Origin of the sequence: Sinomonas atrocyanea, assembly GCF_030811715.1 — a bacterium.
In the GTDB taxonomy this organism is placed as follows: Bacteria; Actinomycetota; Actinomycetes; order Actinomycetales; family Micrococcaceae; genus Sinomonas; species Sinomonas atrocyanea_A.
Genome location: NZ_JAUSRH010000013.1, coordinates 1 through 56211 on the forward strand (window position 1 = coordinate 1; position 56211 = coordinate 56211).

At 72.1% G+C, this 56211-nt stretch carries 52 protein-coding genes and 1 pseudogene (1 of these 53 only partly in view); 30 read left to right on the plus strand and 23 right to left on the minus strand.

Annotation, left to right across the window (positions count from 1 at the left end; all coding sequences use genetic code 11):
- Together J2W21_RS16460 and J2W21_RS16465 are read left to right on the plus strand one after the other, a co-directional pair.
- Positions 1-280: hypothetical protein (locus J2W21_RS16460; RefSeq protein WP_307115597.1), on the plus strand; the 280-nt coding region annotated here is incomplete at its 5' end.
- 379 nt (positions 281-659) lie between these two features.
- Positions 660-1253, plus strand: a pseudogene (locus J2W21_RS16465) (recombinase family protein).
- 9 nt (positions 1254-1262) lie between these two features.
- Here the strand turns inward: J2W21_RS16465 and J2W21_RS16470 are convergent.
- Positions 1263-2159 (minus strand): diacylglycerol/lipid kinase family protein, encoded by an 897-nt coding sequence (locus J2W21_RS16470; RefSeq protein WP_307115598.1) that lies wholly within the window; start codon positions 2157-2159, stop codon positions 1263-1265.
- Positions 2160-2344: 185 nt separating this feature from the next.
- Between J2W21_RS16470 and J2W21_RS16475 the strand changes: the two genes are divergently transcribed.
- On the plus strand, positions 2345-2608 hold the full coding sequence (locus tag J2W21_RS16475; RefSeq protein WP_307115599.1) for a GlsB/YeaQ/YmgE family stress response membrane protein: 264 nt from the start codon (positions 2345-2347) through the stop codon (positions 2606-2608).
- Between the two features lie 151 nt (positions 2609-2759).
- On the opposite strand, the gene J2W21_RS16480 is transcribed toward J2W21_RS16475, so the two are convergent.
- On the minus strand, positions 2760-3077 hold the full coding sequence (locus J2W21_RS16480) for a MerR family transcriptional regulator (RefSeq protein WP_307115600.1): 318 nt from the start codon (positions 3075-3077) through the stop codon (positions 2760-2762).
- Positions 3078-3215: 138 nt separating this feature from the next.
- Between J2W21_RS16480 and J2W21_RS16485 the strand changes: the two genes are divergently transcribed.
- From J2W21_RS16485 to J2W21_RS16495, 3 genes are all read left to right on the plus strand, one after another.
- Positions 3216-3638, plus strand: a complete 423-nt coding sequence (locus tag J2W21_RS16485; RefSeq protein ID WP_307115601.1) for an Hsp20/alpha crystallin family protein — start codon at positions 3216-3218, stop codon at positions 3636-3638.
- Positions 3639-3702: 64 nt separating this feature from the next.
- Complete coding sequence (locus J2W21_RS16490) at positions 3703-4062, plus strand: J domain-containing protein (protein ID WP_307115602.1); 360 nt, start codon at positions 3703-3705, stop codon at positions 4060-4062.
- A gap of 55 nt (positions 4063-4117) precedes the next feature.
- Positions 4118-4519: a hypothetical protein gene (locus J2W21_RS16495; RefSeq protein ID WP_307115603.1), complete on the plus strand. Its 402-nt coding sequence runs from the start codon at positions 4118-4120 to the stop codon at positions 4517-4519.
- Positions 4520-4589: 70 nt separating this feature from the next.
- Here J2W21_RS16495 and J2W21_RS16500 read toward each other — a convergent pair whose 3' ends face one another.
- The 6 genes from J2W21_RS16500 to J2W21_RS16525 all read right to left on the minus strand — a co-directional run bounded on the left by J2W21_RS16500 (position 4590) and on the right by J2W21_RS16525 (position 12840).
- Positions 4590-5189 carry a PRC-barrel domain-containing protein gene (locus J2W21_RS16500; protein WP_307115604.1) on the minus strand — a complete coding sequence of 200 codons (600 nt, stop codon included), beginning with the start codon at positions 5187-5189 and terminating at the stop codon, positions 4590-4592.
- Positions 5190-5261: 72 nt separating this feature from the next.
- The gene (treZ, locus tag J2W21_RS16505) at positions 5262-7112 is read right to left on the minus strand and encodes a malto-oligosyltrehalose trehalohydrolase (protein WP_307115605.1); all 1851 of its coding nucleotides are present in this window, start codon (positions 7110-7112) and stop codon (positions 5262-5264) included.
- Positions 7105-9543 (minus strand): malto-oligosyltrehalose synthase, encoded by a 2439-nt coding sequence (treY, locus tag J2W21_RS16510; protein ID WP_307115606.1) that lies wholly within the window; start codon positions 9541-9543, stop codon positions 7105-7107. Before treY ends, treZ begins: the two co-directional genes overlap by 8 nt.
- A 24-nt stretch (positions 9544-9567) precedes the next feature.
- Positions 9568-11778, minus strand: coding sequence for a glycogen debranching protein GlgX (gene glgX / locus J2W21_RS16515; RefSeq protein WP_307115607.1), 2211 nt, complete (start codon positions 11776-11778; stop codon positions 9568-9570).
- A gap of 121 nt (positions 11779-11899) precedes the next feature.
- On the minus strand, positions 11900-12601 hold the full coding sequence (locus tag J2W21_RS16520) for a sigma-70 family RNA polymerase sigma factor (RefSeq protein WP_307115608.1): 702 nt from the start codon (positions 12599-12601) through the stop codon (positions 11900-11902).
- A complete protein-coding gene (locus J2W21_RS16525) occupies positions 12598-12840 on the minus strand; it encodes a hypothetical protein (RefSeq protein WP_307115609.1) in 243 nt (80 codons plus the stop codon). The genes J2W21_RS16520 and J2W21_RS16525 overlap by 4 nt, the downstream gene beginning before the upstream one ends.
- 149 nt (positions 12841-12989) lie before the next feature.
- On the opposite strand from J2W21_RS16525, the gene J2W21_RS16530 reads away from it, so the two are divergent.
- From J2W21_RS16530 to J2W21_RS16575, 10 genes are all read left to right on the plus strand, one after another.
- The gene (locus J2W21_RS16530; protein WP_307115610.1) at positions 12990-13496 is read left to right on the plus strand and encodes a MarR family winged helix-turn-helix transcriptional regulator; all 507 of its coding nucleotides are present in this window, start codon (positions 12990-12992) and stop codon (positions 13494-13496) included.
- A gap of 161 nt (positions 13497-13657) precedes the next feature.
- A complete protein-coding gene (locus tag J2W21_RS16535; protein WP_307115611.1) occupies positions 13658-15313 on the plus strand; it encodes a GAF domain-containing sensor histidine kinase in 1656 nt (551 codons plus the stop codon).
- Between the two features lie 239 nt (positions 15314-15552).
- Positions 15553-15651: a potassium-transporting ATPase subunit F gene (locus tag J2W21_RS16540; protein WP_307115612.1), complete on the plus strand. Its 99-nt coding sequence runs from the start codon at positions 15553-15555 to the stop codon at positions 15649-15651.
- Between the two features lie 3 nt (positions 15652-15654).
- Positions 15655-17295 (plus strand): potassium-transporting ATPase subunit KdpA, encoded by a 1641-nt coding sequence (gene kdpA, locus J2W21_RS16545; RefSeq protein ID WP_307115613.1) that lies wholly within the window; start codon positions 15655-15657, stop codon positions 17293-17295.
- Positions 17292-19415, plus strand: a complete 2124-nt coding sequence (gene kdpB, locus J2W21_RS16550) for a potassium-transporting ATPase subunit KdpB (protein WP_307115614.1) — start codon at positions 17292-17294, stop codon at positions 19413-19415. The genes kdpA and kdpB overlap by 4 nt, the downstream gene beginning before the upstream one ends.
- A 10-nt stretch (positions 19416-19425) precedes the next feature.
- Positions 19426-20007, plus strand: coding sequence for a K(+)-transporting ATPase subunit C (kdpC, locus tag J2W21_RS16555; protein ID WP_307115615.1), 582 nt, complete (start codon positions 19426-19428; stop codon positions 20005-20007).
- Positions 20008-20054: 47 nt separating this feature from the next.
- Positions 20055-22586: a DUF4118 domain-containing protein gene (locus J2W21_RS16560; RefSeq protein WP_307115616.1), complete on the plus strand. Its 2532-nt coding sequence runs from the start codon at positions 20055-20057 to the stop codon at positions 22584-22586.
- Between the two features lies 1 nt (position 22587).
- Entirely contained in the window at positions 22588-23295 is a 708-nt protein-coding gene (locus J2W21_RS16565; protein ID WP_307115617.1) for a response regulator, read from the plus strand.
- Between the two features lie 15 nt (positions 23296-23310).
- Complete coding sequence (locus J2W21_RS16570; RefSeq protein ID WP_307115618.1) at positions 23311-23703, plus strand: VOC family protein; 393 nt, start codon at positions 23311-23313, stop codon at positions 23701-23703.
- An 81-nt stretch (positions 23704-23784) separates the two neighbouring features.
- A complete protein-coding gene (locus J2W21_RS16575; protein WP_307115619.1) occupies positions 23785-24537 on the plus strand; it encodes an alpha/beta fold hydrolase in 753 nt (250 codons plus the stop codon).
- Between the two features lie 11 nt (positions 24538-24548).
- Here the strand turns inward: J2W21_RS16575 and J2W21_RS16580 are convergent, their stop codons facing one another.
- Positions 24549-25841, minus strand: coding sequence for an alpha/beta hydrolase (locus J2W21_RS16580; protein ID WP_307115620.1), 1293 nt, complete (start codon positions 25839-25841; stop codon positions 24549-24551).
- Between the two features lie 250 nt (positions 25842-26091).
- Between J2W21_RS16580 and J2W21_RS16585 the strand changes: the two genes are divergently transcribed.
- From J2W21_RS16585 to J2W21_RS16600, 4 genes are all read left to right on the plus strand, one after another.
- Positions 26092-28644 (plus strand): bifunctional lysylphosphatidylglycerol flippase/synthetase MprF, encoded by a 2553-nt coding sequence (locus J2W21_RS16585; RefSeq protein WP_307115621.1) that lies wholly within the window; start codon positions 26092-26094, stop codon positions 28642-28644.
- 93 nt (positions 28645-28737) lie between these two features.
- Positions 28738-29139 carry a VOC family protein gene (locus J2W21_RS16590; RefSeq protein WP_307115622.1) on the plus strand — a complete coding sequence of 134 codons (402 nt, stop codon included), beginning with the start codon at positions 28738-28740 and terminating at the stop codon, positions 29137-29139.
- Positions 29140-29147: 8 nt separating this feature from the next.
- Positions 29148-31646: a PEP/pyruvate-binding domain-containing protein gene (locus J2W21_RS16595; protein ID WP_307115623.1), complete on the plus strand. Its 2499-nt coding sequence runs from the start codon at positions 29148-29150 to the stop codon at positions 31644-31646.
- A gap of 50 nt (positions 31647-31696) precedes the next feature.
- Positions 31697-31930 (plus strand): hypothetical protein, encoded by a 234-nt coding sequence (locus tag J2W21_RS16600; protein ID WP_307115624.1) that lies wholly within the window; start codon positions 31697-31699, stop codon positions 31928-31930.
- On the opposite strand, the gene J2W21_RS16605 is transcribed toward J2W21_RS16600, so the two are convergent.
- A complete protein-coding gene (locus J2W21_RS16605; RefSeq protein WP_307115625.1) occupies positions 31927-32220 on the minus strand; it encodes a helicase associated domain-containing protein in 294 nt (97 codons plus the stop codon). The genes J2W21_RS16600 and J2W21_RS16605 overlap by 4 nt on opposite strands.
- A 360-nt stretch (positions 32221-32580) precedes the next feature.
- Between J2W21_RS16605 and J2W21_RS16610 the strand changes: the two genes are divergently transcribed.
- Both J2W21_RS16610 and J2W21_RS16615 read left to right on the plus strand, forming a co-directional pair.
- Complete coding sequence (locus tag J2W21_RS16610; protein WP_307115626.1) at positions 32581-35370, plus strand: ATP-binding protein; 2790 nt, start codon at positions 32581-32583, stop codon at positions 35368-35370.
- A 98-nt stretch (positions 35371-35468) separates the two neighbouring features.
- Positions 35469-35984 (plus strand): cupin domain-containing protein, encoded by a 516-nt coding sequence (locus tag J2W21_RS16615; protein WP_307115627.1) that lies wholly within the window; start codon positions 35469-35471, stop codon positions 35982-35984.
- A 36-nt stretch (positions 35985-36020) separates the two neighbouring features.
- Here J2W21_RS16615 and J2W21_RS16620 read toward each other — a convergent pair whose 3' ends face one another.
- Entirely contained in the window at positions 36021-36851 is an 831-nt protein-coding gene (locus J2W21_RS16620; RefSeq protein WP_307115628.1) for a nuclease-related domain-containing protein, read from the minus strand.
- 296 nt (positions 36852-37147) lie between these two features.
- On the opposite strand from J2W21_RS16620, the gene J2W21_RS16625 reads away from it, so the two are divergent.
- Positions 37148-39220, plus strand: coding sequence for an LGFP repeat-containing protein (locus J2W21_RS16625; protein ID WP_307115629.1), 2073 nt, complete (start codon positions 37148-37150; stop codon positions 39218-39220).
- Positions 39217-40002, plus strand: a complete 786-nt coding sequence (locus J2W21_RS16630) for a hypothetical protein (RefSeq protein ID WP_307115630.1) — start codon at positions 39217-39219, stop codon at positions 40000-40002. Before J2W21_RS16625 ends, J2W21_RS16630 begins: the two co-directional genes overlap by 4 nt.
- A 45-nt stretch (positions 40003-40047) precedes the next feature.
- Here the strand turns inward: J2W21_RS16630 and J2W21_RS16635 are convergent, their stop codons facing one another.
- From J2W21_RS16635 to J2W21_RS16650, 4 genes are all read right to left on the minus strand, one after another.
- On the minus strand, positions 40048-40284 hold the full coding sequence (locus tag J2W21_RS16635) for a VOC family protein (RefSeq protein WP_307115631.1): 237 nt from the start codon (positions 40282-40284) through the stop codon (positions 40048-40050).
- A 69-nt stretch (positions 40285-40353) separates the two neighbouring features.
- Complete coding sequence (locus tag J2W21_RS16640; RefSeq protein WP_307115632.1) at positions 40354-41043, minus strand: hypothetical protein; 690 nt, start codon at positions 41041-41043, stop codon at positions 40354-40356.
- A gap of 41 nt (positions 41044-41084) precedes the next feature.
- Entirely contained in the window at positions 41085-41747 is a 663-nt protein-coding gene (locus tag J2W21_RS16645) for an NADPH-dependent F420 reductase (protein WP_307115633.1), read from the minus strand.
- A gap of 49 nt (positions 41748-41796) precedes the next feature.
- A complete protein-coding gene (locus J2W21_RS16650) occupies positions 41797-42507 on the minus strand; it encodes an SDR family oxidoreductase (RefSeq protein WP_307115634.1) in 711 nt (236 codons plus the stop codon).
- Between the two features lie 133 nt (positions 42508-42640).
- On the opposite strand from J2W21_RS16650, the gene J2W21_RS16655 reads away from it, so the two are divergent.
- On the plus strand, positions 42641-43219 hold the full coding sequence (locus J2W21_RS16655) for a TetR/AcrR family transcriptional regulator (protein ID WP_307115635.1): 579 nt from the start codon (positions 42641-42643) through the stop codon (positions 43217-43219).
- 36 nt (positions 43220-43255) lie between these two features.
- Here the strand turns inward: J2W21_RS16655 and J2W21_RS16660 are convergent, their stop codons facing one another.
- The gene (locus J2W21_RS16660; protein WP_307115636.1) at positions 43256-44119 is read right to left on the minus strand and encodes a LysR family transcriptional regulator; all 864 of its coding nucleotides are present in this window, start codon (positions 44117-44119) and stop codon (positions 43256-43258) included.
- A 149-nt stretch (positions 44120-44268) separates the two neighbouring features.
- On the opposite strand from J2W21_RS16660, the gene J2W21_RS16665 reads away from it, so the two are divergent.
- Together J2W21_RS16665 and J2W21_RS16670 are read left to right on the plus strand one after the other, a co-directional pair.
- Complete coding sequence (locus J2W21_RS16665) at positions 44269-45006, plus strand: acetoacetate decarboxylase (RefSeq protein WP_307115637.1); 738 nt, start codon at positions 44269-44271, stop codon at positions 45004-45006.
- Positions 45007-45047: 41 nt separating this feature from the next.
- Positions 45048-45833, plus strand: coding sequence for a 3-hydroxybutyrate dehydrogenase (locus J2W21_RS16670; protein WP_307115638.1), 786 nt, complete (start codon positions 45048-45050; stop codon positions 45831-45833).
- Positions 45834-45884: 51 nt separating this feature from the next.
- Here J2W21_RS16670 and J2W21_RS16675 read toward each other — a convergent pair whose 3' ends face one another.
- From J2W21_RS16675 to J2W21_RS16695, 5 genes are all read right to left on the minus strand, one after another.
- On the minus strand, positions 45885-47060 hold the full coding sequence (locus J2W21_RS16675) for a glycoside hydrolase family 26 protein (protein WP_307115639.1): 1176 nt from the start codon (positions 47058-47060) through the stop codon (positions 45885-45887).
- A gap of 1 nt (position 47061) precedes the next feature.
- The gene (locus J2W21_RS16680; protein ID WP_307115640.1) at positions 47062-47397 is read right to left on the minus strand and encodes a hypothetical protein; all 336 of its coding nucleotides are present in this window, start codon (positions 47395-47397) and stop codon (positions 47062-47064) included.
- Between the two features lie 3 nt (positions 47398-47400).
- Positions 47401-48747 (minus strand): glycosyltransferase family 2 protein, encoded by a 1347-nt coding sequence (locus J2W21_RS16685; protein WP_307115641.1) that lies wholly within the window; start codon positions 48745-48747, stop codon positions 47401-47403.
- 502 nt (positions 48748-49249) lie between these two features.
- The gene (locus J2W21_RS16690; RefSeq protein WP_307115642.1) at positions 49250-49738 is read right to left on the minus strand and encodes a hypothetical protein; all 489 of its coding nucleotides are present in this window, start codon (positions 49736-49738) and stop codon (positions 49250-49252) included.
- Positions 49739-49770: 32 nt separating this feature from the next.
- A complete protein-coding gene (locus J2W21_RS16695; protein WP_307115643.1) occupies positions 49771-50307 on the minus strand; it encodes a hypothetical protein in 537 nt (178 codons plus the stop codon).
- A gap of 256 nt (positions 50308-50563) precedes the next feature.
- Here J2W21_RS16695 and J2W21_RS16700 point away from each other — a divergent pair, with 256 nt between their 5' ends.
- A complete protein-coding gene (locus J2W21_RS16700; protein ID WP_307115644.1) occupies positions 50564-52039 on the plus strand; it encodes a protein kinase domain-containing protein in 1476 nt (491 codons plus the stop codon).
- A 35-nt stretch (positions 52040-52074) separates the two neighbouring features.
- Here J2W21_RS16700 and J2W21_RS16705 read toward each other — a convergent pair whose 3' ends face one another.
- Positions 52075-52569, minus strand: a complete 495-nt coding sequence (locus J2W21_RS16705) for a VanZ family protein (RefSeq protein WP_307115645.1) — start codon at positions 52567-52569, stop codon at positions 52075-52077.
- Between the two features lie 295 nt (positions 52570-52864).
- Between J2W21_RS16705 and J2W21_RS16710 the strand changes: the two genes are divergently transcribed.
- Entirely contained in the window at positions 52865-53329 is a 465-nt protein-coding gene (locus J2W21_RS16710; protein WP_307115646.1) for a hypothetical protein, read from the plus strand.
- Between the two features lie 19 nt (positions 53330-53348).
- On the opposite strand, the gene glgX (J2W21_RS16715) is transcribed toward J2W21_RS16710, so the two are convergent.
- Complete coding sequence (glgX, locus tag J2W21_RS16715) at positions 53349-55496, minus strand: glycogen debranching protein GlgX (protein WP_307115647.1); 2148 nt, start codon at positions 55494-55496, stop codon at positions 53349-53351.
- Between the two features lie 120 nt (positions 55497-55616).
- On the opposite strand from glgX (J2W21_RS16715), the gene J2W21_RS16720 reads away from it, so the two are divergent.
- A protein-coding gene (locus tag J2W21_RS16720) for a hypothetical protein (RefSeq protein ID WP_307115648.1) crosses the window boundary here: on the plus strand, positions 55617-56211 show its 5' portion. 101 nt of this gene lie beyond the right edge of the window; 595 of the gene's 696 nt are visible here — the first part of the coding sequence; the start codon lies at positions 55617-55619; its stop codon lies beyond the right edge, outside the window.

The following is a 56211-nucleotide window of genomic DNA, read 5'->3' on the forward strand; positions in this document are numbered from 1 at the left end:
GATCAACGCCCAGTCCTCCAAAGTGATCACTCTCCAATCGTCGAGTGTTCACTTTTCGAGCGCCGCTACTGCCCAGTTTTCGAGCGCCGACGACATTCCGCGGCGTTCGCAAGCCGATCCACAAGCGGACGCCGGCCGGGTGCGGCGGGAAGAATGCCCGCGCAGGCAGGAGCAGCCCGAGCAGGGCGAGGGCAACGATACGACCTGGTGGATGTCGTCTTTGCCCGATGGCAGCTCGGAGATCAGATGGATGGTCCGAATAGACCCGGTAGAACCATAGAGCGATCCACGCCCAGCGCTCGCACCGAGGCGAGTCCGTCGGCGCGGTAGAGCAACTCATCAGCGCCCATCGGCAGGATTGCGATCGCTATTCCGAAACCTATGATGCCGAGGCTGACGACGACCAGACCGATGCAGCCGATCTGCGTCTGACCACGGGAGGTCGCGAGTTTGGTCGTTGCTCCCCAGCAACCCATGTGCGTGGCGCCACGAGCGATCCAGGTGACGGGCGCGCGTCTGGTGCCTGCGTCTAGGTCCCTTCCATCCCGCAGCCGCGCCCCTCCTTCTTGCCGCCTGGTCCGCTTGGCTCAATCGATCGTCAGCAGAAGATCGTCCTGCGGTCAAGAAGACCGCTGACAACGACTCTTTGGAGGCAGACGATGGATGGCATCAAGGTCGGCTATGCGCGAGTCTCGACCGCAGAACAGGACCTCACCGCCCAACGCGACGACCTCGTGCGGCTCGGCGTTGCAGAGGAACTCATCCTCGTGGACCACGGCCTCACCGGAACCAACCGGGCGCGACCGGGGCTACGGGAAGCCCTGGCCTCGGTCAGGGCAGGCGACACATTCGTCGTCACCAAGCTCGATCGGCTCGCCCGGTCGCTGCGGACGCGAGAGACATCGCCGACGAGCTCACGGCAAAGGGGTCGTGCTCAGCCTGGGCGGCAGCCTCTACAACCCGAATGACCCGGTCGGAAAGCTGCTGTTCAACGTCCTCGGCATGGTCGCCGAATTCGAAACAGACCTGATCCGAATGCGCACCAAGGAAGGCATGGCCGCGGCCCGCGCGAGGGCAAGCTCAAGGGCAAGCAGCCCAAGCTCAGCCGCACCCAGCGGGCACACCTGTACGAGCTCGTGGATAGCCACCGCTTCACCCAAGCCGAACTCGCCGAACTGTTCAGCGTCTCCCGCACCACTGTCTACCGCGAAGAACACCGCCGCACCAAGCCCACGGTGAAGGTTCGGCTATGACCTCGGCCCCTAGGCCCCCTGCGGGGCCCGCACCGTGAGCGCACCCTGGTCGACGCGTGCGGTGAACACAGTGCCCTTGCCGAGGTGGTCCCCGTCGAGCTGGATGTCGTGCGGGTGGGCGCTGGCGAGCCGGACGCGCTTGCCCTCGAAGTGCCCGAGGTCCGGCGGCGAGTGGCGCCGGAAGCGGCTCAGCAGGGCTCCCACCACCCGGAACCAGCCGCGGACGCCGCTGGGGGCCACGGCCAGGACGTTCAGGATGCCGTCGTCCACCTTGGCGCCGGGGAAGACCTCGACGTTGCCCTGGATGCGGCCGCAGTTTCCGATCATGACGCCGCGCTGCCGGCGGTCCATGGCCAGGTCGCCGTCCACCTCGACCCGGATCCGATGGGACTCCCCCACGATGTTCTGCGCCGCGGAGACCACGTAGGCGAACCACCCGGCCTTGGCCTTGAGGTCGTCGTCGGTGTTGGCCATGACGGTGGCGTCGAGGCCGAGTCCGGCCATGACCACGAAGGCGAGCTCGTCGCCGTCGTCCATCCTGGCCCAGGCCACGTCGATGCGCCGCTCCGCGCCGCCCAGGGCGGTGTCGAGGGCCTGCTCGGCGTCGTCGATGGGCAGCCCGAGGTTGCGGGCCAGGAGGTTGCCGGTGCCGAGCGGCACCACTCCGAGCGGGGTGCCCGTGCCGGCGAGCGCGCCGGCCGCGGCGCGGACGGTGCCGTCCCCGCCGGCCACCACCACGAGCTCGGCCCCCTTCTCGAGGGCCTCGCGCGCCATGCCGGCGCCCGGGTCCTCGACGGTGGTCTCGAGCACGAGCGGTTCCGCCCCGTGTGCGGAGCAGCGCGCACGGAAGGACTCCACGACCGCCTCCGCGCCCTGCTTGACGGGATTCACGATCAGCGCCTCCATGGAAGCCCCCTTCATCCTCTGCGTTGTCTGACGGACAACGTTACCGAACCGTTCCCCGGTAAAGATGCGGCAACGGCGCGCCCGCGCGCCGTGACCCGGCGCGGCGGCCGTGCTACTACAGACTCAGCTTGGCTTCCACCGCAAGCGAAGAAATCGAACATGGTCGCACCACACAAGGAGTTGACATGGGATTTTTCGGGTTCCTCATCCTCGGACTCATCGCTGGGGCCATCGCCAAGGCCATCCTGCCGGGCAAGCAGGGCGGCGGCTGGCTCGTGACCCTCCTCCTCGGCGTCGTCGGCGCCATCCTCGGCGGATGGATCGGAGGGCTGATCTTCGGCGGAAACACGCTCGGCAGCTTCTTCGAGATCCGCACCTGGGTGACCGCGATCGTCGGGTCGCTCATCGTCCTGCTCATCTGGGGGGCACTCGCCAAGCGCCGCGCCTGACTGCCCCACCTTCTGGTACTCACCTTCTGGTACTCACCTTCTGGGAGTCACCTTCTGCGGGTCGTTGTGAACACATCGACCGTCAGGAGGTGGCTCCCAGCTTCGTTGTGGGGGCGCTCGACGCCGGCCCCTCGCCTCCCGCTCGGACCGCTCAGGCGCGGCCGGCCCCGCCGCGGCGGCCGGCGGAGCGCAGGCTGTCCAGCTCGCGCCGGAGCCGTGCGTTCTCGTCCTCGAGCTCGAGCACGAGCCGGATGCCCTCGATGGTGAGCCCCGCCTCGACGAGGCCGGCGATGCGGGCCAGCCGCTCGACGTCGTCCTCGCTGTAGCGGCGCGTGCCGCCGTCGGTGCGGGAGGGCGTCAGGAGGCCCTTGCGCTCGTACAGGCGCAGGCTCGAGAGGGCCATGCCGGAGAGCTCGGCGGCCACCGAGATCGCGTAGACCCCCTCCGAGGAGCGCCGCTCGCGTGCCATGCCACCTTCCTTCCGCCAAGGTCTTGATCTCTTCGTTGCGACCCACTATATCTGTGTCTGTAGAGACAGATCCATGGGGGATCGTCCTACCGAGGAATTGTTTGGCAACCCGATATCGAACATCTGGAGGTGGCAGAGATGCTGATGCGAACCGATCCATTCCGTGAGCTCGACCGCCTGACGGAGCAGGTCTTCGGTACCGCATCCAGGCCCACGACCATGCCGATGGAGGCCTGGCGCGAGGACGGCGAGTTCGTGGTCGAGTTCGACCTGCCGGGCGTGGACCCGGAGACGATCGACGTCGACGTCGAGCGGAACGTCCTGGCAGTGCGGGCGGAGCGGACGTCGCACCGCCCGGACGGGGCCGAGATCGTGGCGGCGGAGCGCCCGTCCGGCACGTTCGGCCGCGAGCTGATCCTCGGCGACGCCCTGGACACCGGGAAGGTCACCGCGAGCTACGCCGACGGCGTGCTGACGCTGCGCATCCCCGTGGCCGAGCAGGCGAAGCCGCGCAAGATCACGGTCTCCACGAACTCGTCGAAGAAGGAGATCGCGGCCTGAGGGTCCGTCCCCGGCCGGGCCGCAGCCCGGCCGGGGACCCGGCCTCCACCGTACGGAGGCTGCCATGCGTGCGAGGGACTTCTACGAGGTGCTCGGGGTTGACCGGACGGCGAGCCGGCAGGAGATCCGCGCAGCCTACCGGCGGCTCGTCCGCGAGCTGCACCCCGACGGCGGCGGCCCTGGAGGGCGCAGCCCGGTCTCCGAGCACGACAGCGAACGGCTCAAGGAGGTGATGGACGCGTACGCAGTGCTCGGCCGCGACGACCGCCGGGCCGCCTACGACGCTGCGCTGGAGCGCGCCGAGACCGTCCTGTGGGCGCAGCCGCCGCCGCGCCGCCCCGTGTGGCTCGCCCCGAGGACGCCGATGGACGAGCCGCTGAGGGAGGAGGACCTCCTGTGGTTCCTCTTCCGCTGGTTCCGCTGAGGCGGGGCCTTCTGACCCGTTGCCCGTGAAGCCCGTTGCCCGTGAAGGAGGGGCCGTGAGCCCAGAGCACAGCGGCTGGCGCCGCTACGACACCACGCTGTTCCCCGTGTTCCACGAGAGGTTCGAGGAGAAGTGGGGCGAAGGGACGGCCCCGTTCCTGGATCCCAGCGTGTTCGAGAATGACCAGCCGCGCCCGCGCGCCCAGTGGATCAACGTGGACACGGGCGCGGCGGTGGCCGTGGTGCCGGTGTGGGAGGACGATCCGACGGCGCGCTCGTTCGCCGTGTTCTACCTCCCGCCGGCCGGGGGCATCTGGGTGCTGCGGCCCCCGGGCCTGTCGAGCTACATCGAGGCGGTGGCCAACGGCACCGTCGCGAGCCGGGACGCCGCCGCCCTGCGCAACGACTCCTTCCACAAGGCGGTGGCGCACGCGGAGTCCTTCATCTACGGGACCTGACGCCAGCGCCTAATGCACGGCACCGCTGCACCAGCGCCTGATGCACGGCGCCGGCGGCCAGGCCCGACGTTCAGGCCCGGCGCTTGTCGTGGACCCCGGGGATGTCGCTGGTCTCCTTGGGGCCCACGTTGCCCTGCCGCTCGGCCCCGGGCGCGCCCCTGCCCGCGGACACCTCGCTGGCGCCCTCGGCCGGCTCGTCGTCCATGCCGGCGAGCCCTCCGGATTCGCTGCCGGCCCCGTAGGCCGAGCCGCCCTCGTCGAACACCGAGCCGGTGTCGCCCTTGACCGGGTCCAGGTTCTCGTCCGCGGTCATGACCCTCAAGCCCGCTGCGCCCGCGGCGGGGCCCCGGGAGCCCGCTGCGCCGTAGTGCCGGTAGAGGCGGTCCTCCTCGCCGGGCTCGAGGTGCCCGTCGGGGTCGATGCGCGGCGCCTCCTTGACCTGGTCCTTGGTGCACGGGACCACGAGGTCGTCGCCGCGCACGGTCGCCCCCCGCATGGGAACGAAGGACTCCTTGAGGCCGAAGAGGCCGGTCTTCACCGTGACCCACGTGGGGTCGTCCGTCTCGTCGTCGACGTACAGCTCGCCGATCCGCCCGATCTTCTCCCCGTCCTGCCCCACGACGTCCCCGCTGCCGCGCCTGAGCCTCTCGAGCTCCTCGCGTGTGATCATGGCCGTTCCTCCTGAAGGTCAGTGGACTGTGTCCACCGGTACTTACCCACTGGCGCGGCGGGGCAACGGCTTTCAGGCAGAGAGGACGACGGCGGCGAGGCCCGGCAGGCGCACGGCGTCGCCGGAGCCGGTGGCCACCACGGCGCACGCGGGATCGGTGGCCACGGCCGCGGCGCCGGCGAAGCCCGCGGGCAGCGGCACCTCGGCCGGACCGAGGCCGAAGCCGACGCACACGATGGCCCCGGGGCGCCGCCACGAGATCCACCGCGCCCCGCCCTCCCCGGGGCCGTCCCCGCCGCCGGCGAGCACCTCGGTCTCGTCCAGCCGCCCGGACCACAGCCCGGGCAGCTCGGCGCGCACCTCGATGAGGCGCCGGTAGAGCGCGAGGAGGCGGGCGCCGTCGTGCGTCTGCGCCTCCGACCAGTCCAGCATGGAGCGCTCCCTGGTCGCGGGGTCCTGCGGGTCGGGCACGAGGTCGGGGTCCCAGCCCATGCGCTCGAACTCGGAGAGCCGGCCCTTGGCGGTGGCCTCGGCGAGCTCCGGCTCGGGGTGGGAGGTGAAGAACTGCCACGGAGTGGTGGCCCCGTACTCCTGGCCCATGAAGAGCATGGGGGTGAACGGGGTGGTGAGCGCGAGCACGGCCTCGACCGCCTTCGCGTCCCAGCCGAGCGCGGCGGTGGGCCGGTCGCCCACGGCGCGGTTTCCCACCTGGTCGTGGTTCTGGGTGCAGACCACGAGCTGGGAGGGGTGCACGATGTCGGGGTCGAGCGGCCGGCCGTGGTGCCGGCCGCGGAAGCTCGAGTAGCTGCCGTCGTGGTAGAAGCCGCCCAGGATCACCTTGGCGAGGGCGTCCGGGTCGGCGAAGTCCTCGTAGTAGCCGTCAGCCTCGCCGGTCAGGGCCACGTGGAGGGCGTGGTGCACGTCGTCGTCCCACTGGCCGCCGAGCCCGTAGCCGCCGGCGCGGCGCGGGTTGACCAGACGCGGGTCATTGAGGTCGGACTCGGCCACGAGGACCTTGCGGCGCCCCGTCTCCCGGCCCACGGACTCGGCCAGGTCCTCGAGCTCCTCGAGCAGGGTCAGGGCGCGGTGGTCCTGGAAGGCGTGCACGGCGTCGAGCCGGAGCCCGTCCACGCGGTAGTCGTCCAGCCACATGCGGGCGTTGCCGAGGATGAACGCGCGGACCTCGTCCGAGCCGGGGCCGTCGAGGTTGACTGCGTCGCCCCAGCCGGTCGCGGCGCCGGAGAGCATGTAGGGCCCGAACTTGGGCAGGTAGTTGCCGCTGGGGCCGAGGTGGTTGTAGACCACGTCCTGGATCACGCCGATCCCGGCGGCGTGTGCGGCATCGACGAAGCGCTGGTAGGCCTCGGGGCCGCCGTACTGCTCCTGGACGGCGTACCAGAGCACGCCGTCGTAGCCCCAGTTGTACGGGCCGTTGAACGCGTTGACGGGCAGGGGCTCCACGAACCCGACGCCCAGCTCGGCCAGGTAGGGCAGGCGCGCCGCGGCGGCGTCGAGCGTCCCCTCGGGGGTGAACGTGCCGAGGTGCAGCTCGTACACGACGGAGCCGGCGAGCTCGCGCCCGGTCCAGCCGCGATCGGACCAGGCGTGCCGGGAGGGGTCGAACCCGGCGGAGAGCTCGTGCACGCCCTCGGGCTGGCGGCGCGAGCGCGGGTCCGGGAAGGGGCCCTCGCCGTCGAGGACGTAGCCGTAGCGCTCGCCCGCGGCGAGCGCGGACGCCACCCTCTCGGCGTCGGCGGACGACGGCGCCCACCACCCGGCGCCTGCATCCTCCAGGGGCAGCCGCTCCCCGCCCAGGACCAGCTCGACCCGGGACGGGATGGGGGCCCAGACGGAGGCGGGTTTCGACTCCGCTCCGCTCCGCTCCACCACCGTGGGCTCCGCTGCTGCGTCCCGCTCAGGCATGGTGGTCCTCCTCCTCAGGGACGAGGAGCGCCACCGGCAGCGTGCCGAGCACCTCGCCCACCAGTACGTCGCCGGCCTCGAAGAACCGGCCGGTGAACGCGTCCCGGGCCGCCCGGGCGAGCCGGACCGTCGTCGTGCCCCAGCCGCCGGCCTGCTCGAGCCCGGCGGGGAGCCGCGTGGCGAGCACGGCCGCGCCGCGCTCCCCGCGCCGGAAGCCGACCAGGTGCTCGGCCGCGGGGCCGTCCGCCTCGATCGGGGCATAGCCGGCGAAGAGCTCGGGCCGGTCTCGGCGCAGCCGCAGGGTGCGCGAGACGACGAGGAGCTTGGCCTCCTCGGCGAGCGGGCCGAGCACGGGCATGCCCGAGTCGAGCGCGGCGAGGGCGTCGGCGCGCGCGGCGAAGTCGACCTCGCGCCGGTTGTCCGGGTCGCACAGGGAGCGGTCCCAGAACTCGGTGCCCTGGTACACGTCCGGGACGCCGGGCATGGCCAGCTGGAGCAGCTTGGCGGAGAGGGCGTTAGAGGCCCCGAAGGGGGCGACCCGCTCGGCGAACGCGGAGATGATCGTGTGGGCCCGGTTCCCGGGGTCCACGGCGGCGTGCACGAGGCGGCGGACGGCGTCCTCGAACGCCTCGTCCTGGTCGGTCCAGAGCGTGTGCACCCCCGCTTCGCGGGCGGCCTTCTCCGCGTACTGGACGAGGCGGTCCTCCTCCGCCGGCCAGGCGCCGACGATGGCCTGCCACAGGAGGTTGGCGAGCGGGCCGTCCTCGAGCGGTGCGGCCTCGAGCAGGCGCGGGAGCGTCTCGGCCCACTCGTCGGCGAGCTCGGAGAGCACGGTGATGCGGGCGCGGGTGTCCTCGCTGCGCTTGGTGTCGTGCGTGGTGAGCGTGGTCATCGATTGCGCGAGGTGGCGCTCCCGCTCGGCGAGCTCGGCGTGGAACTCGCCGGGCGCCAGCGAGAATGCCGTCGGGTCGCCGCCGACCTCGGTGAGGGTGCCGAGGCGGGTGTAGCGGTAGAAGGCGGTGTCCTCGACCGCCTTGGCCATGATCATGCCGGTGGTCTGCTGGAACCTGCGGCACAGCTCCTCGGCGGGGTCCGCGAGGCGGGGCTCGAGGGCCTCGATGGTCGCGGCGAGGTCGGGGCGCTGGGCGGCTGCGGCGCGGCACGCCTCGGCGAGGACGGCGGAATCGTGCTCCCCTCCCCCGCCCCCGTGAGGGGTCATGTCCCCGGGTTGAGGGGTCATGTCCCCGCGTTGAGGGGTCACGTCCCTGCGCTGAGGGGTCATGTCCCTGAAATAGGTGCGGTACACCGGGAAGTGCGCGGCGACCTCCGCGAGGGCGTCGGCGAGGACGTCCAGGAGTTGCGACTCCCCTTCGCTTCGCTCAACCGCCGGGGCGGCGGCGAGGCGGGCCAGGCGGAGGATCTCGGCGTGCAGCAGCCCGTCCGCCATCCAGCGCTTGGTCCCGTGGATCATGTCCGCGTAGTCGGCGGCCTCGCCCCGCAGCCGGGTGTCCAGGGCCGTGAGTGGCTCCTCCCCCGCCGGGTCGACGAGGACGCGGTCCACGAGCCCGAGGGCGTCGTAGCCCGTGGTGCCCTCGCACGGGAAGTCGGCGGGGAGCGCCTCGCCGGGTTCGAGGATCTTCTCCACGAGCGTGTACGCGCCGCCCGAGAGCTCGCGGAGCCGCTCGAGGTACTCGGCCGGGTCGCGGAGCCCGTCCGGGTGGTCGATCCGGAGCCCGTCCACGAGCCCGGCCTCCACCCAGCGGCGCACCTCGGCGTGGCTCTCCTCGAACACCCACGGCACCTCGACCCGCACGCCCGCGAGGGTGTTGACGGCGAAGAAGCGGCGGTAGTTCAGGCGGTCGTCGGCCTCGCGCCACGGGACGAGCCGGTAGTGCTGGCGCTCGTGCACGGCCTCCGCCGAGTCGCCGTCGGCGTACGTGCCGGGGGCGAGGGGGTAGGAGTGCTCGTAGTACCAGAGCCTCTCGCCCTCGACCTTGAGCAGGCCGAGGTCCTCGGCGGAGCCGAGGACGGGCAGGAGCACCTTCCCGTCCCCGGCGTCCCAGTCGACGTCGAAGGCCTCGGCGTAGCGGGAGCCGCGGCCCTCGCGCAGCAGGTCCCACCACCAGGGGGTCTCCTCGGGGACCTCCACCCCGAGGTGGTTCGGCACGATGTCCACGAGGATCCCCATGCCCGCCCCGTGCGCGGCCGCGGCGACCCGCTCGAGCGCCTCGCGCCCGCCCCGCTCCCGGTCCACCCGGGAGAGGTCCGAGACGTCGTAGCCGTGCTCGGAGGCGCCCACCGACTCCAGCAGCGGGGAGAGGTAGAGCCAGTCCACGCCGAGGGAGGACAGGTACGGCACGAGCCGCGCGGCGTCGTCCAGCGTGAACTCGGGGCGGATCTGGAGGCGGTAGGTCGAGGCGGGGGTCTTCACGGGGCTCCTTCGCTGGGCCTGGGGCTACTGGCCGGCGGTGCTGATGGACGGCTGGTTCGTGGTGGCGGAGCCGGCCTGGGCGGCCAGGGACGCTGCCACTGAGTGGTCCACTTCCTCCTCGTGGTTCTCGTGGGCCCGCAGCACGGCGAGGCTCTTGGCGGGCACCGTGAGGATCGCCTCGGCCTTGATCTCCTTCTCCCCCGCGGACTGGCCCGAGGTGTCCAGCAGCACGTCCCAGCCGGGGGCGTACTCCTGCCCGGGGAGGCAGAAGTCCACGTCGGAGTCGTCCGCGTTGAAGTACAGGAGGAAGTGCGAGTCCGTGATCGACTGGCCGTACATGTCCTGGCCGTGGATGCCGTGCCCGTTGAGGAACACGCCCACGCTGCGGCCCAGGGCCTCGTCCCAGTCCTCGGGGACCATGGGCGCGCCCTCGGTGCCGAGCCACTCGATATCCGGCAGGGGCTGCCCCTCGCCGCGGCGCACCGGCCGGCCGTCGAAGAAGCGGCTGCGGCGGAAGGTCGGGTGCTCGGCGCGCAGCCGGGTCACGGCGGCGGTGAACTCCACGAGCGGGTTGTCCGCGCTGGCCCAGTCGATCCAGGAGAGCTCGTTGTCCTGGCAGTAGACGTTGTTGTTGCCCTGCTGGGTGCGGCCCAGCTCGTCGCCGTGGGCGAGCATGGGCACGCCCTGGGAGAGCAGGAGGGTGGCGATGAAGTTGCGCTGCTGGCGGGCGCGCATCTCGAGCACCGCAGGATCGTCCGTGGGGCCCTCGGCGCCGCAGTTCCAGGAGCGGTTGTGGCTCTCGCCGTCGTTGTTGTCCTCGCCGTTGGCGTCGTTGTGCTTCTCGTTGTAGGAGACGAGGTCGCGCAGGGTGAAGCCGTCGTGCGCCGTGACGAAGTTGACCGAGGCCACGGGGCGCCGGCCGCTGTTCTCGTACAGGTCCGCGGAACCGGTGAGGCGGGAGGCGAACTCGCCCAAGGTGGAGGGCTCGCCGCGCCAGAAGTCCCGGACCGTGTCGCGGTACTTGCCGTTCCACTCCGTCCACTGCGGCGGGAAGTTGCCCACCTGGTAGCCGCCGGGACCCACGTCCCAGGGCTCGGCGATGAGCTTGACCTGGGAGACCACCGGGTCCTGCTGGATGAGCTCGAAGAACGTGGACAGCTTGTCCACGTCGTAGAACTCGCGGGCCAGGGTCGCGGCGAGGTCGAACCGGAACCCGTCCACGTGCATCTCCGTGACCCAGTACCGCAGCGAGTCCATGATGAGCTGCAGCGAGTGGGGGTGGCGGACGTTGAGGGAGTTGCCGGTGCCCGTGTAGTCCATGTAGTACTGCAGGTCGTCCTCGACGAGGCGGTAGTAGGCGCCGTTGTCGATGCCGCGGAAGGACAGCGTGGGGCCCAGGTGGTTGCCCTCTGCGGTGTGGTTGTAGACCACGTCGAGGATCACCTCGATGCCGGCGCGGTGCAGGGTGCGCACCATGGCCTTGAACTCCTGCACCTGCTGGCCGGTGTCCCCGCTCGAGGCGTAGCCGGCGTGCGGGGCGAAGAAGCCGATGGTGTTGTAGCCCCAGTAGTTGTGCAGGCCCTTGTCCTGCAGCGTGCTGTCGTCCACGAACTGGTGCACGGGCATGAGCTCGAGGGCGGTCACCCCGAGCTTGGTGAGGTGATTGACGACGGCGGGGTGGGCCACGCCCGCGTACGTTCCCCGCAGCTCCTCGGGAACCTCGGGATGCTGCTCGGTGAGCCCCTTGACGTGGGCCTCGTAGACCACGGTGCGGTGGTACGGCACGCGCAGCTGGGAGTCGCCCTGCCAGTCGAAGAAGGGGCTCGTGACCACGCCGAGCATCATGTGCGGCGCGGAGTCCTCGTCGTTGCGGCTGTTCGGGTCGCCGAAGTTGTAGGAGAAGAGCGGCTGGGCCCAGTCCGGCTGGCCCATCACGGCCTTGGCGTAGGGGTCGAGCAGGAGCTTGTTGGGGTTGCAGCGCTGGCCCGTGCCGGGGTCGTAGCCGCCGTGGACCCGGTAGCCGTACAGCTGGCCGGGCTGGACGTGCGGCAGGTAGCAGTGCCACACGAACCCGTCCACCTCGGTCAGCGTGAAGCGCTGCTCGTTGCGCTCCTCGTCGAACAGGCACAGCTCGACCTTCTCGGCGGCTTCGCTGAAGATCGCGAAGTTGGTGCCGGTGCCGTCGAACGTGGCGCCGAGGGGGTAGGCCGTACCCGGCCAGATGTCCTTCTCCATGGTGCAAGCTCCTTGCTGTGCGGCCCAATCAGGCCGGGTGGGGGCATCCCCCGCGAAGTCTAGGTGACCTTTATCCACGCGGGGTGCGTGTGACACATCTTCGGGCGGTGGCCCCGCGGCGTCAGGCGATGGCCTCGCGGAAGGTCTCCTCGGCCGCCCGGCGCCGAACCCGGTCGAGGACCCGGCGCAGCAGCCGGGAGACCTGCATCTGGCTGACCCCGATCACCTTGGCGATCTCGCTCTGGCTCATCTCGTCCACGAAGCGCAGCGCGAGGAGGCGCCGCTCCTCCGCGCTGAGGCCGGCGAGCAGGCTGAGCAGCACCTCGCGCGTCTCGACCTGCTCGTAGCCCTCCTCGACGGTGGAGAGCACGGACCAGGCGTGGGCGGGCTGGCCGTCGTCCGGGTCCACCGGGTGGATGGGCACGGCGGCGAGGGCCGCGTTGGCGGTCTGGGCCTCGGCGACCCGCTCGGCGCTCACGCCGGTCTCGCGGGCGAGCTCCTCCTCGGTGGGCTCGTGGCCGAGCTCCTGGGAGAGCCGGCGGCGGGCTGCGTTGACCTCGAGGCGCAGCTCCTGGATCTGGCGGGGAGGGCGCACTGCCCAGGAAGTGTCCCGGACGTGGTGCTTGATGACCCCGGTGATCGTGGCCACAGCGTAGGCGGCGAACCCGTTGCCGTGGCTCTCGTCGTACCGGTTGGCGGCCATGACGAGCCCCATCCGGGCCACCTGCTTCAGGTCCTCGGGGTCGTGGCCCGGGTAGCGATGGCGGGCCGCGACGGCGTCGGCCACGGAGAGGTGCTCGAGCGCGAGGTGGGCCGCGATCACGAGGCCACCAGCCCGGCGTCGTACGAACCGGAGAAGCCGAACGAACCGGGGAACGGAAGCGGCACGAGGCCGGCGTCGAGGCGGAAGCCGCAGCGGCAGCGCCAGTCGAGCGGGGCCCCCTCCCCCTGTGCACCGGAGGCGCCGGCAGAGGGCGCGAGCCGCATGGGCTCCTGGCAGTGGGCGGGGGCGCCGAACGGGGTGGCCGCGGCCTCGGCTGGGGCGATGGGATCGAGCAGCATGCTGGTCTCCTTCGTAGCTAGGCTCGTTGATTAGTAGCTAGGCTAGCTAGTTATATATCAAGCTAGGAGTGAAGTCGAGGCGCACGGGGAAACAGATAGTGACGCTATGATTGATTACTAGATGAACTAGGTATCTCGGGAAGGTCGGCATGCAGACGCGCCACGCCGCTGGCTATTGGTACGAGCAGGACACCGCGCAGAAGACGCGCGCCGTCCGCGTGCTCAACGCGCTGCGCGACTACAAGGCCGCTGAATCGGCCATGCGGCGCCGCACCCGGGACTCCATGTCCATGGGCGAGACTGACCTCCTCGCGCTGCGATATCTCCTCGAGGCGGAATCCCGCGGTCAGCAGCTCAGCCCGAAGGACCTCGCCGTGCGCCTGGGCATCACCTCCGCGTCGATGACGAGCCTGATCGACCGACTGGTCCGCAGCGGCCACGTGCGCCGCGAGCCCCACCCCACCGACCGCCGCGCCCTCGTGCTCCGGCCCACCCCGGGCTCGGACGAGGAGGTCCGCAAGACCCTGGGCGCTATGCACGAGCGGATGATCGCCGCCGCCGGCGCGCTCAGCGAGGACGAGGCAGAGACGGTGATCGGCTTCCTCGAGGGCATCCGCGCCGCCGTGGACCAGATCGAGCCGGCCAAGCACGCCTGACGCCGTCCCCCGGCGGCGTGGCGCCATAACCATGACAGGTGATTGCTTCTCCGCAAGGACTCGAACAGAATCAGAGGGCGGGGCCCGGATTCGGTAGTCAGGGCCGCGCGGGTCGAGCAGCGTGCCCTGACCGAGATGTCCGTGTCAAGGAGGATGCGCTCATGCCTCACCGGTGGCCTCGGAAGGCCCAAGAACTGCTCAGCGACTTCATCGAGCGAGCCCAGGAACTGCTGCGGGTCCAGGGCCACATGAACAACCTCATGGGCGCGATCGTGTCGATGACGGAGGACCTCAGCCTGCCCTCCGTGCTCGAGAGCGTGGCGCAGTCCGCCGCGGATCTGGTGGGGACCCGCTCGGCGGCCATCGGCGTGCTCGACGACAAGGGCCTGCTCAGCGAGTTCATCACGGTGGGCCCCGACGAGGACGCCGCCCGGCTGATCGGCCACGGTGCCCTGAACGAACCGGTCGGGGACTCGCAGCCGGACCGGCTCCGGGACCTGGAGCTGCACCCGCTCGCGGAGGGCACGGCCGAGGACGAGCCGCCGCTGCACTTCCTGGGCGTCCCGATCCGCATGCGGGAGACGGTGTTCGGGAACCTGTACCTCATCGAGAAGGAGGACGGCGAGCCGTTCACGGACGAGGACGAGGAACTGGCCTCGACCTTGGCGGCCGCGGCAGGTGTCGCCATCCAGAACGCGCGCCTCTACGAGGAGAGCCGCCGGAGCCAGCGCTGGCTCGAGGCCGGCATCGAGACCTCCGAGACCCTCATCATGGAGAACTCCCCCACCTCCACGGACGACCTCGCCCTCGTCGCCGAGCACGCCCTTGCGGCCTCGGGCTGCCTCCTTGCGGTCATCGCGCACGCGCAGGACGGAGCCCTCAAGGTCCGGGCCGCAGTCGGAGCCGTGGCCCTGGCTGCCGGTGAGAGCCTGCACCTCTCCGAGACCCTGCGCACTGCGTCCGAGCAGTCGCGTCCCGCCGTCCTGCGCAATCCCGAGGAGGTCTTCGGCCCCGGGGCCGCGGAGAAGCTCGGGCAGGTCCTGGCGATCCCGCTGGGGCATCGCCCCACCGAGGACAACCGGCTTCTCCTGCTGGCGCACCAGGCGGGCGGCAGGGCCTTCTCCCAGGCGGACCACGACTACGGGGCGGCCTTCGGCTCCCACGTGGGGTTGGCCCTCGAGCTGAACGTTGCCCACCGCCAGCGCGAGGAGGCGCTGCTCTCAGTCGACCGCGACCGGATCGCCCAGGACCTGCACGATCTGGTCATCCAACGCCTGTTCGCCGCCGGCCTGAGCGTGCAGAGCCTGCGCCACTTCACCACGGGCCCGGCGGCCGAGGCCCGCATCAACAGGCTGACTGAGGAGCTCGACGACAGCATCCGCGAGCTCCGCTCCACCATCTACTCGCTCCAGGCCCAGCACACGGGCACCGAGGATCTCGGCCAGGCACTGTTCAAGGCGGTCCACGAACCCCTCCGGGACAGCTCCATGGTCCCGACCGTCAACGTCGAAGGCCGCATGAGCAGCCTCCCCTCCCCCATTGCCCGGCAGGTCCTGGCCGTGGTGACCGAGGCCGTGAGCAACGCCGCGAAGCACTCCGGAGGGGGCCACGTCACCGTGGCCATCACCGTGGCCGACGCCGGGGTGAGGGTCGTGGTCGAGGACGACGGGCACGGATTCGACAACCCGGAACGGACCAGCGGGCTCGCCAACATCCGCCGCAGGGCGATCTCCCTGGGCGGGACCAGCAGCGTCGAGAGCAGCCGGGGGCAGGGAACGCGGGTCATCTGGAGCACGATGCCCGACGAGGCTTCGTGACCGCGCCCCACCCCGGGCTGTAAAGGCCCCGCAAAGAACCGCTCGGGAGCCGTCAGGAAAGGGTCAAGATCCCCTTCCCGGCCCACGGCCCGGAGTTTCACTGGTGCCGCAGGGCCGCACGGTGCGGCCCGCGGAAGGGGCATGGTCATGGCCGATCTGGCCGTCGTGGCGATCTTTCTGGTGCTCGCGGGCCTCGTGGTGTGGTCCGTGTCCGCGCTGGCGAAGTTGGTGGACAGGACATGAGCGGCGACCTCATCTCGTGGACGCTGCTGGGCCTGCTGGCCCTGGGCCTGTGCGTCTACCTCGTGGACCAGCTCTTCCGCCCCGGCGGGAGGTAGGCCGTGCAGTTCAGCATCCTGACCTTCCTCACCCTGGTGGCGATCCTGGCTGTCGCCCTCGCCGCGGTGCACCGGCCCCTGGGCGCCTACCTCGCCGCGGTCGCTGAGGGCCCTCGCCACCTCCGCTTCGAGCGGTGGATCTACCGTGCCGCCGGGGTGGCCCCGGACAGCGAGCAGACCTGGAAGGCCTATGCGCGCGGCGTCGTGGCCTTCTCCGTGGCGGGCGTGATCCTGCTCTACACGGCCCAGCGGCTCCAGCCGCTGCTCTCGGGCGGCCAGCTGCCCGGGGTGGACCCGTGGGTCGCGATGAACACGGCGGTCTCCTTCATCACCAACACCAACTGGCAGGCCTACGTGCCGGAGTCCACGCTCGGGTCCGTGGTGCAGATGGCCTTCCTCGCCGTGCAGAACTTCGTCTCCGCGGCGGTCGGGATCGCGGTCGCCTTCGCCCTCGTGCGCGGGTTCGTCCGCAAGGGCACCGACTCGCTGGGGAACTTCTGGGTGGACCTGACGCGGATCACGTTCCGGGTCCTGCTCCCGCTCGCCGCTGTCGCCGCCGTGGTCCTCGTCGCGGCCGGCGTGGTGCAGGGCTTCTGGCCCACCGAGGTCCACAACACGCTCACGGGCGCGGCGCAGACCATCCCCGCCGGGCCCGTGGCGAGCCAGGAGGCCATCAAGGAGCTCGGCACCAACGGGGGCGGCTACTTCAACGCGAACTCCGCCCACCCGTTCGAGAACCCCAACGCCTTCACGAACGTCTTCGAGGTCTTCCTCCTCCTCGCGATCCCCTTCTCCCTGCCGTACACGTTCGGACGCCTGGTCGGCAGCCGGAGGCAGGGCTACACGATCCTGGCGGTCATGGGCTCCCTCTGGCTTCTCGCGACCGGCCTCATGGCCTGGGCCGTCGCGGCCTGGCCGAACCTCGGCGAGGGCCTCGAGCAGCGCTTCGGGCCGGCCGCGAGCGGAATCTTCGCGACGGCGACGACCCTGACCTCGACCGGAGCGGTCGACGCCGCGCACGACTCGCTGCCGCCCCTGGCCGGCGGCATGGCGATGTTCGACATGATGCTCGGCGAGGTCGCCCCCGGCGGGGTGGGCTCGGGCCTGTACGGCATGCTCGTGCTCGCCGTCGTCGCGGTGTTCCTCGGCGGCCTCATGGTCGGCCGGACGCCGGAGTACCTGGGCAAGAAGGTCCAGGCCCGGCACATGACGCTCGCGGCCCTGTACCTGCTCGTGACCCCGGTCCTCGTGCTCGTGCTCACCGGGGCCGCGGTCGTGGCCCCGTCCGCGGTGGCGGACGCCCCGGCCCAGGGCCCGCACCAGTTCAGCGAGCTGCTGTACGCGTTCACCTCGGGCGCGAACAACAACGGCTCGGCGTTCGGCGGCATCACGTCCTCGGACCCGCTCATGTCCTCGCTCCTGGTCGTGGCCATGTGGGTGGGGCGCGTGCTGCCCATGGTCCTGGTCCTCGCCCTCGCCGGGAGCTTCGCGGTGCAGGAGCCGATCCCGCCCTCGCCCGGCACCCTGGCCACCTACGGGCCGCTCTTCGCCGGCCTGCTCGGCACCGTCACCGTCCTGTTCACGGCCCTGAACTACTTCCCGGCGCTCGCGCTGGGGCCCATCGCAGAGGGAACCATCCGATGACCACCACCCGAACCCCGGTCCACACGCCCGCGCCACGGGTCACGGAGCTGTCCGGCCACGCCTACAAGCGCCGCAAGGCCTTCGACCGGCGCCTCATCCTCGCCGCGGTCCCCGAGTCCTTCGCCAAGCTGGACCCGCGCCAGATGCGCCACTCGCCGGTCATGTTCACCGTCCTCCTGGGCACCGCGGTCTCCGCGGTCGCGTGCATCGTGCAGATCGTCCAGGCGAGCCCCGACGTCGTGTTCAGCGTCGTCATCACCGTCTGGCTGCTCCTGACTGTGCTGTTCGCGAACTTCTCCGAGGCCCTCGCCGAGGGCCGCGGCAAGGCCCAGGCGGACAGCCTGCGCGCCGGCCGCCAGGGGCTCGTGGCCCGCCGGCTCCGCGGGGCCACCGAGGAGAGCATCCCCGCCCCGGACCTGCGCAAGGGCGACCTCGTGGTCTGCGAGGCGGGGGACGTGATCCCCTCGGACGGCGAGATCGTCGAGGGCCTGGCCATGGTGGACGAGTCCGCGATCACGGGCGAGTCCGCGCCGGTGATCCGCGAGTCCGGCGGCGACCGCTCGGCCGTCACGGGCGGGACCAAGGTCATCTCGGACCGCATCGTCGTCCGGATCACGGCGGACCCCGGGCAGACGTTCATCGACCGCATGATCGCGCTCGTCGAGGGCGCGGAGCGGCAGAAGACCCCGAACGAGATCGCCCTGCACGTCCTCCTCGTGGCCCTGACCATCATCTTCCTCGTCGTGACCGTGGTGCTCGTGCCGTTCGCGGCCCTCGCCGGCGCTGTCCCCTCCCCCGTGGTGCTCGTGGCCCTGCTCGTGTGCCTGATCCCCACGACGATCGGCGCGCTCGTGCCGGCGATCGGCATCGCGGGGATGGACCGCCTGGTCCGCCACAACGTCCTGGCCACGAGCGGCCGCGCGGTGGAGACCGCCGGGGACATCACCACGCTCCTGCTGGACAAGACCGGCACCATCACGTTCGGCAACCGCCGCGCCGTGGACTTCCTCCCCGCCCCCGGCGTGCCCGAGGGCGAGTTCATCGAGGCCGCCCGGCTGTCCTCCCTCGCGGACGAGACCCCGGAGGGCCGCTCGATCGTGGACCTCGCCGGCGAGCGCGGCGCGGCCGGTCCGGGCCTGGACGAGCTGTTCCGCCTGCGGGACGGCCAGGTGATGGCGGTGGAGTTCACGGCGATGACCCGCATGAGCGGCCTCGACGACGGCGGCCGTCGCTACCGCAAGGGCGCCGCCTCCGCCGTGGCGCGCTGGGTCCGCGAGCTCGGCGGCGACGTCCCGCCCGGGGTACGCGACGACGTCGATGCGATCGCGGGCGGCGGCGGCACCCCGCTGGTGGTGGCGACGGACGACGGCGGACGGCCGCGCGTGCTGGGCACCGTCCACCTCGCCGACGTGGTCAAGCCCGGCATCGCCGACCGCTTCGCCGCCCTGCGCCGGATGGGCATCCGCACGGTCATGATCACCGGCGACAACCGGCTCACCGCGGCCGCGATCGCCAAGGAGGCCGGCGTGGACGACTACCTGGCCGAGGCCACGCCGGAGGACAAGCTCACCCGCATCCGGGCCGAGCAGAAGGCCGGCCAGCTCGTGGCCATGACCGGCGACGGCACCAACGACGCCCCGGCCCTCGCAGCCGCGGACGTGGGCGTGGCGATGAACTCCGGCACCCAGGCCGCGAAGGAGGCCGCCAACATGGTGGACCTCGACTCGGACCCCACCAAGCTCATCGACGTCGTGGCGATCGGCAAGCAGCTGCTCATCACCCGCGGCTCGCTGACCACGTTCTCGGTGGCGAACGACGTCGCGAAGTACTTCGCCATCATCCCCGCCCTGTTCGTGGCCGTCTTCCCGGGCCTGGGCGTGCTGAACATCATGGGCCTGACGAGCCCGAAGAGCGCCATCCTGGCCGCGGTGGTCTTCAACGCGATCATCATCGTGCTGCTCGTGCCCCTGGCCCTCCGCGGGGTGCGCTACCGGGCGGTGAGCGCCCAGCAGGCCCTGCGCCGGAACCTGCTCATCTATGGGGTCGGCGGGATCATCGCCCCGTTCATCGGCATCAAGATCATCGACCTGCTCCTGGCCGTCGTGCCGGGGCTCCACTAGGAGGACCACGGTGAACGCCTACCTGAGACAGCTCGGCACGTCCTTCCGGTTCCTGGCCGTGGCCACCGTGCTGCTCGGCGTCCTGTACCCGCTCGCGGTGTTCGGCGTGGGCCAGGCCGTCGCGCCGGCCCAGGCGAACGGCTCGATCGCCCAGCTCGGCGGCCAGCCTGCGGCCTCGGCACTCCTCGCCCAGACGGTGCCGGAGAAGGAGACGAGGCTCTTCTTCCCCCGGCCCTCCGCCGTCACGTGGGACCCGACGTCCTCCGGCGCCTCGAACCTCGGCCCCTCCGATCCCGCCCTGGCGAAGGCAGCAGCCCAGGCCCGCGCCGCCGTGGCCGCGCGGGAGGGGGTGCCGGCGTCGGCCGTCCCGCTCGACGCCGTCACCGCCTCGGCGAGCGGGCTGGACCCGGACATCTCCCCGGCCTACGCCCAGCTGCAGCTCCCCCGCGTGGTGCGCGCCACCGGGCTCAGCACGGCGGAGGTGCAGCAGCTGGTCGCGGACGCGACGACGGGCCCGGTCCTCGGGCTGCTCGGCCAGCCAGCCGTGAACACCACCACGCTCAACCTCGCACTCGCCGCGCGGATCAAGTAGCCGGCGGATGCGGCGGAGTGGCCGGCTGACATAGAAGAATCGGGAGCATGGACCGCGGCAGCCTTCGCATCTTCCTCGGCGCGGCGCCCGGGGTCGGGAAGACGTACGCGATGCTCGAGGAGGCCCACCGCCTCGCCGCCGCCGGCACCGACGTGGTGGTGGGGGTGGTCATGGACCACGGCCGGGCCCAGACCGCGGCGCTCACCGAGGGGCTCGAGCTGGTGCCGCTGCGGCTCGTGGAGTACCGGGGCACGAGCCTGCCGGAAATGGACGTGGACGCCGTCCTCGCCCGCAGCCCGCACACCGTCCTCGTGGACGAGTACGCCCACACCAACGCACCCGGCAGCCGGCACGCGAAGCGGTGGGAGGACGTGGACGAGCTCCTCGCGGCGGGGATCAACGTCCTCACCACCGTCAACGTCCAGCACCTCGCCTCGCTCAACGACGTGGTCGAGTCGATCACGGGCACCCGGCAGCAGGAGGTCATCCCGGACGCGATCGTGCGGGCCGCGGACCAGATCGAGCTCGTGGACATCCCGCCCGAGCTGCTGCGCCAGCGGCTGGGCTCCGGCCTCGTCTACGCCCCGGACAAGATCGACGCCGCCCTGGCGAACTACTTCCGCCTCGGCAACCTCTCGGCCCTGCGGGAGATCGCGCTCATCTGGCTCGCCGACCGGGTCGAGGAGGGCCTCGCGGCCTACCGCGAGCGGCACCACATCGAGGAAACCTGGCCTGCGCGGGAGCGGGTCGTCGTCGCCCTGACCGGGGGCCCGGAGGGCGAGGCGCTCATCCGGCGTGCGGCCCGGATCCTGTCCCGGGTCAGCGGCGGCGACCTCCTCGCCGTCCACGTCCGCACCCCGGACGGGCTCGCCGAGGGGTCCGAGCAGCACCTCGCCGCGCAGCGGGCGCTCGTCGGAGACCTCGGCGGCAGCTACCAGCAGCTCGCGGGGGACGACATCGCCGCGAGCCTGCTCGACTTCGCCCGCAGCGTCAACGCGACCCAGATCGTGGTGGGCGTCTCCCGCCACACCCGGCTCCAGCAGCTGCTCGGCCGCGGAGGGGTGGGGACCGCCGTCGTGCGCGATTCCGGCGAGATCGACGTGCACATGGTGACCCACGCGCTCGCGGGGCGGGCGCCCCGGCGGCGGCTGACCCCGCTGCTGGGGCGTCCCCGCACCGTCGCCGGGTACGTGCTCGCTTTCGCCGTGCCGATCGCGATGACCGCCGCGCTCGCGCCGTTCCCGGAGATCAACCTGACCACGCAGGCGCTCGCGCACCTGTGCGCGGTGGTGCTCGTGGCGTTCATCGGCGGGCTGTGGCCGGCGGTGGTCGCCGCCGTCTTCGACTCGCTCCTGCTCAACTACTTCGTCACCCCGCCGGTCGGGAACCTCACGATCGCCGACCCGCAGAACTTCTTCGCCCTGGCCGTGTTCCTCGCGGTCGCGGTCGCGTTCTCGCTCGTGGTCGGCGTCTCCTCGCGGCGCTCCCGGGACGCGGCCGTGGCGCGCGCGGAGGCGGGCACGCTCAGCGAGCTCGCGCGCGGCTCGCTCGCGCGGGACCAGGGCCCGGCGGAGTTCCTCGAGCAGCTGCTGCACGAGTTCCAGCTCGCCTCGGCGAGCCTGCTGGCGGCGGACGACGGCGGGTGGACCGTCCGCGCGGAGGCCGGCCCGGGCGCCCCGACAGACCCGGACGGGGCCGACGGGGCGGACCGGATCGGCCCCGGGCTCACCCTCGCGTGGCGTGGCCGTCCGCTCAGCGGCGGCGAACGGCGGCTGCTGGCCGCGTTCGAGGCGCACCTGGCCGCGCTGCTGGAGCGGCAGGAGCTCGCCACGAGCCTGCGCGAGACGGTCCGGCTCGGCGAGGCGAACCGGATCCGCACCTCAATCCTGCGGGCCGTCTCGCACGACCTGCGCACCCCGCTGGCGGGCATCCGCCTCGCGGTCACGGCCCTGGAGCGGCAGTCGGGCTCGATGAGCGCCGAGGAGCGCACCGAGATGCTCGCGGCCATCGACTCCTACGCGGGCCGGCTGGACAGCCTCGTGGCGAACCTGCTGGACATGTCCCGGATCGACAGCGCCGCGCTGTCCGTGCTGCACGAGCCCGTGGCCTGGCGCGAGGTTGTCGCGGAGGTGCTCGCGGAATTCCCGGCCGGGGCGGTGCGGGTGGACCTCGCGCCGAACCTCCCGGCGATCGACGCCGACCGCGGCCTCCTCGAGCGGGCGCTGGCGAACATCGTGCAGAACGCCCTCAAGTACGCCCCGGGCAGCGACATCGTGGTGCTCGCCACGGCGGGCGGGCTGCTCGCCCCGGGCATCGGGGACCGGCCGGTGAGCGAGCTGCGCGTGGTGGACCACGGCACGGGCGTCCCGCCGGAGCGGGTCGTGGCCATGTTCCAGCCGTTCCAGCGGCTCGGCGACGAGGGGAAGGGGCCGGGGATCGGCCTGGGGCTCGCGGTCGCGAAGGGCTTCGTCGAGGCGATGGGCGGGGTGCTCGCCGCGGAGCCGACCCCCGGCGGCGGCCTGACGATGGTGATCCGGATGCCGCTCTACGCTGGCCCGCTGGACGAGGAAGGGGACTGATGTGAAGAAGGTGCTCGTGGTCGACGACGAGCCGCAGCTGCTGCGCGCGCTGCAGATCAACCTGCGCGCCGAGGGCTACAGCGTGACGGTCGCCGCGAACGGGACCGAGGCCCTGCGCCTGGCCGCCTCGCGGCCGCCGGACGTGCTCGTGCTGGACCTGGGTCTGCCGGACATCGACGGGTCCGAGGTGATCCGCGGGATCCGAGGGTGGTCGGACATGCCGATCGTGGTCCTCTCGGCCCGGCACGGGTCCGCGGACAAGGTGGAGGCGTTGGACGCCGGGGCGGACGACTACGTCACCAAGCCGTTCGGGCTCGACGAGCTGCTCGCCCGGCTGCGCGCCGTCGAGCGCCGCTCGGCGCACCCCTCCCCCGGCGGGGTGGTCGACGCCGGCGACCTCGTGGTGGACCTCGGCGCGGCGACCGTCACCCGGGCCGGCGAGCGCGTGCACCTGACCCCGCGCGAGTGGGGCGTGCTGCAGATGCTCGTGGCCAACCGGGGCCGGCTCGTGACCCAGCGCCAGCTGCTCCAGACCGTCTGGGGGCCGGCCTACAAGGAGGAGACGCAGTACCTGCGGGTCTACATGGGCCAGCTGCGCCGCAAGCTCGAGACCGACCCCGCCCACCCGCGCCACCTCATCACCGAGGCCGGGCGCGGGTACCGGTTCGAGACCCCCGAGGCGGGTGCCGCCCCGTCCGGGGACCGGTGACGATACCTTGGCTCCATGGAGATGCGCCTCGAAGTCGTGCAGGTACCGGTGGCGGACGTCGACCGGGCGAAGGCCTTCTACACGGAGAAGCTGGGCTTTGCCCTCGACCACGATGTGGAGCACATCCCGGGAATGCGGGTCGTGCAGCTGACCCCGCCCGGCTCGGCCACGTCGATCGTCATCGGCACGGGCATGACGGCCATGGCGCCGGGCAGCCTCGAGGGCCTGCAGCTCGTGGTGGAGGACCTCCCAGAAGTCCGCGAGGAGCTCCTCCGGCGCGGCGCGGAGGTCAGCGAGGCCCAGGACCTGGGCGGGGTGCTGTTCGCGCACGTCGCCGACCCCGACGGCAACCGCTGGGTCCTCCAGGGCGCCACGCCGCCCACGGTCAAGGCCGCCCATCTGGACTGATCCGCGCCCGGCCCCGGGCTGGGCATCGCCCCCAGCCGGGGCCTGTACCATGACGGGGCCCTGACCCGAGGAGGAGCGCCCGTGCCCAAGCCGTTCGGCGAGCTGTTCGAATTCGCCGGCCCCGGCGCCTTCCGCATCCGCGGCGCGGGCAGGGGCCCCGGCGAGTTCGTCCTGGTCCACGGCATCGGCGCCTCCGCCGCCTACTTCCGCCCGCTGGCCGAGCGGCTCTCCGCCGCCGGGCGCGTCCACGTGATCGAGCTGCCCGGCCACGGGAAGAAGCTCGAGCCCAAGCGTCCCCTGTCCATGGGCGAGTTCGCACGCGCCACGTGGAGGGTCCTCGACAGCGTGTGCGGCGAGAGCCCCATGCTCGTGGGGCACTCGATGGGCACGCAGGTGGTCGTGGAGATGGCGCTGCAGAGGCCCGGCATCCGCAAGGCCGCCCTCCTGGCCCCCACCGTCAACGAGCGCGAGCGCACCGTGCCCCGCCAGGCGCTGCGCCTCCTGCAGGACGGGCTCATCGAGCCGTGGGGCCTCAAGGCCATCCTCGCCCGGGACTACGCCCTGTGCGGCCCGCGGTGGTGGTCCCTCACCCTGGGCGAGATGATGGCCCACCGCATCGAGGAGCGCATCAGCCACGTCGAGGCGGACCTCCTGATCGTCGCCGGCGAGAAGGATCCGACCTCGCCGCCCGCGTGGGCGCGCCAGCTCGAGCGGGCGGCCCCGCGGGCCCGCACCGCGGTGATCAAGGGCGCGCCGCACTCACTCATGTACCGGGACGCCGACGAGGTGGCGCGGCTGCTGCTCGAGCACGCCGGGGCACCGGTCGGGTCCTAGGGCCGAGCACCTCAGGGAGCGAGGGCGAGCCGGCGGCTGAGCCACTCGAGGGCCGGCGCAAGGGCGGTGGCGGGCACCGACCAGGAGTGGCCCGAGGCGGGAACGGCCTGGGTCTCGACGGTCATGCCCGCACGGGTGGCCGCCGAGGCGACGGCGTGCATGCACCCGGTGAACTCGGCGTCACCGTCGCCCGCGGCGAAGTAGGCCCACGTCTTCGGGTAGTGGCGGTTCCTCAGTTGATGGAGGGGCGTCAGGGCCTCGAAGGCGGCGGCGTCCCCGGCGAACGACCTCTCGATGGTGCCCGCCCGGCTCGCGCCGAGGGAGGGTTCGGCCTCGCCGCTGAAGTCCAGGACGTTGGGATAGGTCCTCGGGTGGAGGGTGGCCATCTGGATGGCGCAGGTGCCCCCGAAGGAGAAGCCACCGATGGCCCAGTGGCTGTGGTCGGCGGAGGCGCCGAGGTTCGAGGCGATCCAGGCAGGGACGTCGGTCGCGAGGTAGGTGTCGGCGCGGGCGATGCGCGAGTCCATGCACATCGTGTTGGCCGTAAGCGAGCCGTTGGCATCGACGACGACCGTGATGGGGGCGAGCCCCCGATGGGTTGCAGCGAAGGCGTCGAGCACGGGCTGGAGGCGGCCGGCCGTGAGCCAGTCGGCGGGCGAGCCGGGCTGGCCGGGGACGAGCACGAGGACGGGCAGCAGCGGATGCCGTGGGACCGTGTGCGCGGGGGGCAGGTAGATGTAGGCCCTGCGTGCTCTGAAGCCGGAGACCGTGCCGGGGATGTGCGCGGACCTGATCCGGCCGTGGTCGGGCATGTCGGGCGGGGGCTCCCACTGGGTCAGCGGCGTGCTCGAAGCAGCGCGCCCTTCCTGGGGGGCATCGGTCAGCGGGGCGATGTCGGCGGTGCTGGCCCCGGTGACGTCTCCTACCGTGCGGTAGAAGCCGAAGTAGGCGTTGACTTGGAGTGCGGCAGCAGCCAGGACGAGGACGGCCGCGACGGGGGCCAGGATGCGGCGGAACCACGGTCCGCCGCGGAGCCCGGCGCCCGCGAGGATGAGGGCGAACGCCGCTGCGGCGATCCAGGCCAGGACCGGGACGGGCAGCGGATGGGTGCTCAGGCCCGAGGCGGTCGCCCACTGCCCGGCGGCCCAGGCGATCACGGCCGCGAGGACGGCCGCCAGCAGGGGGACCAGCGCCCCTCTGCGCCACCTGCGTGCCAGCAGGAAGACGCCGGCCGGAATGGCGAGGTACAGAGCCGCCGTCGGCACGGGGCCCTCCACGAGGTCCAGCGCGATGAGCGGTCTCATGGGCTGTCCCTCCGTCGCGGGGCCCGTCGATGGTCACGAGTGAATCCGACAGCACGTTGCACGGGCGTTATCGACGGTCTGCGGCGTACCCCCTGTGGCGGCCCGGGCTCCCCGCGGACGAGGGCGGTAACGCCGGGGCAACGGCCGTCCCGCTGTACTCCCCTAGAGGTACTTGGCCCTAGAGGTGCCCGGCCCAGAGGTGCCCGGTGCCTGGGCTGCCGGCCGGCAGCTCCCGGGAAGGAAGGCAGCCATGCACCGTTCGCTCCCGCGGGCTGTGGCATCGCTGGCGGCCGTCCCAGCGACGACGCTGCTCACTGCGGCCTTCCTGGCAGCCGGCGCCGTCCGGCTTGGCTGGGCCGGCGCGCGCGGGATGGCGGTGACGCCGCACTCGTTCCCGGACCGGTGGTGGGCGGTGCTGTCCAGCGCCCTGTGGACGCAGAACGCGTCCGTCTTCCTCCTCGGTGCGGTGCTGCTGCCCATGGCCGGCGCTGTGGCCGAGCGGCGTCTGGGGCCGCGGCGGTTCCTGGCTGCCGCCCTCAGCGCCCACGTGGCGGCGGTGCTCGCCGCCTCGGCCCTGGCCTACGGCCTCCGGGCCGCGGGCGGTGCCTGGTCCTCCCACCTGCTCAGGCACTCCTTCGCAGGCCCCGGCGCGATGGCCCTGGGGGCGCTCATGGCAGCCACCGCGGGCATGAGCCCACTGTGGCAGCGGAGGATCCGGGTGGCAGTGCTGGCGCTGACGGCCCTGCTCCTGCTCTACGGCGGCTCCCTCGCGGACCTGGTCCGCTTCCTGGCCGCCGTCGTGGGCCTGGCCCTCGGACCGGCCCTGCACGGTCGCAGGCCCCGGCTGCGGCCCGCAGCGGTCTCGCGCCGAGAGTCGCGCACGCTGATCGCCGTCGCCGTGGCTGCCGCCGCAGTCGGTCCCGTCATCGCCGGAATGCAGCCGCACGCGGCCGGTCCGCTCGCGGTCCTGCACCTGGTGTTCACCGGGCTGCAGCCGGTGGACCCCGACACGGTCCAGGCCCTGTGCTCGGATCCCTCCGCGGCCAGGCGCTGCGCCGCGGCCCTCCTGCAGCAGCGGGCCGGTGGCGGGGCCGTGTTCATGGCAGTGCTGCCCACCGTCCTTCTCCTCGTCCTCGCCGAGGGGATCCGCCGCGGCCGGCACGCGGCCTGGGCCGGCGCGGTGGCACTCGAGTGTGCGCTGGCCGGCATCGCCATCGTGGACATCGTGGCCGCCTTCACCCCTGCAGGTCCGGGCAGCGCGGCCGCGCAGGGCCTGGGCGCCGTGCACGTGGGGACGTTCCGCAACAAGCTCGCTCTGGTCCTTCCCCTGCTCACCCCCGCCGTCCTGGCCGGGCTCCTGCTGGCAACGCGTGCCCAGTTCCCGGTCCGCGCGCCCCGCGGCACCTACACCCGCCTCGCTGCCCGGCTCGCCGGGACCGGGGCGGCCCTGGCGCTGCTCTACTACGGCGCAGGGCTCACCCTCGCCGACCACTTCTCGGACCCGCCCCGGCCGCTGCAGCTGCTCGCAGACCTGCCCGACCGGTTCCTGCCCCTGGGCTACCTCACGGACACGCCGCCGGCGTTCGTCCCCGAGACCCTCCCGGCCACCGTGCTGTACGAGGGCGTCGGAATCCTCTTCTGGGCCACCGCCGCCACACTCGCCCTGGGCACCTTCCTCAAGGTCCCCGGCCGCGCCTTGGCCGGGGACCGGGAACGCGCCGCGCTCCTGCTGGAAGCGGCCGGCGGGAACTGCAGCCTGTCATGGATGACCACCTGGGCGGGGAACCGGTACTGGTTCACCTCGGACGGCGACGGGTACATCGCCTACCGCCCCTCAGCCGGTGTTGCCCTGGCCCTCGGACCCCCGGTGTGCCCGGCCGCGAAGGAGCAGGCGGAACTCGCAGCCTTCGCCTCCTATGCCGCAGCCAACGGCTGGACCCCCTGCCTCTACGCCGTCCCCGAACGCACCAGGAGCACTGCGGCCGCCCTGGGCTGGGCGACAGTACAGATCGCCGAGGACGCTGTGCTGGACCTGGACACCCTCGACTTCACCGGTCGGAGGCACCAGAACACCCGCACGGCCCTCAACCGCGCCCGCCGCGAGGGCATCCGCTCGCACTGGACCACCTACGCCGGCGCCACTCCCGGCGAGCGCGAGCAGATCGAGGCGATCTCCGAGGAATGGATCGCCGGCAAAGGCATGCCCGAGATGGGATTCACCCTCGGCGGCACCGAGGAGATGAAGGACCCCGCGGTACGCCTCCTGCTCGCCGTCGACGCCCATGGCACCGTCCACGCCGTCTCCTCCTGGCTGCCCATCCACGAACACGGCGCGGTGACCGGTTGGACCCTGGACATCATGCGCCGCCGCAGCACCGGGTTCCGGGCCGCCATCGAGTTCCTCATCGCCTCGGCGGCCCTGGACCTGAAGGACCAGGGCTTCCACACCCTCAGCCTCTCCGGCGCGCCGCTGGCCCGCAGCGGACCCGGCCCGGCACGGGGCTCCGCCTTGGACGGCGTCCTGCGCTGGCTGGGGAGCCTCCTCGAGCCTGCCTACGGCTTCCGCACGCTCCACGCCTTCAAGGCCAGGTTCCACCCCCGCTGGGAAGCCCTGCACTTGGCCTACCCCGACCCCGCGGCGCTGCCGGCCATCGCGACCGCCCTCACCCGCGCCTACCTGCCGCACCCCAGCCCGGCCCAGCAGTTCGGACTCGCACGCCGCATCGCCGGAGGCCTCCTCCACGGCCCGGGCCGCCGCGACGAGCCGGCGATCGGCCCACGCCCGGCGCTCCAGGACACCTAGCAGCCGGCACTCGGCGCCGCTCGCGCGGACGACGGCGGCGCCTCGCCGCGCCGGGGCTGTCCCGCCGGCCGCCGGGGGCCTAGCCTGTGGCGTATGTCAGCACCTCCTGTGCCCTATGTCCTGTTCCCCGGCAACGCCCGCGAGGCCCTCGGCTTCTACCACGGCGTCTTCGGCGGCGACCTCGCCCTCTACACGCGCGCGCAGTTCGGCCGCACCGACGAGCCCGGTGACGCGATCGCCCACGGCGAGCTGACCGGCGTCGTCCACCTCAGCGGCGCCGACGCCGATTCCGGGAGCCCCGGGGTGCGGACCGAGGGGCTCATGCTCTCGCTCCTGGGCACGGCCGACGAGCCGACGCTGCGGGCCTGGTTCGACGGCCTGGCCGAGGGCGGGCGGGTGGTCGACCCGCTGCAGGAGCGGCCGTGGGGCGCCTCGGACGGGCAGGTCGTGGACCGGTTCGGGCTCCACTGGCTGATCGGCTTCGAGCCCTCGTAGGGGCAGCCGTGGCCCTGGTCCTGCCGCTCGGCGACGCGGCCGCCGACCTCGCGACGGCGGGCGGCAAGGGCGCCTCGCTGGCACGGATGGTCCGGGCCGGGCTCCCGGTGCCCGGCGGGTTCTGCGTCACCACGGCCGCGTACCGGGCGTTCGTCGCGGGCTTCGGCGGCGCGATCGACCCCGGCGACCCGGACCGCACCGCGGCGCTGTTCGCCGAGCACCCGCTGCCGGCCGGGCTCGCCGAGGAGATCCTGGCCGCCTACGGCGGGCTGGGCGAGGGCGTCCCGGTCGCGGTGCGCTCCTCGGCCACCGCGGAGGACCTGCCGGGCATGTCCTTCGCCGGGCAGCAGGACTCCTACCTCAACGTCCGCGGCGAGGGGCTGCTCGGGGCGGTGCAGAAGTGCTGGGCGTCGCTGTGGAGCCCGCGCGCGGTTGCCTACCGCGACCAGCACGGCGTGCCGCACGATGCGGCGGCACTCGCCGTCGTGGTGCAGGAGCTCGTCGACGCGGACGCGTCCGGGGTGCTGTTCACCGCCGACCCGGTGACGGGCAGCGAGGACGAGACCGTCATCAACGCCTCGTGGGGGCTGGGCGAGTCGGTGGTCGGCGGGCATGTCATCCCGGACTCCGTCGTCGTCCGCTCCGGCGCCGTGGCGAGCACGACGATCGGCGACAAGACGGTCCTGACCGTCCGCACCGCGGACGGGACCGACGAGCGGCCCGTGCCCGACGAGCGCCGGCGCGAGCCCGTCCTCGCTCCCGCCGAGGCGCTCGAGCTGGCCGCGCTCGGGGCCCGGGTGCGGGACCTGTTCGGGGTGCCGATGGACATCGAGTGGGTGCGGAGCCAGGGGCGGTTCGCGATCGTGCAGGCGCGCCCGGTCACCGTGCTCGGGCCGGAGCTCGGCGAATGGAACGACACGGCCAAGGGCGAGTACCTGTGGACCAGCGGGAACCTCGGGGAGGCCATCCCGGACGTCATGACGCCGATCACGTGGTCGTTCGTGAAGCTGTTCATCCACGAGGCCATGTCGGCCTCCGCCATCCCCGGCTTCGACCTCGTGGGCAACATCGGCGGCCGCTTCTACCTCAACCTCACCCCCATCTACTCCATGGTCCGGGCCCTCCACGTGAAGGGCTGGGCGAGCACGGTCGCCAACGTGTTCGGCCGCATCCCGGAGGACCTCGACGTGCCCACCGTGAAGGTCCTCGACTGGCCCACGCTGAAGCGCATGGTGCCGGGTGCGATCCGGGTGCGGCGCCGCGCCAGGGCCAACCTGGCCCAGATGCGCCCCTTCCTGGCCGAGTCCCGCGGCCGCTGCGCCGGGCTGCGCGCCCGCATCGCCGCCACGGAATCGCCTGCGGAGCTGGCCGCGCTGTACCGGCAGGAGGTCGGGCCGCTCTTCGTCACGGCCGCCCGGATGCTCGAGGCGGCGGGGCGGCAGGGCGGCGGGACCCTGCTCTACACGCGGGAGAAGCTGCGCAAGCTCATGGGCAGCACGGACGCCGAGGCGATGCTCACTGGGGTCAATGCCGACGGCGGGCTGGCGAGCCTCGGCCTGCTGGTCGGCCTGACCCGGCTGGCCCGCGGCGAGATCGGCCGGGACGAGTTCGCGCGCGAGTACGGCCACCGCGGGCCGCACGAGTGCGAGCTCTCGGCGCCCCGGCCGGGCGAGGACCCCGGCTGGATCGACGCCCAGCTCGCCGGCCTCCACGACCTGCAGTTCAGCACGGACGCGCTGCTCGCCCGCCAGCGGCAGGCCCGGGACGAGGCCTGGGCGCGCTTCGCCGCGCGCTACCCGCGCCGGGTGCCCGCGATGCGGGAGCAGGTGCGCCGCTGGAACGGGATTGTCCGCGACCGCGAGGCCACCCGCTCGGAGTCGGTGCGCACGTTCTGGGTGGTGCGCGAGTTCGTGCTGCGCGCCGGCGAGCTCACCGGCCGGCCCGACGACCTCTGGTACCTCTACCTCGAGGAGCTCCTCGACGTGCTCGAGGGGAAGCCGGCCGCGCTCGCGCGGGTGCCCGCCCGCCGGGCCGCCTACCAGCGGTACGCCGCGCTGCCGCCCTACCCGAGGCTCATCGTGGGCCGTTTCGACCCGGTGCGGTGGGCCGCGAGCCCGGACCGGCGGACCGACCTCTACGACTCCCGCGGCGCCGCCGTCCCCGTGGAGGAGGGCATCACCGGGTTCCCCGGCGCGCCGGGCGTGGTGGAGGGCACCGCCCGGGTGATCGCGCGCCCGGAGGACGGCGCGCGGCTGAACGCCGGCGAGATCCTCGTGACCACGCTGACCAACGTGGGCTGGACGCCGATGTTCCCGCGCGCCGCCGCCGTGGTAACCGACCTCGGCGCGCCGCTCTCGCACGCCTCGATCGTGGCCCGCGAGCTCGGCATCCCGGCCGTGGTCGGCACCGGCAACGCGACCAGGCTGATTCACGACGGCGACCGCCTCCGCGTCGACGGCGAGCGCGGCACCGTCGAGGTGCTGCAGTCGGACGGTTCGGCCAAGTGATCCGGCAGCTCTCGGTTTCCTGGTCCACCCGCGCGGGTAAGTCCAGAGGCATGCCCCACCCAGAGCCCGCCCGGCCGCTGCACGCGACAATGCTCGAGATGCTCCGCGAAGCCCGCAGGCGCGGCATGTCGCACAGCGCCTGCTCGCTCGAGGTCTGCGCGTCGCGGATGGCCGCCCACGCCCCGACCGGGGAACAGGTGGGATCCCCCTGCGGAGGCTGCCTCGAGCGGTGGCCCTGCGGGACCGTGCTGGCCATCATCGGCGGCGTGGAGCGGGCCGCTTAGCCTTCCCGACCTTCCGAGGACCAGCCCCGCCCCAGAACGCCCTGGAGGGCGCCGGCACGCTCGGCGCTCAGCCTCCCGCGCCGGTCGGCCGCGCGCTGCCCGTCCAGCCACGAGCCGAGCCTCGCCTCCGCCGCATCCTGCGCGGCGGTGACCTCCGGCACGCGGCCGCGCTCGCGGAGGAAGGCCGCCAAATCGTTGACGGCGATGGCGAAGTCCTGGTCGCGCTGCTGCCGCAGCGCCGAGAGGCCCGTGACGTCCCGCGCGGACCGCGTCCGCAGATCCCTGTACATGCGACCCCCAATAGCCGAACTCGAGGTCGGAACCAGCGCCGGCGCTCCCCTCGTGGAAGCGGCGGGCGGTGCCCGATAACCGGGACGATAACGCCGCCGAAACGCCCCCGACAAGGGTCTCGGCGCGGGCTTGGAGCGGCCCGGATGGGCGTTGTCACATGGCCTGCGGGTGCGCATCTGCCGTCATTGCTGGGCAGTCTTGACGCCGCGGGGCCGCTCTCCGGGACAGGCATGACAGCGCGTCGGCGGGAATTGTCAAGTCCATGGATGAACCGCGGTCCGGACGCCACCGAGACCGAGGCCCGGCGGCCCATCCTCTGGCCGCTTGTCCGCCCCCAGTCCCGTGGTGACACTGGTGGAGTGAGGCAGCCGCGGTGCCCTGTGGTGATCGGCCGGCGGGCCGAGCTGGACGCACTCCGGGAGGCGCTGGAAGCAGCGCGGCGGGGCGAGGGACGGTGTGCGGTGCTGAGCGGCGAGCCGGGCATCGGCAAGTCGCGGCTGGCCCAGGAAGTAGTGGGCTGGGCCGCGGATCTTGGGGCGCCCGCGGCCACCGGACGCGCCCTGCCGGGATCGGGTTCGTCCGCCTACCGCCCGCTCGCCGAGGCCCTCCTGCAGTTGTCACGCTCCCGGCCCCTGCCCGACGATCCCTCCCTCCGGCCCTGGCTCGTCCTCCTGCGGCCGCTCCTGCCGACGCCTCCGGACGCCCCGCCGCCGGGCATGGACGTGCCGCCAGATCTTCGCGCCGAGGCCCTGCTGAGGGTCGTGGAGCGGGTCAGCGTCCCAGGCCTGGTCCTCGTCCTGGAAGACCTCCACTGGGCAGATCCGGAGACCGTGGCGGCGGTGGAGTATCTGGCCGGCAACCTCGCCGGCCAGCGGCTCCTGCTGGTGCTGACCATGAGGCAGAGCCCGCCCTCGGCCGCCCTGGATCTGGCTGGAAGGCTGCGCGGCAGCGCGGACTCGGTGTCTGTGGCGTTGGAGCGGCTCAGCGGGGAGGAGGCCGCCCAGATGGCCCGCACCTGCCTGCCCGATGCCGATCCCGAGACGATTGCGAGGGTGCAGGAGGCATCGGAGGGGATCCCGCTGCTGGTCGAGGACCTGCTCGCCTCGCCCGGCGTGCCCGCCGGGTTCGCCGCCACAGTCGAGGCCCGCCTCGGCGGCCTTGCCCCAGCGGAGCGGGAGGTTGTCGAGGCCGCCGCCGTCCTCGGACGCCACTTCGACTGGGACCTGCTCCCGGCCATGACCAGCCAGACCCAGGCCGCGGTCGCCCGAGCGCTCGAGGCCGGGGTGGGCAGCCTGCTCTTGGCAGCGGAGGGCCAGTCCATGGGATTCCGCCACGCGCTCACCAGGGAAGCCGTTCTGGACCGCGTCATCCCTCCCCGTCAGAGGGACCTGGCCAGGGCAGCCTTGGCTGCCCTGGACGGGGCGGAGGACCCGAGGCCGGGCAGACGTGAGCTCGCCACGGAGCTGGCGCTGCGCGCCGGAGACCGGCACAGGGCTGGGACGCTGCTGGCAGCTTCTGGACGGGAGTCCCTGGCATGGGGAGCGCTGTCCACCGCTGCTGCAGCGCTGCGGCACGCCGTGGACCTGCTCGACGGGTCCGCCGAGGGGACCAGTGCCGAGCTCGACCTCGTGGAGGCCCTGGCCCTCGCGGGGCGGGTGGACGAGGCCGCCCGGGCAGGCGGCCGCCTCCTCGCCCGCCTCGGGACGGACCCGCGGTCATCAGGTCTGCGTGTCGAGGCCCACCTCCGGCTGGCCCAGGCCGGGGTCTCTGCCTCCCGCTGGCGGATGGCCCGGTACCACCTCGACCTGGCCGCCGCCGACTCCGCGGGCCCGGAGGAGTCCCCTGGCCATGGAGCATGGGCGGCCGTGCTCGAAGCCGACCTCGCGATGGCGTCGGGCGACTACGCGGCCGCGATCGGACTGGCCGAGGCGGCCCTGGCTACCGGAGGGGTCGCGCCGGCCGTCAGCTGCCACGCCCAGGAGATCCTCGGCCGCGCCCGCCGCTCCACGGACCTGCCCGCGGCCCGCGCAGCATTCGAGGCCGCGCTGCTCACCGCGGAGGCCGCCGACCTTCCGCTGTGGCGCCTGCGCGCCCTGCACGAGCTCGGCACGATCGACCTCTTCGACCATGCCGGCGTCGACCGGCTGCTCCAGGCCCGGCGCGCCGCCGACGACCTGGGTGCGGTCAGCACCGCAGCGGTCGTGGACCTCCAGCTCTCGGCCGCCTTCACCTGCCGCTGGGACCTCGACGCCTGCGACCGCCACGCCGCCTCCGCGATCTCGGTCGCCGAGGCCCTCGGGCTGGTGCAGGTGCGCGCCAAGGCGCTGGCCATGCTCGCCGGGAGCGCCAGCATGCGGGCCGACGCCGAGGCCACCGAGAGGTACGCGACCCTGACGAGGGCCGCCGCCCCCGAGGAGGCGATGCTGGAGGGCTTCGTCTGGGGTGCGCGCGGGATGGCCCTGCTCCTCAGCGGCCGGGACCGGGAAGCCCTGGCCCCCTGGGAACACGGGATCACGATACTGGCGGGCGTGCCCCACGCCGAGCCAGCCTCGATGCGAGCGCTCTGGCCCCTCGCTCTCGCCGCCCAGGGAGACCGCCGCGCACTGGAGGCCGTGCAGAAGGCCCGCCGTCTCGGCGTGGCCTCCTTCGGCCTCAACCGCGCCCTCGTCGGCTACGCGGAGGCCGTCCTGGCCGGCCGCCGGGGAGAGGCGCGCCGGGCACGGGACCTGGCAGCAGCGGCGGATCTGGAGTGGACCAACTGCGAAGGCTGGGCCGACCTGGCCAGGCTGCTCGCCGCACCGGGCGCCGCCGCCGACGGCTGGGGCGACCCCGCCCGGTGGCTCCGGGGCGCCCCCGAGCGCTTCGAAGCCCGCGGACTCCCGGAAATGGGCCGCCGCTGCCGGGAACTGCTCAGGACCTGCGAACCGAATCCCTGGGCGGACGCCGGAGTGAGCCCACGCGAGGCGGACGTCCTCCGACTCGTCTCCCAGGGGCTGCCGAACAAGGACATCGCCACGCGGCTGGGCCTCTCCCCCAGGACGGTCGAGAAGCACGTCGAATCGCTCCTGCGCAAGGCGGGCGCCCGGACGCGCACCGAGCTCGTCGCCCGCCTGGCCACCAGCCCGCACACGCCACCGGGGACCACGTAGCCGTGGCCACCGCTACGTGATCCTGCCGATGCCGGCACCAGTCCCCTGGGCGCACTCTGAAACCGTCCACCGGCAGATCAGCGAGAAAGGACCCGGAGATGAGCATCCAGACAGCCTTCGAAGCGAAGAGCCTCCACACGCCCGACGAGACGCACACCATGGAGCACGGCACGCTCGACGTCGTGAACCTCCAAGGAGCCACCATCGCCCGGGCCGTGTTCCAGCCGGGATGGACCTGGTCCGGCGACATCGCCCCCACCGTCGGCACCACCTCGTGCCAGGTCGCCCACACCGGCTACGTCGTCTCCGGGCGCTTCCACGTCCGCATGGACGACGGCCGCGAATACGACTTCGGCCCAGGAGACGCCCACGTCGTCGCCCCCGGCCACGATGCCTGGGTCATCGGAGACGAACCGTGCACCATCATCGACTTCGCCGCGACCGGCGGGCCCGCCTCCGGCTACGTCGAGCGGTGCCCCTGCGGAGTCGAGTTCCGCGTCGCCGACGCCGACCAGATCGACCACCTCGTGGCCGCCGTCCGCGAGCACGCCCGCAACACGCACGACCACGAGCTCACGCCCGAGGAGGTCCTCGCCGATATCTCCGCGGCCTGACGGCGCCGGGCTCGGCGCCGGCCGGCTGTGGGTGCGTCAGGCGGGCTTGAAGACCGAGGCGACGGCGTCGCGCACCTTCGCGACGTCGACCTCGCCCGCGGCCTCCCGGGCGAGCAGCGTGGCCAGCCGCCTCGGTGAGACCACATGGACGCCGCGGGTCGCGAAGAAGCCGCCGATCAGCGGCCAGTCCGCCTCGATGAAGCAGAGCGCACCCGTGATGGCCACGGCAGGGACGTGGGCGCGGAGGATCTCGATCTGCTTGAACATTCCGTCGACGAGCTTCGTGCAGTCGCGCCGGCCGACGAGGAGCGTCTCGGTGCGCGGCCGCAGGAGGCCGCCCTCGACCTTGAGCTCGGGGCGGCCCCTGTACCGCTTGGCGTCGATCACCCAGATCCCGCTGGGGGTGATGGCGATGTGGTCGATGTTGGCCTTCGAGCCCGGGATGCGGCGGTCGTGGAGGAGGGCGATCCCCTGGCCAGTGAGGGAGTCGAGCCGGGCGCCGAGGCGTTCCTCGCCGACGGCGCCCGTCTCCCAGGCCTTGGTGCTCTGCCGCTCCTCGGAGAGGGCGACGGCGAGGCCGCCGAGCCGCCCCCACTTCTCCCGTAGGCGCTGCTCGTCCTTGGCCTTGCGGCGCTCGTACTCGCGCCGGGCCGACGCGCCGGCTACTCCCGGTTCGGTGGGCGAGGCTTCGCCGGAAGGGGCGTCTTCTGGGGGCAGTACAAGATCGGGTGACGCGTTGAGCTCTCCGGGCTCAGGGGGGCACTCCAGGCAGTGGACGGTCTTCGTTTCGCTCTCGTAGACCGCTTTGGTGCCAGCCGGAATTGAGGTGCCGCAGACCCTGCACCTCCCGGCGTAGCGAAGCCTCATCTCCTTCACCGTGATCAGGACCCTTGCACGAAGGATCGGGAAATCCCTCTCGGATTGCGTCGGCGAGCGTGTGCCACAGATCCCCCTATCTGATCAGCGTCAGCCTAACGTTCCATCGCGATGTGTGTGGACCTCATGGGCTGAAAATTCGCGGCATTGTCGGCTGGGCCCCGGGCCGCTAACGTTTACCCAGCCGGTCATATCGCATCGCACCGGCTTGGGGGTCTGGGGGATCTTTGAAAACAATGTCAGCGCGCATTCGCGCATTCTTTGCCGTGCTCGCTGGAATCGCGCTCGTGAGCGTAGGTCTGGTCACCGGTGCTGCGCCGGCCTCGGCAGCCGACCCCAATGGGTGGGGCATCACGGGCGGCATCTCGCCCGTGCGTAACAATGGGACCGGGACGATCGACTACAGGGTGTGGGTCGGTGTAACCGTCACCTACACGGATCCGCGCTGCGTCCCCATCTCCTTGAGCTTTCACCCCAAGGGCGTGGTGAATACGACGATCGGGGCCTCGACATACACGTCGCCGCCCCTGTCGCAATGGGCGACAACGACGGACAGCGGCACATCGTCGTCATGCCATGACTCGGCCGGCAATCTCGTCACCGGTGTGACGGGGAAACGCACCGGCATCTACGGCGAGTGGACCCTGGACTACTCCTGCCAGTTGTCCGGCCTGTCCATCAATGGCACGCTGACCGACCCCGATGCCGGCCTGACGGATGCAGCCGGCTTCGTCCGCTACACCGACCCCTTCTACCTCATCCCCGGCTCCGGAGTCGTGCCGGACTATCAGGGCGCGCTCCCTGCATCGTGCCCGGCCTCCCCGGCACCCGGGTTGACCCTCTCCACCCCGCCCTCTCCGCTCGGGGCCCCCGCCGGTGGGAGCCTGACCGTGACCGGTACCGGCTACGCCCCGGGCGCAGCCGCGACGATCGCCTTCAACACGAGCTCCTTCAGTGCGACCACGGTCGGATCGGCGACCATCCGTCCTGACGGCACGTTCGCCGTAGACATCACCGTTCCAGCCGGCGGGGGCCAGGGACCGTGCTGGGTAACTGTCAGCTCGAGCGGGAGCCTCACGCGCAGCGTCCTCCTGTATGTGACCGCCGGGCTGAGCGCCTCGCCCACCTCGGGAGGGTTCGGCTCGAGCATCACATTGACGGGCTGGGACTTCCAAGCCGGTGAATCCATCGATCTCGCCCTGCACACCCCGGAGTATGGAGGCGGGTACAGGGATCTGGGGCAGACCACTGCGCGCGCCGACGGCACCTTTACCTACACCACGTCCCTGCCCGGAGGCACTCCCGCCGGCCTGACATGGCTGGCCGCGTGGGGCAGCCACCACAACGCGGAGGCGCCCTTCACCGTCGTACAGCGTGACGACGCCCAGGCCATGGACACGAAGGCGGCCGCCTGGGGGCTCGGGGCCGCCACGGGCCCCGTGAGCACCTTCTCGGACGGCTGGCCGTACCGCACTTACCAGCGCGGCGCCGTCGTCTATGGGTCCTCTGATCGCCTGTACGTCTCCCGCGGTGCGATCCGCAGCGAATGGCTTGCAGTCATCCCGGTGCAGGCTGGCGTATTCAAAAGCCTCGTCCTCCCCCGAAGCGGGCCGCTCGGGTACCCCACCACCGACGAGGTCGCGGGCCTGAAGGACGGGGGCGTCTACCAGCTGTACGACCGCGGGGCCATCGTCTGGTCCCCGGCCACCGGCGCCCACACCTCCACCGGCGCCATCCGCGCCCGCTACAGCCAGCTCGGCTACGAGAACGGTGTCTTGGGCTACCCCACCACCGACGAGGCCGGAGGCCTCAAGGACGGCGGCGTCTACCAGCTGTACCAGGGCGGGGCCATCGTCTGGTCCGGCACCGGGGCCCACGCGTCCCTCGGGGGCATCCGCGCCGAATGGGGCCGTCTCGGATACGAGAACGGCGTCCTCGGCTACCCCACCGGCGAGGAGACGGGCGGCCTCAAGGGCGGCGTCTACCAGATGTACCAGGGCGGGGCCATCGTCTGGTCCCCCGCCACCGGAGCCCACGCCTCCACCGGCGCCATCCGGACCCGCTACGGACAGCTCGGCTACGAGACCAGCGTCCTGGGCTACCCCACCTCCGATGAGACCGCAGGCCTCAAGGACGGCGGCGTCTACCAGATGTACCAAGGTGGAGCGATCGTCTGGTCCCCCGCCACCGGCGCCCACGAATCCACCGGGCCGATCCGCGCCCGCTACGCACAGCTCGGTTTCGAGAACGGCCGCCTCGGCTACCCGACCAGCAACGTCTACGCCATTCCCAACGGCACCGCCCAGAACTTCCAGGGCGGGAAAATCACCAACGTCAACGGGACGATCACCGTCTCGTGATCACCGATCGCTCTTGTGCAGCAATGGGGGAAGAGATGAAAAGCATGCTCGCGCCCGTCGCGATTCTGGTTTCGGCTGCCGCTGCGCTGACCGGATGCGGAGGGGCAACTGCGACCTCCGCAAGCACGGCCGTATCGTCAGCGGCGGCAGCACCGACGCAAACGGAAGCACCGACGCCCACGCCAACCCCGACGCCCGTTCCGAAGGCGTACACGAACGAGGAACTCGCCACGGTCATCGAGGGGCTGAAGGATAGCCAGGGCCGCGCCCTGACCGTGATCCCCGCTGCGCAGATCAACCAGGGCATGATCGTCGCGAAGCAGGCGATCAAGGCCGCGGTGATCGCGCCGCCTGCTTGCGCGGCGCTGGCCAACAGCAATGCCCAGATCCCGGACGGCGCGACCTACGCTGCCGGCCAGAGCGTCTCCGCCACGGACCACACGGTGACCGTCGTCACTGCCGTGTCCGCCAAGGACCCCGCGCAGCTGGCCGGCCAGACGAAGCAGTCGGCGGACGCTCTGGCCCAGTGCTCGACCTTCAGGATGGACATCAGCGGCCAGACCGTCATCACCGAGGTCCGTCGGCTCACCGAAGCGACCCGCAGGGACCGATCGGTGGGGTCGCTGATCATCCAGACGCTGCCCACCGGGCAGAAGCAGAGCACGCTGACCGTCACGGGAGTCAAGGGCAGTCTCGGCGCCCCCGCCATCAAGACCGGTGCAGATGTCACGGCTGATTCGGCTGCCGAGCTGGTCCCCTTGGTGGACGCCGTCCTCGGCTGAGCCGCACCGCCCAACGAAACGAGACGCTGCTCGCGCCCGAACCCGTCAGTCGGGGCGCACCGCGGTGAGGCAGAAAGGGTGCCCGGCGGGCTCGAGCTCGTCGACCGCGATGTCGAGGTGCAGCTGCTGGCGCTGGGGACCGTCGGGCCACGACGGCCGGACATGCTCCTGGACGCGCATCAGCGTCAGCATCGGCCCCGCCCCAGCCAAGGCGATGACGCCCCGGTCGGGAGTGGCGAACGCTTCCTCCAGCCCCAGCAGCCGGCTGTAGAAGACCGCCAAGCCATCGCGGGGCCGGGGCAGTCGAGGGAGATCGAGGCAAGCTGGCCAACGGCGTTCATGGACGCCAACCTACCGGAGCCGCACCGGCTCCCGGCGCCAGGCCACCGCGGCCAGCCAGGCCATCCAGACCACGCTGAAGACCCAGGCCACCAGGATCAGAACCGTATGCGTGCCGGAGAAACCCTCGGCACCGACCACCCAGCCCTGCGCCAGGTACGCGACCCCGGACAGCCCCATGAGCACCGCGATCACCCGGGGCACCCCGCCCCGCCCGAGGAGCGCAACCGCGACCAGGAGCAGGGCAAGGCCCAGCGCGTAGTCGAGGTAGCTCCTGACGCCCCACTCGAGCCAGCGCATCGTCTCGGCGCTCGCGAAGCGCGCCGCCTTGTCCGCTCCCGCGGCACCGGCCCACGCGGCGTCGACCTCCTGGTTGCCGATGCCGTCCACCGCCTGCAGGACGGCATACAGGGCGAGCGCGATCACCGCGGCGACGGCCCCGAACCGGCCCGCCCACCGCCGCCGCTCCGACCCGCCGCCCGCGGCGAAAGGCAGGGCCACGAGCCCGGCGAGCAGGAGCGCGGCGCAGAGGAACTGGCCCACGTGGACGGCCTTCCACAGGCCGCTCGCCGCATAGGCGGCGAAGATCGCGGGGTGGTTGTTGGCGTCGCCGCCCGTGTGGAACTGCGTGACCAGGATGTACAGCACCTGGCCCGCGAGCAGCAGGGTGGCGGACATCCGCAACGATGACCGGTTGACCATGGCCCCTCCTCGGCCTCAGCGGGCGCGGCGCCCCGCCGCGCTCAGCGCACGATCTTGAAGTTGAACGCCGGCCCGCCGAGGGCGCCCCAGAGCCGGAGCCAGACCGGGAGCATCATCTCGGTGCCGCGGGCGGCGGTGATGTCGCCGAGGTCGATCACGTCCCGGTGGCCCAGCTCGGCCAGGAGGCCCGTGACGGCGGCCTTCGCGTCACCATCGTTCCCGGCGACGAAGATGGTGCCAGGCTCGGGGAGCTGCTCGGGGTGGGCCATGAGCATGGCGTTGACGGTGTTGAGGGTCTTCACCACCCGGGCCTTGGGGTAGGCGCGCTGGATCTGCTCGCCGAGCGAGTCGGTGTCCTTGACGAACAGGGTGGGCGGCATGCCGTGGCTGAAGTCGAGGGGGTTGGCGACGTCGACGAGGACCTTGCCCGCGAGCTGGTGCGCGCCGGCGAGCTCGAGGACGTCGAGCGAGGCTGCCCCGTTGCTGGCGTTGACGACCAGCTCGGCGGCTGCGGCGGCGTCGGCGAAGGTCGCGACGCTGACGGTGTGGTTCTGCGCCGACCAGTCGCCGAACTCGCCCTCGCCGGTGCGGGCGAGGGTGGCCTGCGGGTCGCGGGTGCCGATCGTGACGGTGTGGCCGAGCTCGGCGAAGCGCGCGGCGAGCGTGCGCCCCACGATGCCGGTGCCGAGAACTGCGATGTCCATGAGGTGTCCCTTCGGAGGAGGTGTGTGGGGCTGTGGAAGGGTCTGGTCTCTAGCTGACCTGCGCGCCGCCGTCGACGTCAAGGACTGCGCCGGTCACGAAAGTGTTGGCCATCAGGAACAGGGCCGCGGAGGCCACGTCCTCGGGCAGGCCCGCGCGCCCGGCGGGGACGCTGGCGCCGTAGCCGGCGAGCATGCCCTGGCGCATGTCCTCGGGCATCCCGGCGTAGGCGGGGGTGTCGACGAGCCCGGGGGCGATCACGTTGACGCGGATGGGGGCGAGGTCCACCGCGTTCGCCTTGCCGAACGCCTCGAGGGCCGCATTGATGGCCGCCATCATGGGCCGGCCCGGGGCGTGCTTGCGGCTCGCCGCTCCCCCCACCAGCGTGATGGAGCCTTCCTGGGCGATGCGGCCGGCGGCGGCCCGCACGGCCTCGTAGTAGCCCCAGAACTTGGTGTCCATGTAGGGCCGGGCCGCCTCGGCCGGCAGGTCGCGGACGGTGCCCATCGCGCCGGGGCCCGCCGAGAGGACGAGGTGGTCGAACGCGCCGATCCGGCCGAAGAAGGACTCGACCGAGCCGCCCGAGGTCAGGTCGACTCCCTCGAGCGCGGCGCCGGCGGGCAGGCTCACGCCCTCGGTGGTGCGGGCGGCGGCGGTGACGCGGGCACCGGCGGCGAGGGCCTGGCCGACGACGGCACGGCCGATCCCCGAGGTGCCGCCGATGACGACGACGTGCTGGCCGGCAAGGTTCTGGGTGCTCATGGCAACCTCCAAGGTCTTCGAATGTGACGGATCGTTCCGTTCCAATAATTGTGACGGATCGGTCCGTCTGTCAAACTGGAACCCAGAACCCAGCAGTCGGATCCGGGAACGGAAGGAAGCGAGGTGGGCCGCGATGGCTCGCAGAACGGCAGAGGAGAACCGCCGCAACGTCCTGGACGTGGCGACGCGCCTGTTCTACCGGCAGGGCATCCGCGCGGTGGGCATGGACGCGGTGGTGAAGGAGTGCGGGGTCGGCAACGCCACCGTCTACCGCCAGTTCCCCACCAAGGACGCCCTCGCGACCGCCTATGTGCAGGGCCGCGCCGACGCGTGGTTCGAGCGCATGGAGCAGGCGGCGGACGAGCACCCCGATGCGCGGCACAAGCTGCTCGCGGTCTTCGAGGTCCTGGCCGAGGACACCGCCGGGGCGGGCTACCGCGGCTGCCCGATGCTGAACACCAACACCGAGTTCCCCGACGGCGGCCACCCGGCGCACCTGGCCGCGGTGGCGCACAAGCAGCAGGTGCGGGAGTGGTTCCGCTCCCTCGCGGCCGAGGCGGGAGCGGCCGAGCCGGAGCGGCTCGCCGACGACCTGCTGATCGTCCTCAACGGCGCCTACGCGACGGCCGCCGTCCTCGACGGCGCGGCCTACGGCGGCCGGGCCCTGGACCTCGCCTGGCGCCTCATCGAGGCGGGCTGCCCCGCAGGCTGACGCGTCGCCGCCGTGCGCGGACGACGGCGGCGAGGCTCACCCCCGCGGGCCGCCCAGGTCCCCCGCCCCGCGCACGTACCGCTCGATGGCCTGCGCGAGGGGGTGCGTGGCGTGGGCGGGCAGCACGAGCTCCAGGGAGACCTCCGGCGAGTCCGCCACCGCGATGTACCGCACGCCCGGGTGCGGGTGCTCGCGGGCCGCGGCGGGGAGCACGCCGATGCCCCGCCCGGCCGCGACCATCTCGATCCACTCGTCGTAGTTGCGGCTGCTGACCGCCACCGCGGGCCGCTCGCCGGCGGGCCACATCTCCGGCCCCACGGTGCCGCTGACGGCGTTGACCACGAGCGGGTACGCGGCCAGTTCCGCCCACCGCAGCCGGCGCCGCCGGGCGAGCGGATGGTCGCGGGCGACGGCGACCACGCGGGCCTCCGTAGCCAGCTCCACCGTGCGCAGCGACGGGATGGTCCCGGTGCCCCCGTACACGATGGCCGCGTCCGTGCTGCCGTCCGCGACCCCGCCCCAGCGGTCGTCGCGCCGCACGAGCTGCACCTGCGAGCCCGTGGCCGCGGCGAGCCCGTCGATCAGGTGCCGGGCGAGCTCGCTGGGCAGCAGCCACGTGAACCCGAGCCGGAGGACGTCCGCCTCCTTCACCGCCCGCAGGGCCGCGTCGAGGCGCGGCAGGACCGCGGCGAGGTCGCCGCGGAGCCGCTCCCCCGCCGTCGTGAGCGTGACGCTGCGGGTGGTCCGGTCCACGAGGCGGGCCCCGAGGGAGCGCTCGAGCCGGGCGACGGCGCGGGTGAGCGCCGGCTGGCTGACGCCCTCGAGGGCGGCGGCCCGGGTGAAGTGCTGCTCCTCGGCCAAGGCCATGAAGAGTCTCAGGTCGCGCAGGCCAGGATCCATGCACTAATTGTATGAATCCTTCGGGAACGGCATTTCACTCGCCGGTCCGAGAGGCCTAGCGTCGATCCGGCATTGGACCGGAGGGCATCACGGCGTGCGGGCCGCCCCGGACCCCACAGAGGACGCACGCCGGAAAGCCGTACGCCCCCGTGCTCAGCAACGATGTGCTCCGCTCCACCACCACTCCCCTCGGCGGCGCCGCCTACCCCCAGGGCCCCTACCGGTTCGTCAGCCGGGAGTACCTGAACATCACCTACCGCACGGACCCGGAGGCCCTGCGGGCCATCGTGCCCGAGCCGCTCGAGGTCGCGGACCCGCTGGTCCGCTTCGAGGTGATCCGCATGCCGGACAGCTCGGGTCTCGGCGACTACACCGAGTCGGGGCAGGTCCTGCGCGTGCGGCACGAGGGCCGGGACGTGGACTACATCCACAGCATGTACCTCGACAACGGCCCGGCCATCGCCCTCGGCCGCGAGGGCAGCGCCTACCCCAAGAAGCTCGGCCGCCCCCGCCTGTTCACCGACTCGGACACCCTCGTGGGCACCCTCGACTACGGCAGCCTGCGCGTGGCCACGGCCACGATGGGCTTCAAGCACGCCCCGATGGACCCCGAGGAGGCCCGCGCCGAGATCGCGGTCCCGACCCTCATGCTCAAGCTCATGCCCGGCTACGACGGCACGCCGCGCATCGCCGAGCTCGTCCGGACCCAGATCGAGGACGTGACCATCCGCGGGGCCTGGACCGGCCCGGCGCGGCTCGAGCTCTTCGCCCACGCCATGGCGCCGCTCGCGGACCTGCCGGTGCGCGAGATCGTCTCGGCGAGCCACATCCTGACCGACCTCACCCTGCCGCGTGCCGAGCTCGTGCACGACTACCTGGCCGCGTGAACACCGGTCAGCCCCTGAACACCATCCAGAACGAGGACCCCATGAGCACCCAGACCCCCGCACCCTCCACGGACACCGTCCGCCTCGACCTCACCGGCCGCACGGCCCTGGTCACCGGCGCGGGCAGCGGCATCGGCCGCGCCATCGCCCTGCGCCTGGCCCGCGCCGGCGCCCACGTGAAGGCCCTGGACATCTCCGCCGCGGCGCTCGAGGAGGTCACCGGGATCACCGGCGGCACCAGCCACGTGGTGGACCTCTCCGACCTCGACGCGCTCGCGCGCCTCGACCTGGACGCGGACGTGGTGGTCAACTGCGCCGGCATCCAGCACGTCTCCCCCATCACGGAGTTCCCCGAGGAGAAGTTCTCCCAGATCCTGAAGATCATGCTCGAGGCGCCCTTCCGCATCATCAAGGCCGCCCTGCCCGGCATGTACGAGCGCGGCTGGGGCCGGATCGTCAACATCACCTCGGTCCACGGGCTGCGGGCCTCGGAGTTCAAGGGCGCCTACGTGGCTGCCAAGCACGGGCTCGAGGGCCTCTCCAAGGTCGTGGCGCTCGAGGCGGCCGCCCACGGCGTCACCTCCAACTGCGTCAGCCCCGGCTACGTGCGCACCCCGCTGGTCGACAAGCAGATCGCGGCGCAGGCCGAGGCCCACGGCATCTCCGAGGACGAGGTCCTCGGCGGCGTGATGCTGGCCTCCGCGGCGCTCAAGCGCCTCGTGGAGCCCGAGGAGGTCGCCGAGATGGCCGCCTTCCTCTGCAGCCCCACGGCGGCGTCGATGACCGGAACCTCGCTGACGGTCGACGGCGGGTGGAGCGCCCGCTGAGACCGTCACCGGCGCTGACCTGCCGGGCGGCCTTCAGGTTCCGGCTGCAGCCTAGGGGCCCGGCCTGGCGAAGGCCGCGCTCGAGGTGGACCCCAGCGGCGCCCTGCCGAGGCTGCTCGGCAGGGCGCTGCGGAAGGCATCCCCGACTGGGCCGTCGGTGTTGGCCGCCCAGTCCACCGTCGGATTGCCCACCTGGTTCTCCTGCTTGACCCACTCGAACCAGACCGCGAGCCTCAGCCGCGGGAACCGCGCTCGCAGCTGCGGGTCGAAGAGCTGGTCCCACCAGGCCTTCTTGATGCTCATCGCCGAGGCGCCGTCCGAGCGCGAGGGGTTGTAGAAGGCACCGGTCTCGCAGATGGCAAAGGGCTTGTTGTGCCCCACTGCATAGTCGGCGTAGAAGTCGGGCACCGCCGTCTCGTCGACCGAGGCGCTCCGGAAGGTACCGGTGATCTTGCCGACGAGCTTCCCCGGTTCGGGCACCGTGTTCTTGCCCCACGGATAGGCCGCACCGAAGTGGTAGACGGAAAGGCCTACCCAGTCCACAGCATCGTCTCCAGGCCAGTACGGCCTGTACGGATCGTCCTCCTGGGTGAGCCGCCCGTCCTTGTTCGTGTCCAGCGCGGTGAAGTCGGCGCTCCCGGGCTTCGCCTCGTAGGCCCCGCCTTCAAAGGGATAGCCGCCGCCCTCGTTGGGCGCCCACACCATCCCCGAAGCCGCCGACTCGTGGACCGCGGCGGCAACCCGCCGGAATGTCTCGATGTACTCCGCCGGCTTCTGCCCCCACGGGTACCACGCGCCGTTCATCTCCTGCCCGAACCGGACGAGGACGGGCACTCCGAGACTGTTCCACAGCTGGAGGGACTGGGTGAGCTCCCTCAGGGCCGACGGGGTCACCGCGCCGAGCCCACCCCGCGGCTCGAGCGTCAGCATCAGCGACGAGCGGCGCTGGGCGAGCTCGTGCGCCTGGGCGTCCATGAAGGACTTGTCCGACGGCTGGAAGGGGAAGTCCACGTAGAACCCGTATAGCGCCGGAGCCTGGCCCAGCCGCGCGGCGTAGCCGCCCACCGTGTCTCGCGTGCTGTCCAGCTGGACGCCGAAGTAGGTCTGGGGGCTGCTCGGCACCGGCGCGGGTGCGCTCAGTCCGGGGGCAGCGGTCGCGATGCCCCCGGCGACCAGGGCGAGCGCCGCCATCGCCAGCTTGAGGCGCACGGGCAGGCTCAGCGGCATGCTAACGCCTCGCTTGGGTCTTCAGAACGGTGAGGGCGACCGCCAGAGCGGCCTCCACGACAATGACCGCGGCGAGCCCCAGCGCCACGCCGCCCAGGACGGCACCGGCGCGCAGGGCGGCGGCCAGCGGCAGGAGGACGTACGCCGTCACGACCGCGAGCGCCCCGATGACCATGAGGAGTCGGGCCATCAGGGCGGCGAGCCGGGCGCGGACAGCCGGGGCGGGCAGCTCCTCCGCACCGGGCACGGACCGTGTCCGGGCGGCGGCAGTGCTGACCACGGCGGTGGCGGCCGCCTCCGTGGAGGGCCTGGTATCGACGAGGGCCGGTGCACTCATGGCCTAGCCTTTCCTGATCTGGGCGGCGTCCGCCTCTATCGTCTTGGGGGTCGGGACCCAGCTGACACGCCGGGCCCCGTGCGCCCAGGCCAGAACAGCCCAGAGCGCAGCGGAACTCTCGATCAGTCCCGCGACGGGGGCGGCCAGGACTGCTCTGGCGATCTCCGCCCTCCGCGTGGGGCCGTCCAGACCGGAGTCGGCGAGGTTGTGCCACGCTCCGATGAAGACCGAGCCGATCCACATCAGGCCGACCAGCGAGAGCCACGCGCTGGCCGGACCGGGCAGGGGCGCCTGCTGGTTGAGGTAGATCGACGCGATCGTCTTGGCGAGGAAGGCCGGAAGGACGGCGAAGGACAGGACGGAGACGATGGACCCCGCCGCGAAGCTCGCGATCCGGTACCGGGTACCCCACAGGAGGCCGAACCTCGTCCTGGCGGAGAGCGATCCGAACCGGCTGCTGCGCCTGAGGTCCAGGAGCCCCTGCAGCACTCCGAAGACCCAGCGGTACCGCTGCCTGAAGGCGCTGCGAACAGAGAACGGGGGCTGTTCCAGCATCACGCAGCCGTGCCACCCGAAGATTTCGCCTCCGTAGAGGGTGAACGCCTTCATGCCGAACACGTAGTCCTCGGCGATGAAGGGCTCGCCGTCAAGACATCCGATATCCCAGCCGATTTCATTCTCCAGTGATTCCTCAATCACCAGATTGGACCCGTGGAGATGGAGTGGAGTGCCCGCCTCCATCACATGGCGGCATTCGTAGCACCCGATCGGCCGGTTGGCCTCCATGGAACGGCACAGCGGCGAGGCCTGCAGGTAATCGAGGGGATAGAAAATGGGGCCCTCGAGAATCCTGCGGGGCGTTTCGGCGAGGCACCCCATGAGTTTGCGCAGCTCAGCGGGGACCATCACGCTCTCCTCGTCGTAATGGACAACGAAGGTCCTGCCCGGCTTCCTATTCCAGTGTGCGCGCCGCTGCTCGACCGCGTAGTGGAGCCCGCGGGCCTTCATCTGCGTGCCCGCTGGGGTCCGGTAGGTGGAGGGGACGACGAGCACGCCGACTTCCACGGGGGCGGTGGAGAAGGTCTGGAGCAGGAGTTGGCGCTGGGGCTCGGACTCCGTGACGACCTCCACGGAGAGGCGCCGGCCGTAGAACTCGGGGTCCTCATTCGCGAGCTCGATGACGTTCTCGATGCCCCGCATAATCACCGCCGAGCTTCCTGCGGAACCGCGGGTGGTGATCTGGATCTTCATGAAGGGCACCGGCTTGGAACGGAGGTCCTCGGTCGTGACGGGTTCGACCCGGCGGTACTTTGTCGTGTGGAAGATGAAGCTGCGCCAGTACGAGAGCATCCGCCAGCCGATAAACGACACCGCGGCAAAAAGGAAAATTCCGACACCAGTGAGAACTTCGTCAAAGAGCGAGGCCATGGATCCCCCCGGATCGTTAGAACGCGGACCGACGGCCCTCCAGGCGTGGACAGAAAGTCCGGAGGTAAATGCCCGGAGGCGAAGCCGCTTCTTGACTTCGAAACCGTTCCTTGACTCTAAGCTGCGGAATCGGAGCTATTCACCAGTAGCCAGCACCCGATATTCGGGGGGCGTTACTGGTGCGTTACTGGACGCCGAAGGGACGGCTACGCGGCTGATTGCGGGCGGGCTACGGTGCCTGTACGCAACGGGCCGGCCAAGGGCAGCGCCGACTACTTACCGAGGGCTCGGTATCGATTCGGCGCCGCTCGTGCACTCTCCGGATTCAGCGGAGATCCTCGAAGCTGTCCTCGCCCGGTCGCCAGACCATCCATGCGTTGTCGGGGGCCCCATGAGCTCCCACGTAGGGCCCGGGCGTCACGCCTCAGCGCCCGCGCGCCTCGACCCTGCACCCGATCGCGGTGAGGATCGGCGTCCAGTTGCGGCGGAGCGAGCCTCCGTCCGCGAGCCGCTCCGCCGCATCGGCGGCGTCGCCCAGGGCCGCGATGGCATCGAGCACGTCCAGGATGCCGTCGCCGCCACCGCCGCCGGATCCTCCGGCGAGCTTGGGCACGGGCATGCCGGCCGCCTTGAGCTCGTCCTGCTGGCGTCGGCTGAAGCTGGACGACCAGCTGGCCCCCTCGCGGTTGAGGATGTAGCGGCGCCCCTCATGGAAGAGGTGCATCATCCCGAAGAAGCTGAAGCGGGCCGAGACCTCGGGGGCGGCGGCGTCGAAGAGGACCCGGTCCGCCTTGTCGGTGAGCCGCAGCCGGGACTGCGCGACCGTGAGGATGACCGGCCGCCAGAGCATGCGGTCCCAGAGGCCGGCCCCGAGGTAGAAGCCCTGCTTGACGGTCAGGTTCGTCGCGTCCATGGGCGTGACCCTACCAGCCGCCTGGGACCCCGCTACCGCTTCCGCGGCCCGCGCCTGATCCGCCGGAGCGTGAGCACACCGACATAGGCCGCGAGGAGACCCAGCAGCGCGGTCACGATGGTGGTCCCGACTCCGCCCGAGTACCTGCCCGTCACGGCCTCGACGACCGCGACAGCGCAGATGAACGCGAAGAGGGCGCACACCAGGACGAGCACCCACCGGGCGATCCGCGACACGACCGAATCGTTGCCGAGCCAGTCGCCCACGTTGGCGCCCATTTCCGCGGCCACCGCGGCGGGATCGGCGCCGGGGTGGCGCCGCCTCCACGCGCGGCGGGCCGTGCCCATGTGCACGATGAAGGCGCCGATCGCCGCGATGGGCGCCCCGCTGGCGATCCGGGCCACGCGGGCCTGGTCGTCCTCGACGAGGCCCAGGACCACCGCGAACAGTCCAACGAGCGCCAGCCCCAGCCCGATGCCGATCGTCAGCCCGGGCGGCATGGGGCCCTGCCACCGGCCGGGGTCGTCGAGCCAGGGGTAGGGCGGCGGATCCGAACGCCATCTGTTCACGGGTGGAGACTGCTGCGGGCTCTCAGGGTGGGTCATCGGTGGCCTCCTCGGTCGCTCCATGGCTGATCGCGAAACGTGCTGAACGAGTCGCAGTTCGCGCCCGCAGGTCACAGGCTACGGTCTCGGAGGGCGCCGCGCCCACTAGTACCGAGCGTCCTGTTTCGTTTCGACGACAGTGGGGTAATCCTCGCGCAATCGGGCTTGCTGGCGCCGCTCAGGCTGCCGTCCGCCCTCCGTTCGTGGGAAACGAGGTGGGATGGCCGAGCAGCACCGCGACAGCGGCGAGCAGGACCTGGTGGGGGGCCGATACCGGCTGCTGGAAGTGGTCGGGCGGGGGTCGACGGCGGTGGTGCACCGGGCGCTCGACGAGTTCCTGGACCGCGAGGTCGCCGTCAAGCTGACCCAGTCCGGGGCCATGGACGAGGCCGAGCTGCGCCGCAGCGACATGGAGGTCAAGGTCCTGGCACGGCTCAACCACCCCGGCCTCGTCACGCTGCTCGACGCCGGTACCGACCGGTCCCCCGGAGGCTCCCCGCGCGTGTTCCTCGTCATGGAGCTGGTGGAAGGCGCGGACCTGCGCGAGCACCTCCGGCAGGGCCCGCTGGACCCCTCGGCCGTCGCCGAGATCGGCCACGACCTCTGCGAGGCCCTCGGCTACATCCACGACCGCGGCGTGGTCCACCGGGACATCAAGCCGGCGAACGTCCTCCTGCTGGACCACCCGGACGCCGCGTCAAGGTTCCACGCGAAGCTCACCGACTTCGGCATCGCCTGGGCCGTCGACTCGGAGCTCACGCTCGAGAACGCCGTCTCCGGCACCCCCGCCTTCCTCAGCCCCGAGCAGGTCCGCGGCGAGACCGTGGGCCCTGCCAGCGACATCTACTCGCTGGGCCTGGTGCTGCTCCAGTGCCTCACCGGGACCCTGGCCTTCCCCGGGCCCCCGCTGGAGAGCGCCATCCGGCGGCTCACCCTCCCGCCGCCCATCCCGGACGACGTCGATCCCCTGTGGCGTGAGCTCCTGACCCGGATGACGGCCATGGACCCGGCCGCGCGGCCCAACGCCGCGGAGGCGGCCGCCGCACTGTACCGGATGGCGGCCCTCGGCACGCTCGGCGGGCCGCTCCCGCAGCCCGCTGGGGCGGCGGAGGAGCTGCGCCTGGCGGAGGTGCGCAGCTACGCCGCCCCGGGCACGGCGCAGGCCGGCTCCTTCGACCGGATCACCCGGCTGGCCTCCCGGCTCCTCGGGGTCCCCATGGCGACCGTCAGCATCGTGGACGCGGACAGGATCTGGTTCCTCGCCACCCACGGCATCGACGCGGACCACGTGGCCCGGGACCCGGGGCTGTGCGCCACCGCGGTCCTGCAGGACGAGCTCTGGGTTCTCCCCGATGCCTCGGCCGAACCCGTCGCGGCCGGGAACCCACTGGTGTGCGGGGACCTGGGTGTGCGGTTCTACGCCGCCGTGCCGCTGAAGACCCCGGCCGGGGCGAACATCGGGACCCTCTCCGTGCTGGACCGGGTGCCGCGCGCCCTCTCCCGGGTCCACGCCGCAGCCCTGCGGGACCTGGCCGGCATCGTCATGGACCTCCTCGTGGTGCGCCGCGAGGCGCACGAGGCGAGCTCCCCCGCCGTCGTGCCTCCCGCCGTCGTGCCCGCCGAGCTCGTGTCCCCAGCGGACCCGCTGCCGCGGGCGGAGTCGGCACCCCTCGTGGGGCTGCCGAGCGCGAGCTGACCTGCCCCCGGGCCGGGGCTGGCGAGCGGCTGGGCTCACATGTGCAGGCGGATGATGAAGAGGAAGTAGCACCAGACGGGGACCGAGAGCAGTGACAGCGCGGCGATCGCGGTCCGCACCCGGGACCGTTCGCGCAGGGTCGCGGAGAGCAGCCAGAAGGCGAGCATCCCGAGGAGCCCTCCGAGGCAATTCAGGATCACGTCGTCGATGTCCGATGCCCCGACCGCGAACACGCCCTGAATGATCTCCGCCGCGACGCTGGGCGAGCCGACCGCGAGCAGGGTCAGCCACGGGCGCGCCCGGCGCCGGAGCCAGGATGCGTAGATGCCGAGCGGGGTGAAGATCAGGATGTTCCCGACGACGTTGGCGAACGCCACTCTCCCCGTCCCGAGAGAGTGGCCGGACGCATAGCCGGCGATGCTGGCGAACGGGATGAGATTGATCGACCTCTCCGACCCTGGGGCACGGGAGAAGATCAGCAGCTTCAGCAGGAAGGCCGTGTAGAGGGCGAAGGCGGCGACAATGACCACGGTCTCCGCTTGCGCCCGTCTCGTGCCGGGTCGCCTGCTCGGCACATCACCCGTGACCGGGGCGGGTTTCGGTTGTACGCCCATCCCCAGGACGGTACGGACGGAACCTGTCGTGCGCCTGTGAGGCCGGGATCCTCCGCCTAGGGCCGAAGTTCCCGCGAGGCCCGTCCCTTCGGGCTCTGCCGGCTCTCCGCCCGCCGGCCGGGCGAGGGGGCCGCTGTCCCGTATACAGGGCGCCTGCCGCGCTGACACACTGGGAGCGATCCTCGGCAACCACTCACCACGGAGGTTGGACATGGACGAGGACGCCGGCGCCCGCAGGGAACTGTCTGCCCGGATCGAGGAGCGGCGCGGAACGATCCGGGACTTCCTCCGACGCGCCCGTCCGCGGAGGACCCGCCTGACCAACATCAGCATCCTGGGCAGTTCCCTGGCCGCGGCCGTCACGGTCGGGCCTGCGGCCGGCGGAACCAGGTTCACCGAGGCGGTCAAGAACCTGTTCGCGCTTCCCGACGACTCGGTCGTCTGGCGCGTCCTCTGCCTGGCCGCGGTCCTGCTCTCGCTCGCCGCCGCCGTGGCCACCAACCTGGCAAACTCGGCGAACCTCGCCTCCCAGGTCAGCGCCGCCGAGGCCTGCCTCGGGGAGCTGGAGGGACTGCAACTGTCCCTGTCGCTGGGGAACGTGCCCCTCGAGGACGTGATCCAGGCCTACCGGCAGGCGATCGCCAAGGTCTCCTTCCTCGCCGACGTGCCCGCGTAGCTGGCCTCCACGCCCCGCCTCAGTCCTCCGCGTCAGCCCGCTCCGGCTCCGCCTCGAGCACTACGGCGCTGCGGGCGGGGACGGTGTAGACCTCGTTGGCCGCGGCGGTCTCCCCCACGAGGTGGTCGGCGCACGTGGTGAGCACGGTGGTCCACTTCGGCGGGAAGAGGCCGCCGGGGATGTGGTAGTCCACGTCGTTGTCCGCGGCGTTGAGGATCACGAGGAAGTCGGAGTCGCCGGGGGCGCCGTGCCGGCCCACGGCAGGGACGGCGTTGCCATTGAGGAAGAACGCGAGCGACTTGGCCCAGTCCTCGTCCCAGTCGTCCTGGCCCATGGAGCTCCCGTCGGCGTCGATCCAGGCGATGTCCGGCAGCGGATCGCCCTCGGCCGGGTCCACGGGGCAGCCGTCGAAGAAGTAGCGGCGGCGGAACACGGGGTGGTCGGCGCGCAGGCGCAGCAGGCGCTTGGTGAAGTCAGCCAGCTCGGTGTCGGCGTGCTCCCAGTCGATCCACGTGGTCGCGTTGTCCTGGCAGTAGGCGTTGTTGTTCCCACCCTGGGTGCGGCCCAGCTCGTCGCCGTGGGAGAGCATGGGCACGCCCTGGGAGAGGACGAGGGTGAGCAGCATGTTGCGCTGCTGGCGCGCGCGCAGCTCGAGCACGCCCGGGTCGTCGGTGGGCCCCTCGACGCCGCAGTTCCACGAACGGTTGTCGTCGGCGCCGTCCCGGCCGCCCTCGCCGTTGGCCTCGTTGTGCTTGCCGTCGTAGGAGACCAGGTCGCGCAGGGTGAAGCCGTCGTGGGCGGTGACGAAGTTGATCGAGGCGCTGGGCCGGCGCCCCTGCTCCTCGTAGAGGTCCGCGGAGCCGGCCACGCGCATGGACAGCTCGCGCAGCTTCCCGGGCTCGCCGCGCCAGAAGTCGCGCACGCAGTCGCGGAACTTGCCGTTCCACTCGGTCCACTGCGGCGGGAAGTTGCCCACCTGGTACCCGCCGGGGCCCACGTCCCACGGCTCGGCGATGAGCTTGGTGCGGGACAGGACCGGGTCCGCGGCCATGAGCTCGAAGAACGGCGAGACCATGTCCACGTCCCCCTCCTCGCGGGCCAGCGTGGCGGCGAGGTCGAACCTGAACCCGTCCACGTGCATCTCGCTGACCCAGTACCGCAGCGAGTCCAGGACCAGCTGGAGGGTGAGCGAGTGGCCCACGTTGAGGGAGTTGCCGGTGCCGGTGTAGTCCATGTAGTAGAACTCGTTGCCGGGCACGAGGTGGTAGTAGGCGGCGTTGTCGATCCCGCGGTAGCCCAGCTGGGGGCCCAGGTGGTTGCCCTCGGCCGTGTGGTTGTAGACCACGTCGAGGATCACCTCGATCCCGGCGCGGTGGTAGGCCTTGACGAGCTCCTTGAACTCGTAGATCTGCTGCCCGTGGTCCCCGGAGGAGGAGTAGAAGGAGTGCGGGGCGAAGAAGCAGATGGTGTTGTAGCCCCAGTAGTTGGACAGGCCCTTGTCCAGCAGGGTGGAGTCGTTGACGAACTGGTGGATCGGCATGAGCTCCACCGCGGTCACGCCGAGCTCGGCGAGGTGGCGCACGACGGCGGGGTGGGCGGCTCCCGCGTACGTCCCCCGGAGCGCTTCGGGGACCTCGGGATGCAGCCGGGTGAGGCCCTTGAGGTGCGTCTCGTAGATGACCGTCTCGTTGTAGGGGTTGCGCGGGTGGGCGTCGCCCTCCCAGTCGTACTCGCCGTGGTCCACCACCACGGAGAGCATGCTGTGCCCGAGGGAGTCGGAGGTGTCCATGGTGGCGGGGTCGCCGAAGACGTAGGCGTGCATCTGCTGGCCCCACTCGTTGCGCCCGGAGACGGCGAGGGCGTGCGGGTCCAGGAGCAGCTTGGAGGGGTTGAACCGCAGCCCGCGTTCCGGCTCCCAGGGACCGTGGACGCGGTAGCCGTAGTGCTGCCCGGCGGCGCAGGAGGGCACGGTGCCCTCCCAGCGCACGGCCTGCCCGGAGGCGGTGGGGCCCACCTTGGCGAGGTCGAAGCAGCGCTGCTCCCACGTCTCGTGGTCCACGAGGCAGACCTCCACCCGCTCGGCCTCCGGGGCGGTGGCGAGGGCGAAGTCGGTGCCGGCGGCGGTGGGCCGGGCGCCCCAGTAGGCGTCCTGGGTGTTTGGCTCCATTCGCTGAGGGTAGCCGAGAAACGGCACACGCGGACGAATGACCCGCCCTCCACGGCCCGCCCCCGGCACCCGGCTACAGTGGGAGCCCTGTGGGCCGTCCGTCTGGGAGGAGGCGCACGCATGGACCTGGCCTTCGACGAGGTCGACACACCGCCCGCGCGGCGCACCTGGCTCTGGCTGGGCGTTGCATGCGTCGGCGCGCTCCTGCTGGTGCTGTTCCTGCTGGCGCCCGCCGCCGCCGCGGTGGCCGGGCTCATCCTGCTCTCGGCGATACCGCTCGCGGTGCTCGCCGGGACCAAGCGCACGACGGCGCCGCTCGCCGCCGCGGGCGCCGTGGCCCTCGTGGCACTCGGCGGCTCCGCCGTGTCCCTGGCGGTCGAATCGCGCGGCGCCGCCCGCACGCCCGACACCGTCACCGCCCACACGGGTCCCGCATCCCCGCCGGCAGACCGGCCAGCCGTCGGCACCCGCCCCCGCCCGCACGCCGCCACTCCCCCGCCCCGGCAGGCCCGGAACACGCCCCGCGCTCCCCAGCACGAGCCGCTCGTCCCCCTCGTGCCCCCGGCCCGGCCGCCGGCACCGGCGGCCCCCGTCCCCGCCGCTCCTCCCCCGCCGGCAGCGACCGCCCCGGCTGCGCCCGCCGCACCGGCGGCCCCGGCACCCGCGCCGTCCGCGCCGACCGCCCCGGCGACGCCGAGGATCGTGGACGTCTCCG

Bases quoted from the DNA above. Each gene is read 5' to 3' on its own strand.
- J2W21_RS16470 (WP_307115598.1), bottom strand. From the start codon at position 2,159: ATGGAGGCGCTGATCGTGAATCCCGTCAAGCAGGGCGCGGAGGCGGTC.
- J2W21_RS16475 (WP_307115599.1), top strand. From the start codon at position 2,345: ATGGGATTTTTCGGGTTCCTCATCCTCGGACTCATCGCTGGGGCCATC.
- J2W21_RS16480 (WP_307115600.1), bottom strand. From the start codon at position 3,077: ATGGCACGCGAGCGGCGCTCCTCGGAGGGGGTCTACGCGATCTCGGTG.
- J2W21_RS16485 (WP_307115601.1), top strand. From the start codon at position 3,216: ATGCTGATGCGAACCGATCCATTCCGTGAGCTCGACCGCCTGACGGAG.
- J2W21_RS16490 (WP_307115602.1), top strand. From the start codon at position 3,703: ATGCGTGCGAGGGACTTCTACGAGGTGCTCGGGGTTGACCGGACGGCG.
- J2W21_RS16500 (WP_307115604.1), bottom strand. From the start codon at position 5,189: ATGATCACACGCGAGGAGCTCGAGAGGCTCAGGCGCGGCAGCGGGGAC.
- treZ (WP_307115605.1), bottom strand. From the start codon at position 7,112: ATGCCTGAGCGGGACGCAGCAGCGGAGCCCACGGTGGTGGAGCGGAGC.
- glgX (WP_307115607.1), bottom strand. From the start codon at position 11,778: ATGGAGAAGGACATCTGGCCGGGTACGGCCTACCCCCTCGGCGCCACG.
- J2W21_RS16525 (WP_307115609.1), bottom strand. From the start codon at position 12,840: ATGCTGCTCGATCCCATCGCCCCAGCCGAGGCCGCGGCCACCCCGTTC.
- J2W21_RS16530 (WP_307115610.1), top strand. From the start codon at position 12,990: ATGCAGACGCGCCACGCCGCTGGCTATTGGTACGAGCAGGACACCGCG.
- J2W21_RS16535 (WP_307115611.1), top strand. From the start codon at position 13,658: ATGCCTCACCGGTGGCCTCGGAAGGCCCAAGAACTGCTCAGCGACTTC.
- J2W21_RS16540 (WP_307115612.1), top strand. From the start codon at position 15,553: ATGAGCGGCGACCTCATCTCGTGGACGCTGCTGGGCCTGCTGGCCCTG.
- kdpB (WP_307115614.1), top strand. From the start codon at position 17,292: ATGACCACCACCCGAACCCCGGTCCACACGCCCGCGCCACGGGTCACG.
- J2W21_RS16560 (WP_307115616.1), top strand. From the start codon at position 20,055: ATGGACCGCGGCAGCCTTCGCATCTTCCTCGGCGCGGCGCCCGGGGTC.
- J2W21_RS16570 (WP_307115618.1), top strand. From the start codon at position 23,311: ATGGAGATGCGCCTCGAAGTCGTGCAGGTACCGGTGGCGGACGTCGAC.
- J2W21_RS16580 (WP_307115620.1), bottom strand. From the start codon at position 25,841: ATGAGACCGCTCATCGCGCTGGACCTCGTGGAGGGCCCCGTGCCGACG.
- J2W21_RS16585 (WP_307115621.1), top strand. From the start codon at position 26,092: ATGCACCGTTCGCTCCCGCGGGCTGTGGCATCGCTGGCGGCCGTCCCA.
- J2W21_RS16590 (WP_307115622.1), top strand. From the start codon at position 28,738: ATGTCAGCACCTCCTGTGCCCTATGTCCTGTTCCCCGGCAACGCCCGC.
- J2W21_RS16600 (WP_307115624.1), top strand. From the start codon at position 31,697: ATGCCCCACCCAGAGCCCGCCCGGCCGCTGCACGCGACAATGCTCGAG.
- J2W21_RS16605 (WP_307115625.1), bottom strand. From the start codon at position 32,220: ATGTACAGGGATCTGCGGACGCGGTCCGCGCGGGACGTCACGGGCCTC.
- J2W21_RS16615 (WP_307115627.1), top strand. From the start codon at position 35,469: ATGAGCATCCAGACAGCCTTCGAAGCGAAGAGCCTCCACACGCCCGAC.
- J2W21_RS16620 (WP_307115628.1), bottom strand. From the start codon at position 36,851: ATGAGGCTTCGCTACGCCGGGAGGTGCAGGGTCTGCGGCACCTCAATT.
- J2W21_RS16640 (WP_307115632.1), bottom strand. From the start codon at position 41,043: ATGGTCAACCGGTCATCGTTGCGGATGTCCGCCACCCTGCTGCTCGCG.
- J2W21_RS16645 (WP_307115633.1), bottom strand. From the start codon at position 41,747: ATGGACATCGCAGTTCTCGGCACCGGCATCGTGGGGCGCACGCTCGCC.
- J2W21_RS16650 (WP_307115634.1), bottom strand. From the start codon at position 42,507: ATGAGCACCCAGAACCTTGCCGGCCAGCACGTCGTCGTCATCGGCGGC.
- J2W21_RS16655 (WP_307115635.1), top strand. From the start codon at position 42,641: ATGGCTCGCAGAACGGCAGAGGAGAACCGCCGCAACGTCCTGGACGTG.
- J2W21_RS16660 (WP_307115636.1), bottom strand. From the start codon at position 44,119: ATGGATCCTGGCCTGCGCGACCTGAGACTCTTCATGGCCTTGGCCGAG.
- J2W21_RS16670 (WP_307115638.1), top strand. From the start codon at position 45,048: ATGAGCACCCAGACCCCCGCACCCTCCACGGACACCGTCCGCCTCGAC.
- J2W21_RS16675 (WP_307115639.1), bottom strand. From the start codon at position 47,060: ATGCCGCTGAGCCTGCCCGTGCGCCTCAAGCTGGCGATGGCGGCGCTC.
- J2W21_RS16680 (WP_307115640.1), bottom strand. From the start codon at position 47,397: ATGAGTGCACCGGCCCTCGTCGATACCAGGCCCTCCACGGAGGCGGCC.
- J2W21_RS16685 (WP_307115641.1), bottom strand. From the start codon at position 48,747: ATGCTCTCGTACTGGCGCAGCTTCATCTTCCACACGACAAAGTACCGC.
- J2W21_RS16690 (WP_307115642.1), bottom strand. From the start codon at position 49,738: ATGGACGCGACGAACCTGACCGTCAAGCAGGGCTTCTACCTCGGGGCC.
- J2W21_RS16700 (WP_307115644.1), top strand. From the start codon at position 50,564: ATGGCCGAGCAGCACCGCGACAGCGGCGAGCAGGACCTGGTGGGGGGC.
- J2W21_RS16710 (WP_307115646.1), top strand. From the start codon at position 52,865: ATGGACGAGGACGCCGGCGCCCGCAGGGAACTGTCTGCCCGGATCGAG.
- glgX (WP_307115647.1), bottom strand. From the start codon at position 55,496: ATGGAGCCAAACACCCAGGACGCCTACTGGGGCGCCCGGCCCACCGCC.